This window comes from Paenibacillus sp. Y280 (assembly GCF_056786335.1).
Map to the genome: position 1 here is coordinate 115,344 of NZ_JBXCIW010000010.1, position 57,671 is coordinate 173,014.

Annotated in this window: 58 protein-coding genes (2 of these 58 cut by a window edge); 12 read left to right on the forward strand and 46 right to left on the reverse strand. The window is 47.5% G+C overall.

Going from position 1 to position 57,671, the window contains the following annotated elements:
- The 20 genes from AC1TPC_RS15025 to yyaC form a co-directional block, all read right to left on the reverse strand.
- Positions 1-1,094, reverse strand: the 5' end (the start) of a protein-coding gene (locus tag AC1TPC_RS15025; protein WP_482067633.1) for an ATP-binding protein. The gene continues 1,303 nt to the left of window position 1, outside the view; the window shows 1,094 of its 2,397 coding nt (coding positions 1-1,094); its start codon is at positions 1,092-1,094; its stop codon lies beyond the left edge, outside the window.
- A gap of 33 nt (positions 1,095-1,127) precedes the next feature.
- Positions 1,128-1,298: a hypothetical protein gene (locus AC1TPC_RS15030; protein WP_482067634.1), complete on the reverse strand. Its 171-nt coding sequence runs from the start codon at positions 1,296-1,298 to the stop codon at positions 1,128-1,130.
- 127 nt (positions 1,299-1,425) lie between these two features.
- Complete coding sequence (locus AC1TPC_RS15035; RefSeq protein ID WP_482067635.1) at positions 1,426-2,355, reverse strand: polyprenyl synthetase family protein; 930 nt, start codon at positions 2,353-2,355, stop codon at positions 1,426-1,428.
- 45 nt (positions 2,356-2,400) lie between these two features.
- A complete protein-coding gene (locus AC1TPC_RS15040) occupies positions 2,401-2,631 on the reverse strand; it encodes a hypothetical protein (protein ID WP_482067636.1) in 231 nt (76 codons plus the stop codon).
- A 66-nt stretch (positions 2,632-2,697) separates the two neighbouring features.
- Positions 2,698-3,441 carry an ABC transporter ATP-binding protein gene (locus tag AC1TPC_RS15045; protein WP_482067637.1) on the reverse strand — a complete coding sequence of 248 codons (744 nt, stop codon included), beginning with the start codon at positions 3,439-3,441 and terminating at the stop codon, positions 2,698-2,700.
- A 538-nt stretch (positions 3,442-3,979) separates the two neighbouring features.
- Positions 3,980-4,438 (reverse strand): methyltransferase domain-containing protein, encoded by a 459-nt coding sequence (locus AC1TPC_RS15050; RefSeq protein ID WP_482067638.1) that lies wholly within the window; start codon positions 4,436-4,438, stop codon positions 3,980-3,982.
- Entirely contained in the window at positions 4,387-4,791 is a 405-nt protein-coding gene (locus AC1TPC_RS15055) for a class I SAM-dependent methyltransferase (RefSeq protein ID WP_482067639.1), read from the reverse strand. Before AC1TPC_RS15055 ends, AC1TPC_RS15050 begins: the two co-directional genes overlap by 52 nt.
- A gap of 34 nt (positions 4,792-4,825) precedes the next feature.
- The gene (locus AC1TPC_RS15060) at positions 4,826-6,403 is read right to left on the reverse strand and encodes a 2-isopropylmalate synthase (RefSeq protein WP_482067640.1); all 1,578 of its coding nucleotides are present in this window, start codon (positions 6,401-6,403) and stop codon (positions 4,826-4,828) included.
- A 952-nt stretch (positions 6,404-7,355) separates the two neighbouring features.
- Complete coding sequence (tsaD, locus tag AC1TPC_RS15065) at positions 7,356-8,420, reverse strand: tRNA (adenosine(37)-N6)-threonylcarbamoyltransferase complex transferase subunit TsaD (RefSeq protein ID WP_482067641.1); 1,065 nt, start codon at positions 8,418-8,420, stop codon at positions 7,356-7,358.
- Positions 8,417-8,905 carry a ribosomal protein S18-alanine N-acetyltransferase gene (gene rimI, locus AC1TPC_RS15070; RefSeq protein WP_482067642.1) on the reverse strand — a complete coding sequence of 163 codons (489 nt, stop codon included), beginning with the start codon at positions 8,903-8,905 and terminating at the stop codon, positions 8,417-8,419. The genes tsaD and rimI overlap by 4 nt, the downstream gene beginning before the upstream one ends.
- Complete coding sequence (gene tsaB / locus AC1TPC_RS15075) at positions 8,902-9,720, reverse strand: tRNA (adenosine(37)-N6)-threonylcarbamoyltransferase complex dimerization subunit type 1 TsaB (RefSeq protein ID WP_482067643.1); 819 nt, start codon at positions 9,718-9,720, stop codon at positions 8,902-8,904. Before tsaB ends, rimI begins: the two co-directional genes overlap by 4 nt.
- Positions 9,717-10,205, reverse strand: a complete 489-nt coding sequence (tsaE, locus tag AC1TPC_RS15080; protein WP_482067644.1) for a tRNA (adenosine(37)-N6)-threonylcarbamoyltransferase complex ATPase subunit type 1 TsaE — start codon at positions 10,203-10,205, stop codon at positions 9,717-9,719. Before tsaE ends, tsaB begins: the two co-directional genes overlap by 4 nt.
- Positions 10,206-10,222: 17 nt before the next feature.
- On the reverse strand, positions 10,223-11,314 hold the full coding sequence (thiL, locus tag AC1TPC_RS15085) for a thiamine-phosphate kinase (RefSeq protein WP_482067708.1): 1,092 nt from the start codon (positions 11,312-11,314) through the stop codon (positions 10,223-10,225).
- A gap of 87 nt (positions 11,315-11,401) precedes the next feature.
- The gene (locus tag AC1TPC_RS15090; RefSeq protein WP_482067645.1) at positions 11,402-12,271 is read right to left on the reverse strand and encodes a YitT family protein; all 870 of its coding nucleotides are present in this window, start codon (positions 12,269-12,271) and stop codon (positions 11,402-11,404) included.
- 379 nt (positions 12,272-12,650) lie between these two features.
- On the reverse strand, positions 12,651-13,733 hold the full coding sequence (locus AC1TPC_RS15095; protein WP_482067646.1) for an HD-GYP domain-containing protein: 1,083 nt from the start codon (positions 13,731-13,733) through the stop codon (positions 12,651-12,653).
- A 127-nt stretch (positions 13,734-13,860) separates the two neighbouring features.
- Positions 13,861-15,537 (reverse strand): histidine kinase N-terminal 7TM domain-containing diguanylate cyclase, encoded by a 1,677-nt coding sequence (locus AC1TPC_RS15100; protein WP_482067709.1) that lies wholly within the window; start codon positions 15,535-15,537, stop codon positions 13,861-13,863.
- A gap of 85 nt (positions 15,538-15,622) precedes the next feature.
- Positions 15,623-16,828 carry a class I SAM-dependent methyltransferase gene (locus tag AC1TPC_RS15105; protein WP_482067647.1) on the reverse strand — a complete coding sequence of 402 codons (1,206 nt, stop codon included), beginning with the start codon at positions 16,826-16,828 and terminating at the stop codon, positions 15,623-15,625.
- A gap of 84 nt (positions 16,829-16,912) precedes the next feature.
- Entirely contained in the window at positions 16,913-17,548 is a 636-nt protein-coding gene (locus AC1TPC_RS15110) for a DUF6483 family protein (RefSeq protein ID WP_482067648.1), read from the reverse strand.
- 25 nt (positions 17,549-17,573) lie between these two features.
- Positions 17,574-18,431, reverse strand: a complete 858-nt coding sequence (locus AC1TPC_RS15115; protein WP_482067649.1) for an alpha/beta fold hydrolase — start codon at positions 18,429-18,431, stop codon at positions 17,574-17,576.
- 15 nt (positions 18,432-18,446) lie between these two features.
- Positions 18,447-19,028: a spore protease YyaC gene (gene yyaC / locus AC1TPC_RS15120; protein WP_482067650.1), complete on the reverse strand. Its 582-nt coding sequence runs from the start codon at positions 19,026-19,028 to the stop codon at positions 18,447-18,449.
- 152 nt (positions 19,029-19,180) lie between these two features.
- Here yyaC and AC1TPC_RS15125 point away from each other — a divergent pair, with 152 nt between their 5' ends.
- Entirely contained in the window at positions 19,181-19,408 is a 228-nt protein-coding gene (locus AC1TPC_RS15125) for a DUF1128 domain-containing protein (RefSeq protein ID WP_482067651.1), read from the forward strand.
- Between the two features lie 117 nt (positions 19,409-19,525).
- Here the strand turns inward: AC1TPC_RS15125 and AC1TPC_RS15130 are convergent, their stop codons facing one another.
- From AC1TPC_RS15130 to AC1TPC_RS15145, 4 genes are all read right to left on the reverse strand, one after another.
- A complete protein-coding gene (locus AC1TPC_RS15130) occupies positions 19,526-19,975 on the reverse strand; it encodes a hypothetical protein (protein WP_482067652.1) in 450 nt (149 codons plus the stop codon).
- Positions 19,976-20,195: 220 nt separating this feature from the next.
- The gene (locus AC1TPC_RS15135) at positions 20,196-21,785 is read right to left on the reverse strand and encodes a UDP-glucose--hexose-1-phosphate uridylyltransferase (protein WP_482067653.1); all 1,590 of its coding nucleotides are present in this window, start codon (positions 21,783-21,785) and stop codon (positions 20,196-20,198) included.
- Between the two features lie 32 nt (positions 21,786-21,817).
- Entirely contained in the window at positions 21,818-22,804 is a 987-nt protein-coding gene (galE, locus tag AC1TPC_RS15140) for a UDP-glucose 4-epimerase GalE (RefSeq protein WP_482067654.1), read from the reverse strand.
- 46 nt (positions 22,805-22,850) lie between these two features.
- Positions 22,851-24,023: a galactokinase gene (locus AC1TPC_RS15145; protein ID WP_482067655.1), complete on the reverse strand. Its 1,173-nt coding sequence runs from the start codon at positions 24,021-24,023 to the stop codon at positions 22,851-22,853.
- 204 nt (positions 24,024-24,227) lie between these two features.
- On the opposite strand from AC1TPC_RS15145, the gene AC1TPC_RS15150 reads away from it, so the two are divergent.
- Together AC1TPC_RS15150 and AC1TPC_RS15155 are read left to right on the forward strand one after the other, a co-directional pair.
- On the forward strand, positions 24,228-25,097 hold the full coding sequence (locus AC1TPC_RS15150) for an AraC family transcriptional regulator (protein ID WP_482067656.1): 870 nt from the start codon (positions 24,228-24,230) through the stop codon (positions 25,095-25,097).
- A 78-nt stretch (positions 25,098-25,175) separates the two neighbouring features.
- Complete coding sequence (locus AC1TPC_RS15155; RefSeq protein ID WP_482067657.1) at positions 25,176-26,402, forward strand: NAD(P)/FAD-dependent oxidoreductase; 1,227 nt, start codon at positions 25,176-25,178, stop codon at positions 26,400-26,402.
- A gap of 99 nt (positions 26,403-26,501) precedes the next feature.
- Here AC1TPC_RS15155 and AC1TPC_RS15160 read toward each other — a convergent pair whose 3' ends face one another.
- The gene (locus tag AC1TPC_RS15160) at positions 26,502-27,056 is read right to left on the reverse strand and encodes a hypothetical protein (RefSeq protein ID WP_482067658.1); all 555 of its coding nucleotides are present in this window, start codon (positions 27,054-27,056) and stop codon (positions 26,502-26,504) included.
- A 255-nt stretch (positions 27,057-27,311) separates the two neighbouring features.
- Between AC1TPC_RS15160 and AC1TPC_RS15165 the strand changes: the two genes are divergently transcribed.
- Positions 27,312-28,484: a magnesium transporter CorA family protein gene (locus tag AC1TPC_RS15165; protein ID WP_482067659.1), complete on the forward strand. Its 1,173-nt coding sequence runs from the start codon at positions 27,312-27,314 to the stop codon at positions 28,482-28,484.
- Between the two features lie 502 nt (positions 28,485-28,986).
- On the opposite strand, the gene AC1TPC_RS15170 is transcribed toward AC1TPC_RS15165, so the two are convergent.
- On the reverse strand, positions 28,987-29,955 hold the full coding sequence (locus AC1TPC_RS15170; RefSeq protein WP_482067660.1) for a Gfo/Idh/MocA family protein: 969 nt from the start codon (positions 29,953-29,955) through the stop codon (positions 28,987-28,989).
- Between the two features lie 148 nt (positions 29,956-30,103).
- Between AC1TPC_RS15170 and AC1TPC_RS15175 the strand changes: the two genes are divergently transcribed.
- Positions 30,104-30,919, forward strand: a complete 816-nt coding sequence (locus AC1TPC_RS15175) for a lipase family protein (protein ID WP_482067661.1) — start codon at positions 30,104-30,106, stop codon at positions 30,917-30,919.
- A gap of 116 nt (positions 30,920-31,035) precedes the next feature.
- Here the strand turns inward: AC1TPC_RS15175 and trhA are convergent, their stop codons facing one another.
- The 9 genes from trhA to AC1TPC_RS15220 form a co-directional block, all read right to left on the reverse strand.
- Entirely contained in the window at positions 31,036-31,680 is a 645-nt protein-coding gene (gene trhA, locus AC1TPC_RS15180; protein ID WP_482067662.1) for a PAQR family membrane homeostasis protein TrhA, read from the reverse strand.
- Positions 31,681-31,759: 79 nt separating this feature from the next.
- Positions 31,760-32,455, reverse strand: a complete 696-nt coding sequence (locus AC1TPC_RS15185) for a lipase family protein (protein WP_482067663.1) — start codon at positions 32,453-32,455, stop codon at positions 31,760-31,762.
- Positions 32,456-32,555: 100 nt separating this feature from the next.
- Positions 32,556-32,768: a hypothetical protein gene (locus AC1TPC_RS15190; RefSeq protein WP_482067664.1), complete on the reverse strand. Its 213-nt coding sequence runs from the start codon at positions 32,766-32,768 to the stop codon at positions 32,556-32,558.
- 78 nt (positions 32,769-32,846) lie between these two features.
- Complete coding sequence (locus AC1TPC_RS15195; protein ID WP_169087202.1) at positions 32,847-33,050, reverse strand: hypothetical protein; 204 nt, start codon at positions 33,048-33,050, stop codon at positions 32,847-32,849.
- A 32-nt stretch (positions 33,051-33,082) separates the two neighbouring features.
- On the reverse strand, positions 33,083-34,009 hold the full coding sequence (locus AC1TPC_RS15200) for a TRM11 family SAM-dependent methyltransferase (RefSeq protein ID WP_482067665.1): 927 nt from the start codon (positions 34,007-34,009) through the stop codon (positions 33,083-33,085).
- Between the two features lie 22 nt (positions 34,010-34,031).
- On the reverse strand, positions 34,032-34,361 hold the full coding sequence (locus AC1TPC_RS15205) for a LapA family protein (protein WP_482067666.1): 330 nt from the start codon (positions 34,359-34,361) through the stop codon (positions 34,032-34,034).
- Between the two features lie 185 nt (positions 34,362-34,546).
- Positions 34,547-35,260, reverse strand: coding sequence for a hypothetical protein (locus AC1TPC_RS15210; protein WP_482067667.1), 714 nt, complete (start codon positions 35,258-35,260; stop codon positions 34,547-34,549).
- 285 nt (positions 35,261-35,545) lie between these two features.
- Positions 35,546-36,628, reverse strand: a complete 1,083-nt coding sequence (locus AC1TPC_RS15215; RefSeq protein WP_482067668.1) for a Gfo/Idh/MocA family protein — start codon at positions 36,626-36,628, stop codon at positions 35,546-35,548.
- A gap of 81 nt (positions 36,629-36,709) precedes the next feature.
- Positions 36,710-37,279, reverse strand: coding sequence for a hypothetical protein (locus tag AC1TPC_RS15220; RefSeq protein WP_482067669.1), 570 nt, complete (start codon positions 37,277-37,279; stop codon positions 36,710-36,712).
- A 375-nt stretch (positions 37,280-37,654) separates the two neighbouring features.
- Between AC1TPC_RS15220 and AC1TPC_RS15225 the strand changes: the two genes are divergently transcribed.
- A complete protein-coding gene (locus AC1TPC_RS15225) occupies positions 37,655-38,587 on the forward strand; it encodes a hypothetical protein (RefSeq protein WP_482067670.1) in 933 nt (310 codons plus the stop codon).
- A 115-nt stretch (positions 38,588-38,702) separates the two neighbouring features.
- Entirely contained in the window at positions 38,703-38,951 is a 249-nt protein-coding gene (locus AC1TPC_RS15230) for an NHLP leader peptide family RiPP precursor (protein WP_482067671.1), read from the forward strand.
- A gap of 33 nt (positions 38,952-38,984) precedes the next feature.
- Here the strand turns inward: AC1TPC_RS15230 and AC1TPC_RS15235 are convergent, their stop codons facing one another.
- From AC1TPC_RS15235 to AC1TPC_RS15255, 5 genes are all read right to left on the reverse strand, one after another.
- Positions 38,985-40,889 (reverse strand): ATP-binding protein, encoded by a 1,905-nt coding sequence (locus AC1TPC_RS15235; protein WP_482067672.1) that lies wholly within the window; start codon positions 40,887-40,889, stop codon positions 38,985-38,987.
- Between the two features lie 275 nt (positions 40,890-41,164).
- Positions 41,165-42,850 carry an ATP-binding protein gene (locus tag AC1TPC_RS15240; RefSeq protein ID WP_482067673.1) on the reverse strand — a complete coding sequence of 562 codons (1,686 nt, stop codon included), beginning with the start codon at positions 42,848-42,850 and terminating at the stop codon, positions 41,165-41,167.
- Positions 42,851-43,295: 445 nt separating this feature from the next.
- A complete protein-coding gene (locus AC1TPC_RS15245; RefSeq protein WP_482067674.1) occupies positions 43,296-44,090 on the reverse strand; it encodes an alpha/beta hydrolase in 795 nt (264 codons plus the stop codon).
- Between the two features lie 16 nt (positions 44,091-44,106).
- Entirely contained in the window at positions 44,107-45,018 is a 912-nt protein-coding gene (locus AC1TPC_RS15250; RefSeq protein ID WP_482067675.1) for a Gfo/Idh/MocA family protein, read from the reverse strand.
- A 23-nt stretch (positions 45,019-45,041) separates the two neighbouring features.
- Positions 45,042-45,425, reverse strand: a complete 384-nt coding sequence (locus AC1TPC_RS15255) for a (deoxy)nucleoside triphosphate pyrophosphohydrolase (RefSeq protein ID WP_482067676.1) — start codon at positions 45,423-45,425, stop codon at positions 45,042-45,044.
- A 163-nt stretch (positions 45,426-45,588) separates the two neighbouring features.
- Here AC1TPC_RS15255 and AC1TPC_RS15260 point away from each other — a divergent pair, with 163 nt between their 5' ends.
- The 3 genes from AC1TPC_RS15260 to AC1TPC_RS15270 all read left to right on the forward strand — a co-directional run bounded on the left by AC1TPC_RS15260 (position 45,589) and on the right by AC1TPC_RS15270 (position 49,587).
- A complete protein-coding gene (locus tag AC1TPC_RS15260; protein ID WP_482067677.1) occupies positions 45,589-46,635 on the forward strand; it encodes a SepM family pheromone-processing serine protease in 1,047 nt (348 codons plus the stop codon).
- Between the two features lie 148 nt (positions 46,636-46,783).
- Positions 46,784-46,981, forward strand: a complete 198-nt coding sequence (locus AC1TPC_RS15265; RefSeq protein WP_482067678.1) for a hypothetical protein — start codon at positions 46,784-46,786, stop codon at positions 46,979-46,981.
- 149 nt (positions 46,982-47,130) lie between these two features.
- On the forward strand, positions 47,131-49,587 hold the full coding sequence (locus AC1TPC_RS15270; RefSeq protein WP_482067679.1) for a beta-propeller domain-containing protein: 2,457 nt from the start codon (positions 47,131-47,133) through the stop codon (positions 49,585-49,587).
- Between the two features lie 209 nt (positions 49,588-49,796).
- Here the strand turns inward: AC1TPC_RS15270 and AC1TPC_RS15275 are convergent, their stop codons facing one another.
- Positions 49,797-50,663, reverse strand: coding sequence for an AraC family transcriptional regulator (locus tag AC1TPC_RS15275; protein WP_482067680.1), 867 nt, complete (start codon positions 50,661-50,663; stop codon positions 49,797-49,799).
- 111 nt (positions 50,664-50,774) lie between these two features.
- Entirely contained in the window at positions 50,775-51,803 is a 1,029-nt protein-coding gene (gene namA / locus AC1TPC_RS15280; protein ID WP_482067681.1) for an NADPH dehydrogenase NamA, read from the reverse strand.
- Positions 51,804-51,961: 158 nt separating this feature from the next.
- On the opposite strand from namA, the gene AC1TPC_RS15285 reads away from it, so the two are divergent.
- Both AC1TPC_RS15285 and AC1TPC_RS15290 read left to right on the forward strand, forming a co-directional pair.
- Positions 51,962-52,399: an Lrp/AsnC family transcriptional regulator gene (locus tag AC1TPC_RS15285; RefSeq protein WP_482067682.1), complete on the forward strand. Its 438-nt coding sequence runs from the start codon at positions 51,962-51,964 to the stop codon at positions 52,397-52,399.
- Positions 52,400-52,530: 131 nt separating this feature from the next.
- Complete coding sequence (locus tag AC1TPC_RS15290) at positions 52,531-53,496, forward strand: acetylxylan esterase (protein WP_482067683.1); 966 nt, start codon at positions 52,531-52,533, stop codon at positions 53,494-53,496.
- A gap of 586 nt (positions 53,497-54,082) precedes the next feature.
- On the opposite strand, the gene AC1TPC_RS15295 is transcribed toward AC1TPC_RS15290, so the two are convergent.
- The 4 genes from AC1TPC_RS15295 to desA form a co-directional block, all read right to left on the reverse strand.
- Entirely contained in the window at positions 54,083-55,525 is a 1,443-nt protein-coding gene (locus AC1TPC_RS15295) for a nicotinate phosphoribosyltransferase (RefSeq protein ID WP_482067684.1), read from the reverse strand.
- Between the two features lie 194 nt (positions 55,526-55,719).
- Complete coding sequence (locus tag AC1TPC_RS15300) at positions 55,720-56,319, reverse strand: response regulator (RefSeq protein ID WP_482067685.1); 600 nt, start codon at positions 56,317-56,319, stop codon at positions 55,720-55,722.
- A gap of 28 nt (positions 56,320-56,347) precedes the next feature.
- The gene (locus AC1TPC_RS15305) at positions 56,348-57,466 is read right to left on the reverse strand and encodes a sensor histidine kinase (RefSeq protein WP_482067686.1); all 1,119 of its coding nucleotides are present in this window, start codon (positions 57,464-57,466) and stop codon (positions 56,348-56,350) included.
- 157 nt (positions 57,467-57,623) lie between these two features.
- A protein-coding gene (desA, locus tag AC1TPC_RS15310; protein WP_482067687.1) for a Delta(5) desaturase DesA crosses the window boundary here: on the reverse strand, positions 57,624-57,671 show its 3' end. The gene runs 1,008 nt beyond the window's last position; only the last 48 of its 1,056 coding nucleotides appear in the window; its start codon lies beyond the right edge, outside the window — the gene reads right to left on this strand; it ends in the stop codon at positions 57,624-57,626.

Consider the following 57,671-nt stretch of genomic DNA (forward strand, 5'->3'; position numbering starts at 1 on the left):
ACAAGAGCGGATACAATAAAAGACGGGATTAATGCAAGCGCTGTATAATACTTAAATCTTGTTAATATAAAATCGATGTCAAACAATTGATTCGAGGTTGATAGATAAAAATAGACGATTGGCAAAACGAATAGGAAGAGAGCTGTAAATGCAGCTGGCAAAACCTGATCCTTGCCAATGATTTGAGGCAATAAATTCAATAATGCAAATGGAGTAAAAGCTACAAGATGAGAGATCAGTGTAATGGTGAACAAGGAATGCATCTTTGTACGTCGATGATTAATAAACTTTCGAATTAGCATATAAACGCATACAAAATTACCTACCAGCACAGAGCTGCTATAGGCTATTTGGATATAAGTATAAATATGGCTGGATGCCAGATTTGTCCATATATAAAGCAAACTTCCAATGCCAACTAATCCAACAAGAGCGTAGAGCGTATTCAATGCTCGTTTGCTAATAAAAAGAACATCAAATCTCTGCAAAAAGATATTCATAAAGCTCATAAACAACAATGGGATATTTGGTAGAACCAAATAAATAATAGTAAGTCCAACCGGATCGCTGCGACTTGATGCTGCAGAACTAAAGTAGCTCAAGCCAATAGAACTAAAAAACAAAATTAACAGGATTGCTGCTGTATCATTTCTCCGTTTAGCATACAAAAATCCTGAAAAAGCGCAAAAAATAATGAGTGAAACGCCAGGGATATATAATTGAATAAACAGCTCCCACAACGAATGGTCACCTGTCCATCCCTTCGGAAATTCAATCATTTGAGTCCCATTATCCCTATGTAAAACTAGAACATTATCTGCATATTCAATTGAATTATATTTTCTAACATTTTCAAACTCCTGAACTGGCTTTCCATTCACTTCTAAAACTTGATCCCCAATTTTAATTCCTTTTACTTCTGCTTGTCCCGCTGGTTCTAATGACTTTACAAAATAACGGTGACCGGTCTCCTCCAACAGTACAGCACCAATAGAAGGAATTCTTACGATCACTGCAGTTAAATATAAAATAGAAGCTAGAAAGACAAGCAGGAAGAGGATGGCTATAATGCGGTTAAAAAAATTCTGTCTCATGCACTCCTCTTCCCTTCTGACAAAATCATTATGCTAGTTCCACATGTATGCGTATCCGCTGTTTTTTTCGTTTTTGTTCTTTAGTTCACCAAGAAGAGCTTTTTGTTCTGCAGCAGAGACACCTGCAACTTGCAATTGTCCACCCATAGCCATAGACATTTTTTCTGTACTGCTTACCAACTGACGAATCGCTTCTTTTAACATTTTAACTCCTCCGATTCTCTACTAAAATTTTGAAATCATATTACTTCTCTACTATAACAGGAATAGAATCGACAATAAACGCAAAAGTGATTCGTATTTACCGAAATGACTTTTGCGTGGTTTGTAATTATGCAATTTTTTGGTTTAAAATATGTAAAAATGTCGATTTCCAAGGACCTATCTCCTGAATAGTGTCTACTAACTCTTCAAATCTATTGTAGTGCATCCTGCTCATGACTGAACCATACAGTATAGTTCCGGTTCTTTCGCATGTTTCGAGAAAAAGCTCACGCTTCATAGCTACTTCCTCTATAGAAAGCCGACCCTCGAAATAATCTTTAATCCATCGATCCTCGTCTGCCTCGCTCTCTATTAAATAGAGAGTGAGCAGCGTACGCTTGCACTGGAGGAAATCGCTCTTATCATCCCATCTCAGCAAATCCCGAAGATCATTTTGAATTTGGGCAGCTACGCCAATCTCAATCGCATACTCCGCTACTATGCTATTCCAGGGCTGGCCGGCAAGCATAACACCGGTCATACAAGCGAGCTGCAGCAATGTCGCTGATTTTTGCTTAACCATGTCCAAATAGGACTGCTCGTCCGCAATATCATTCATAATGTCGAGCATTTGACCGTTCGCTGACTGAAGCAGCAGCCTATTCATCATTTCCATAAGCGCTATTCTCATCTCATCATTCGTCGCACAGCTCAACATCGCTTGCTGGGACAACGTTAGCAGCGATGAGGCGACATGAATCGCAATAGGCTGTGGAGCCTGCATCCATGCCTTATGCGGGGCGTCCTGATCCTGCAAATCATCCAAAATATCCGAAGCCAAAATAAACAGCTCTACGGCAGCTGCAGCCTCGTATACTTCGTCGCCAATACCGCCAAACATGCGATAGTGAATGACGGTCATCTGTCCAAATCGAATCGTTTCAGCCAGCTTGTCTTCAATAAAAACCTCAGCAAATCGCGCAAGAGGCTCAGCAGTAAAAAACCGCTGAACCATCCTTTGCATTTGTTGACCAATGAGTGGGATACAATCGTTCACAAGCGAACCTCCGCTAAATCAAGATCATTCTATTATACTATGAAATTATAACGTAAACATACGGTGAACCATAGTAACAAAATGAGTTAACGAACGATGTTTAATTATGCCGTTGCAGTCGCCGAACCATTTGCGCTTTTTTTCCGTCGGAATTTCCTCTTTCTTATTTCCCCCCTCGCTCATTTGATTTATTAGGGTTGCAATCATCTCCATTCTTAATTCAAGTAATTCCCTGCGCTCGACTGACGGACTTTTGATGCGATCGCGATGATCCATTTCTAAAAAGCCCTCCTTGAAGTAAACAGATCCATGTGATGTCTTTTTCTTAATTTTTGATTTTCCTTATACGCTAACACTCCTATTCAGTTCAACTGCGTGATGCATATACACTGCTTCCATCGTCATGCCGCCGCCTGGCAGCTGTGCGATAAGCGACGAGGGATTATCGCATGTAATAAACTCACCTTTTCGCATAACGCAAACACGATTGCAATTTCTTTGAATTTCCTCCATGTCATGAGAAGCAACAACGATTGTTTTCCCCTGTTGCTTAAGCAGCTTAAGAAGAGTCCAATATTCTTTTTTGGCTTGCGGGTCCAGACCCGTTGTTGGTTCATCCAAAAATATGATTTTGGGATCATTTACTAATGCAATTGCTAGTGCTGTGCGCTGTCTCCAGCCGCCGGACAGGCGCTTTACTAATTTATCCGAATATGGGCTAAGTCCAAATTGTTCAATGATACGATCCAAATTATTTTTCCGTTTATAGAAGCCTTGAAAAAGCTCCATTGCCTCGCGAACATTCATTTTATCGACTAAGGACGTGCTTTGCAAATGAATCCCAATATCTTCCTTCAACCGTTCTGCATCATGAACCACATCGTGGCCGTATATGCGGATGCTTCCTTGGTCTGGCATACGAATACCCATTAGCATTTCGAGCAGCGTCGTTTTTCCTGCACCGTGCGTACCGATAATTCCGAAAATCTCTCCTTCATTTACTTTGAAGGATACCCGATCCACTGCCTTATTCGCGCCATAGTACTTGCTGACCGAGCTTACATGAATGATCGTTTCCTTTTCCATTCCTTGGTTAACCTCCATTCACACTTAAACTTTGCGTGAGTTATTCGTTATACGGTGAGATATATGTTTTAAGTATGCGTCATAGTTTCACGATAACGCATATCGCAAACTTTTTCACCGAAAACATGACTAGTAATTCACGCAAAAATTTTGCGCGACCGCAATGTAAGCGCAACCATAAGCAAAAGAAAACACATCATTCCAAAATAACTAAAAATTAGCTAATTATATTTATCCACAAAAATATCAACAACTCTGTATAAATTGTTAGTTAATTCTGTCGATAATACGCAGGCAATATGGTAGCATTTTCGCGGTTTTCGTCGTTTCATAGGTACAAACTCATACAATCCCAATTATTTATCCATGTTATACACATTATCCACAACTAAATCATGAAAAAACTATCCCCTTTTCACTCACAATATGAAGGTTGAGTAAATCCAGTGTTTACAGGCTTTTCACAATCTTATACACAAAACAGCACTCGATTGTGGATAACTTTGTGCACAACACTAAAATTGTCAAATAGATGGTGTTATTTTCTTCTGCCGATATACAGCAAATGCGAGGAGGTTCCTAGTAGATGAACATTGTCCGCGGAAGCGCAAATAAGCTCCATGCATTTCGCATACTCGCCCTCTCCAAGCGATTGCCAATAATCGAATTGCTCCTGCGATAGAGCGCCGGCAACACTCGATGATCCAATCAATTTGACTGTTTCAAAGCCGTGTCCTTCCATTAATGGCTTAATATCTTCTATTAAATGATAGTAGATGCCCGTGAACCTGCCATCATCCGAATGATTGAAAATGCCTGTTTCCATAAAGGTTAAAATGTCATCCATATTATCGGTAGGCTTCCAGCTCTGCGGGTGCGCAAGCACTGTTAGCAAATGTCTGATTCTAGTCATAAAAGAAACAAACACATAACCGCCGCTCCGCGTTACGCGATATAGTTCCTTGACAGCTTGATCTCTCTCTTCCTGTTGCTGCAAATGATAAAGCGGTCCTTCATTAGAGAGGCATCAAACTCCGCATTAGGAAGCATGACTAAGCGTCTTGCATCGGCGACATGAAAACCTTTAAAGCGGTCAGCAAGCCCTAGCTCCTCTGCATTATCGCTTGCCTGCTGCACCAGCCTTGGCGTCAAGTCCGTTAATGTAACGTCATAACCGCTCCTTGCAAGCTCCATGGCGTATTTGCCAGGCCCTGCGCCATTATCCAGCACATGTCCGCACTCCGGCAGAAATCGTCTGATATAATACCAATTTACGATAAACTCAAGGGGCGCTCTTTCGAGACGCCCCCATTCATCAAATTGGTTGTAGTATTGAATGATTTTATTCATTATAAACCACTCCCCTTATGGCTTGAGCCAAAAATCATTGAACCGCTTTAGCTTTAGTTTTAGCCGCACTAGCCTCAACATATCTGCTTCCCGTCGTCATAACCGCCTGATTACAAGCTGCGATGTAGGCTTGCGCCGCGGCAAGGACAATGTCTTTATGGATAGAAGTACCGCGGAAACGCTGCTCCATGTGCAAAATGCTGACAACCGCTTCTCCATGGGCATCCTCGCCTGTTGATAAAGAGTGAAGCTCCAGATCCTCGAATTCAGCTGCTACCGGAATCGCTTGCTGAATTGCATGGATAACCGCTTCCAAGGGACCTGCTCCCATCGCAATATACGACTGCTCCGTGCCAAATTCATTCTCACGGATCGTTACCGTAGCTGTCCTCGAGCGCTGAGTACCGGCATGGACATGCAGATCTACCATCACGTAGGGATCTGGCTGCGTCTTCGTCAGCTCGCCTGCAATACGGATCAGCTCGTCATCCGTAACGATCTTTTGCGCATCTGCCGTTTCCTTGAATTTGTCGTACACATCCTGCAGCTGAGCATCCGTCATATCGATGCCGTATTCAGAAAGGCGGTGCTTAATCGCATGGCGGCCGGAATGCTTGCCTAGTATAATCATGTTCCGCGGGATACCCATCGCTTCCGGATCCATGATCTCATACGTATTGCGGTTTTTCAGCAGGCCATCCTGGTGAATGCCCGATTCATGCTGAAAGGCATTGCGGCCGACGATCGGCTTATTGTAAGCAATCGGGAAATGCATGGCGCGGCTTACCATACGTGACGTTTCAAAAATCTCTCCGATTTGAATGTTGGTTTCCGCTTGAATCGCATCTTTGCGCGTTTCGATGGCCATTACCAGCTCTTCCAAGGAGCAGTTGCCCGCCCGCTCGCCGATTCCGTTTACCGTTACTTCGATTTGTGTAGCACCTCCATGGATGGCCGCAATGCTGTTAGCTACCGCTAGACCAAGATCATTATGACAATGTGCGCTGTATCTTACCGTCTCGCCGCCTCTCGATTGCTTCCGCACAACGCGGAACAACTCGCTCATTTCCTCTGGCATGGCATAACCAAGCGTATCAGGAAGGTTGATGATCGTTGCTCCTTCGGCAATAACCGCTTCTACGAGCTGAATGACAAAATCTCTGCCTGACCTTGTGGAGTCCATTGCCGAAAACTCAATTTCATCAACGAATTGTTTCCCGTATGCCACCATATCGCGGGCGATTTTGACGACCTCGTCCCTTGATTTGCGCAGTTGATGATTAAGATGAATGTCCGACGAGGATATAAATAAGTGAAGCCGTCTCCGTGCCGCATCCTGAGTCGCTTTCACTGCAGCGTCAATATCCACCTTTACCGCTCTAGCGAATCCAGCGATCTCCACATGCTGCAGTTCTCGGGAGATTTGCTGTACCGCTGCAAATTCGCCGGGGCTGGATACCGGGAAGCCGGGCTCAATGACATCGATGCCAAGTTTCCCAAGCTGGCGGGCAATGATGATTTTACGTTCAGGATCAAGGGAAGCACCGGGCGATTGCTCGCCATCACGCAAAGTTGTATCAAAAATTTGAATTTTTTTCATTTCGTTTGTCATCGTTAAGTCCTCCTAAAGGTTGGTTGGATTGTTTTTGGGTACAAAAAAAAGCTCGACGTCTCCTTGTAAGAGACGACGAGCTTTACGCTGCCGTGGTACCACTCTAATTGGCCAGTCCTTGCTGCAGAAGCTGGCTGCGACTGCCTCAAAGAGGGAAGCCTGCTGCTTGCTGCGGGGATCTGAGCCCGCTTAAATGCCGGATGACGGCGGCTAGCCGTAACGATGTAGTCATTTTGTCCGAAGACAACCCGATTCCACCGTTCCGCTCCCAGGCGAGATTCAAACCTCAGCTTCGACTGCGTCGCACCACCCCGCAGCTCTCTGCGCGATTTCGATCGATTGTCTCATCACAGTATGATGAGACAGCTTCGAAATTCGCTTTGCCAGCCTATTGTTCTACTGCTCCTGTTCATAGCGTTTCCACTCTATGTTGTTTGTTCCTTATCGTATTCATGCTGGATACTTCAATTCCTGGACAACAAGAAAAGCCTGTCGTCTCTTGAATCAAGAGACGACAGGCTATGAAAGACCCGCGCGGTACCACCCTTGTTGACACCCATACGTTCGCAAACGAGCAGGGACGCCCAACTTAAGCATATGGCCAACTCCGGATGTTGACTCACATGCACCCGATTACGGTGGTTAACCGTAACAATGTACCTGCATGGCTATTGGCAATTGACTAATTGCCGCCATCGTTTCCACTGTTCCGCTCCCAGGTGAGCTTCAAGCATCCTTCGACTGCGTTGCACCATCCCGCAGCTCTCTGCATCTCAGCGATGGATGAATGAAGCTCATTCATACCCACCCTGCCGACATTCCCGGACAAGCTTTACTGTTCCTGTTCCTTGCGTTTGTAACGTATGAGGTTGAAGTTTGTAGTATTGTTGCTTATTATATGCCCTTCAAAATAGTCTGTCAATTCCATATCCAAATATTTTTTTGAATAGAATCATCTGCCCACAGACCAGCTCTCCAGCGAGAAGCCAGGATCCGCCTTCATATCGAGGTCGGTAAATTCCGAATGCTTTAGCTTAATATAAGCAGCCGCACCAATCATGGCAGCATTATCCGTGCAGAGCGAATTCGGAGGAATGAGCAGTTGCACCCGTTCCGACTCGCAGCGAGCCGTTAGCGCCGTTCTAAGGCCCTTGTTAGCAGCTACGCCGCCGCATAGCAGCAGCTGCTTCGCACCAAATTGGCGTACAGCGCGCAGCGCTTTTGTAACGAGCACCTCCGTAACCGACTCTTGGAAGCCGCGTGCCAAAGCTGGCTCATTAAGCACTAGCCCCTTCATTCGCGTCTGGTTAATAACGGCAAGCACCGCTGATTTCAAGCCGCTGAAGCTGAAGTCGTAGCTATCCGCCTCAAGCCATGCCCTAGGCAAAGCAATCGACTCCTCCGCTTCGACTGCAAGCTTGTCAATATGCGGACCGCCTGGGTACGGCAAGTGAAGCGCACGCGCAACTTTATCGTATGCTTCACCGACCGCGTCATCTCTTGTGCGGCCAACGATACGAAAATCACCCTCGCTCTGAAGCAGCACAAGCTCGGTATGACCGCCAGAGACAACAAGCGCCATACTAGGATAAACGATGTCATGCACAAGCTCGTTAGCATAAATATGACCTGCAATATGATGTGTGCCGATAAGCGGAATATTAAGTGCCATAGACAAGCTTTTGGCAGCTACAACGCCTACGAGCAATGCGCCTACGAGTCCGGGTCCCTGCGTCACCGCAATGGCCGACATATCCTTTAGCGTAAGGCCTGATTCCTTAACAGCCTGCTCGATGATCAGTGTAATCGACTCCACATGCTTGCGTGAAGCAATCTCCGGCACTACGCCTCCGAAGCGTTCATGAATCTCGATTTGACTGGATACCACGTTCGATAAAATATGCTTGCCGCCGCGGATAACAGATGCCGATGTCTCATCGCAGCTTGTTTCTATCGCCAAAATAATATCATTCGCCCGCTCGGCGTTTGCTGTTCTCTCTAACTGACTCACGTTCATTGCTCCCCTGTCTTCAGCTGCTCATGGTCAAGCTCTGCCCACATAATAAGCGCATCTTCATTGTTATCCGAATAATAGCGCGGGCGAATGCCTGATAGCTCAAAGCCGTATTTTCGATAAAGCCGCTGCGCGATTTCATTGGAAGGACGAACCTCAAGCGTCATTTTGACAGCGCCAAAAAAGACAGCCGTCCGCTGCAGCTCCATCAACAAGCAGCTGCCCAGCCCTTGTCCGCGATAATCCGATCTTACCGCAATATTCGTGACATGCGCCTCGTCCATAATGACCCACATGCCGCCGTAGCCGATAATTTGTTCCTCATATTCCATAATCATATATCTGGCAAATAAATTGTTCATCAGTTCATTCGTGAACGCCTCTGTCGTCCAAGGACTCGAAAACGCCTCCTGCTCAATCGCCACTATTGCTGGAATGTCAGCCATCGTCATCGCGCGATAAATGAGCTTGTTCACGTCGATATTCATACCTTCGCTTCACCTTCCTGCTTTGCCTTCCATACGACTTCAGCTTCGGTTAGCTGCGTGTAGTTAGGAATAAAAGTATGGGGGTTCTCGGTCAGACCTGCCTCCAGCCTCATGCGTCCAAGCCAAGCGATCCATTTTCCTTCTTGGACAAAAGGCTGCAGCCGGACGGTTACCCCTGCTGAAGCGCCGATTTGCTGCAGCCGCTCTGCTTCCTGCCCATGAAGCGACAAATCTCCCACCAAGGAGATGCTTCGAACTGCACCCGCCGGCTGAACAGCCAAACGCTGCTCCAGTTGATCGACAAAACTCTTCATAAGTCGCACGCCATCTTCTGTCCAGCGGCTCCATTGATTCTTATTTGTCATTTGGAAACAAGACGAATAAACTTGACCGCGCCTAGCGTCCATGATTGGGAGCACCCAATGTTCTCCATCAAGTGCTTTCGTCTCTTCCGCTTCCGCGTCCAATGATTGATGCCACGCTCCGTAAGCAAGCGCCTCAAGGCTGGATACGCCTACAAGAGGCTTATTCCATACCCAAGCAAGCGTCTTCGCGACCGATACCGCAATGCGCATTCCCGTGTAGGAGCCCGGCCCGTTGCCAACAGCAATCGCTTCGATGTCCGTTTCCCCAATACCGCTATTTTGCAGCATATCCTTGATATGCGTCACCACATGAACCGAATGATTTCTTTCCGCTAACGTTTGAATTTCAGCCAGCACGTCATTTCCGTTAACGATAGCCGCAGCCATCGATGCCGTCGACGTATCTAATGCCAAAATCGCTCCCGCTTGATTGTTCTGTTCCAATCTCATCTGCCCGCTCCTATCTCATTCACGGATTCGCACCAGCTTGCGTACAGTTGCCCGTAGCCAGTCAATTGAATACGCCGCGCTTCATCGCCAAGATGCTCGATATACAGCTCCAGACGCTCGACTGGCAGCAGCTCTTTAATCAAGCTTGCCCATTCCACGATCGTTACGCCATCGCCATAAAAATAATCATCCAAACCCAGCTCGTCCGCTTCCGCAAGCGAAAGCCTGTATACATCCATATGATAAAAGGGAAGCTTATCCCCTTCGTATTCTTTAATAATCGTAAATGTCGGACTGTTTACAATGCCCTTTACGCCTATAGCTTCGGCAAAAGCTTGCGAAAACCTCGTTTTGCCAGCGCCAAGATCGCCGTCCAGCGCAAGCAGTGCGCCTGCATTTGCCAAAGCAGCAAGCTGCCGAGCCAAAGCTATCGTATCCTGTTCCGATTGTGCCATCCAAGTGGCCTTGCCTACCTGCTGTTGCATGCTTTTTCACCCGTTCATCACAAAAAATGATTGTATCCGCGCTTCTTAAGATTTACCCGCTTCTCGTTTTGAGACTGTTGTCCATTTCCCTTGCCCACTTGATTATAACGTATAAGCTCTACGCCCGGCTCGCCCGGCTCGGCCTCCCCAATGATAAAAAAAGGAATGCCTTCCTGCTGAAAGACAAGCTGCATCATTTCGGCATCCTTGGCTGCCATCGTACCTAGCAATACATAATCCTCTCCGCCATAGAGCATCCATTCTAGCGGATCAACGCCTACGCTTGAAGCGTAGGCCGCCATGCTTCCGCTCCTTGGGAGCAGCTTCTCCCGCAGCACAAGCCGCAGTCCCGAAGCCTCCGCGATCTCCCACGCCTCGCTCGCTAGACCGTCGCTCACATCATTGAGCGAACGACAGCTTCCCCGCGCAAGCAGCAGCCTGCCTGCCCGCACCGATGGACTTGGCCGCTGATGCGCCTTCACCAAAGCGCCTAACGCCTGGTCCGCCCCAGCCGCGGAAGCGTCAGCTGTACCCCGCGCCTCCTCGGCAAGCAGCGCGTGCAAGCCCGCCGCCGACATGCCGACCGCGCCGGTCACAAACACCGCATCGCCCGGCATAGCGCCCGAGCGTCGCAGCTCGCGCCCCGCTTCAACGGTTCCCGTCACCGTTACCGCCACAACCAAATGCTCCGGCGACGACGTCGTATCGCCTCCCGCAACAGCAACCCCGTAGCGCTCGGCGCACTCGTACAGCCCATCATACAGCCTCCGCATCCGCTCCGGCGTATACGCGGGCGGCACGCTGACCGAGACGAGCGCATGCAAGGGCACGCCTCCCATCGCGGCAATATCGCTGATGTTCGCGGCAAGTGCCTTATAGCCGACATCCTCGTCCCTCATCGTCGACTGCTTGAAGTGGACGGTCTCCACCATCGTGTCGACCGCCAGCAGCAGCCGCTTCGGCTCGGCTACGCCATCCGCGGCCGCGGCTGGATCAACAACGGCGGCATCATCGCCGATACCGACTACAATGCCTCGCTGCCGCTGCCACTCGTCCTCTTGCCTGCCTGACGTCCAGTGATGAATGCTCTCAAACTCGTCCAATGCGATGATCTCCTTCGTCCCTATTCGATAGCCTGTCGATCGATGACAAGCCGAAGCGGCTCCGCCGTCCCTCTTCGAGGACTACTATCATCATTAGTGAATATCCCGTTTCTTAAACCGTCCGCCCTTCACATCGTGAATATTGCCGACTGCGAGGAAAGCGACAGGGTCCAGCTCATGCACGATCGACTTCATTTTCGCTTCCTCAAGCCGCGTAATGACACAGAAGATGACGCGCTTGTTTCCGCCCGTAAAGCCGCCCTCACCGTGCAAATAAGTAACGCCGCGACCAAGCCGGCTCATAATAGCTGCGCCGATTTCCTTGGCTTCGTCACTAATGATCCACACTGCTTTCGATTCATCAAAGCCCTCCATCGTAGTATCTATCATCCTAAACGCAATGTAATACGCGATAAGCGAGTACATCGCCCGATCCCAGCCGAACACAAAGCCCGCGCTGCCAAGTATAAATAGGTTAAAGAACATAACCGTCTCGCCGACCGAGAACGGCAGCCGCTTGTTAAACAAAATGGCGATGATTTCCGTGCCGTCAAGCGATCCCCCGAATCGAATAACCATGCCGACTCCGACGCCTAATATGACACCGCCAAAAATAGCAGCCAGAAAGGGCTCTACCGTAAGAGGCGGCACCGGATGAAGCAAAAACGTTCCCAGAGACATAACCGATACGCCATACAGCGTCGAGATTGCGAAGGTTTTGCCAATTTGCTTGTACCCGAGAAACAAAAAAGGAAGATTTAATACAAATAGAAACAAACCAAGCGGCACTTTCGTTAAATGCGAGGCCATAATCGATATACCAACAATACCGCCATCAATAATGTGATTTGGTACAAGAAAAATTTCCAGACCAACCGAGACCAGCGCCGCACCGAGTGTAATAAACAGCACTCTTCGCAGCACTTCCAGCTTGGATAGCTTGTGGTGCTGTAATGTTCCCATAATAGAATGCACATCCCTTACTAGCGCTATTTCTCATTATTTTACCTTAAACACTAGCAGAGATAAAGCAAGTCTACCATTTAGGCAAAAAGAAACCTTCCATCTCAGCAGCAAAATAGCTGCGAGTGGAAGGTTTCTCTGGGCGCTCATTTAACCGATAACCGCGAACGCTTCTACGCCTGCCGGTATCAATCTCGTACGATACACTCTACCTAAGCTATCGTAAACTTGAAGCGTATAATTGACTGTCGTCAAGGTCGGCACTTGACCCGATTTGCCATCCTGCCACTACTTCCAGCATTTATACTAGAGTATGCGAGAGGATGAAGCGCGGTATGGTCAAGCTCCTATGCCTGATGCCTATATTTAATCTGATGAATTAAAGCTCTTTCACAATCGTGATGAAAAGCTCGTCCTTAAGATCGATCTCATACTGCGAAGCGGGCTGCGTGCCGTTCGCCTCCATAATAATACGTACGCGTGGACGGTGGACGGCCAGCTCGTTGTTTTCTGATACGACGCCTACCTGACCGGTACTGAGCAAGAGCGAAGTGGAGATCGGATAGATCGATATATGTTTACAAAAAAGCTTGATAAGGTCCAGATCGAAAAAAGTACCGCCGGCCGCAAACAAAAATTCGATTGCTTCGCTTGCCGTGTAACGCTTTCGGTGCGGCCTCGGCGAGGTCAACGCATCAAAGGTATCGGCTAGACCAACGATTTGAGCATACATATGTATTTCGCTTTCCTTGAGCCCGCGCGGGTAGCCCGATCCATTAAAACGCTCGTGATGCTGAAGGGCACAATGTGCGGACACGATTGATATATCATGATACTTTCGTAAGATATCAAAGCCTTCCTTGGCATGGCTATGAACGATTGTACGGTCATCCGCCGATAAGTTGCCTGTGTTGGCTAGAAGCTTCGGAGGCACCTTGGTCATGCCGATATCGAAAAGAAGCGCGCCAATGCCGAGCTCTTCGAGCTGATTGCGATTAAAGCCTTTCGCTATGCCCATGATACCCGCGAGCACTGCCACGTTAAACGAATGCTGAAACAAATAAGCATCCTTGGCATGAATGCTGGTTAAGTTGACGAGCATATTAGGTCGTGTAGCTAAATCCTGCATGATTTGCCCGAATACCGCCCGGAAATTTCGGCCCATATCAGGCGCAATCGTTCGTCCTTTTGTCACGGTCTGGTCTTTGAAGGAGTTCATCGTCTTGTAAATGGTATCGACAGCTTGCTTGCGCGTTTCCTCACGGATCGTATCCTCGGGAACTAAGTCCTCCGTCAATCCATCCTCTATGAACAGAAAATCGATGCCCAAGTTTTGCAATCGCTCAATGTAACGATCATTTAGCTCAACCCCTTCTCCTAGAAGAACGTGGCCGTTTTCTTGAAAAATGGGTTTCGCCACCTTGTCTCCCGGCTTGACCATTCCAATTTGCACTTTTCTCATTAGATTAGTTCCCGCCTTCGATAGTAATAGCGCTTTAAACCGGATAGTTTCTATTTTATCAGAACATTCTCGGACTGACTATGGAAACTGTACTAAAAAAAAAGCCTGAACAGTGAAGTTCAAGCCTCTATGCTAATTTGCGTTTGACGATTCGGTTTCGGCCACTATATTTTGCCTCATACAACGCTGCATCTGCTTGGGCTAGAAGCTCCCGCAGGAACCCTTTCGGATCTGTAAGATCGGAAGGCTCAAAGTGCTCAATCGAGATGACGCCCATGCTGACTGTAACGGATATCGGATGCTCGCCAATGCCTGTATTCACCTTGTTGTGCTCTACCGTTTGCATAAGAAGCTCGGCAATATGGTCAGCTTGCTCACGGTTCGTATGCGGCAAGTACACCGTAAACTCTTCACCGCCGTACCTAGCCAATATATCGGTGAACCGCAAAGCTCCCCTGACCGCATCAACCGTACTGCATAGCACCTCATCGCCAACCAAATGACCATACTTATCGTTGATTGATTTGAAATGATCCAGATCAAATAAAAAGATTGAGAAAGGAATGCCGCAACGAATGTTGGTTACGACCTCTTGCTCCAGCTGATAGAGCAAATATCGACGGTTAAAGCAGCCTGTCAAACCATCCGTAACCGCCATATGCTCCAGCTTCTTGTTGGCTTGGAACAGCTCATCCTGCATAATAAGCAAATCTCGATTGCGATCCTGCAGCTGCTCATTTTGAATATTCGTTTCTTGAACGAGCAATCTTAGCTCTGTCACATCTTGAAAGGTCAGCACTATTCCTACAGGCGTCTTCTTATTGTTGAGAATAGGAGCGGATTGTACGATCACATGGCGATATTTGTCAAACTGAATGGCAATCTCAATTTCATGCCTGTCCAGCGGGCGCGCGCGCTGCGCATCCATAAATACCATAAACACACTCAAAGGTTCTCCTTTGAACTGGGGACCAAGGAGAGCAGGATTAAATTTATCCCCTATACGAAGACGGATAATCGATCTGAGCACTTTATTCACTTCAATAATCGTATCGTTCTCATCCAGCACAATAATGCCCATCGACATCGTATTCATAACGTCCCGTTGAACGGTTTGAATAATATCGAGTACTTTGTTGCGCTTTATGGCATGGACCAAATAAACAGCTGCAAACGCCATGCCTATTGATATGAGCGGAATATATCGAATGAATTGCTCGATTATAAAGATATTGAGAACTAAATCAGCGATGGAGAACAAAAGCAGTACGAACATACCGTTGAACGCAGTCTTGATTTGTGTACGCTGCCGATCCGCCTTTTCCACTCGCAGCTTGTAGAACATTATAATAAAGGATACGACCATATATAGAACCAGTTGCGTGACCATGATCCAATATAGAGGTCCATGCTGAAGCTGCTTGAGCGGAGTAAGCTGGGCATTAATTTGAAGAAACATTCCATTTGGGTTCACAACGACTGCAGCAACCGAAATAAGCGCAGGCGCAGCTAAAAGGAATAACCGGCTCTTTCGTATTACATACGACTGGCCGGTAAGGAATACGATAAAGACGAACCAACCGATTCCTAGCAGCGAGAGAGCTGTATATGAAATGGAAAGATAGAAGAGTTTGAAGTGCGCAGCAGAAGTTGTCTGCGAAACAAACTGAGAGAGCGTCCAAATCATAAATACGGTATGTAGAAACAAATAAATGCGATGCAAAACGGTAACCGTACTTGAGGTCAAAACGTAGAAAAATAAGCCGAACAGCACTAGAAACATACTAAAGTCTAGCCAGATCATCCATCCCAATACGGTTCACCCATCCATTTGACAGCCATCTTCTTCCATTGTAGCAAATGTTACTTGTATCGACAATTATTTAATTTTAAACCTCCTGCTGGGAAGAACGTTTCGGCAATCGATCGGCAAGCATATGCTCCAGCGACGGAGAAATGCTCAAAAACTGGCGAAATTGCTCATATTGCTCCCATTTTTTCATAGATAATCCTTGCTGCCCCTGCTGCTCCGATCGCACAGCGCGAATTAGCAAATTTTTTGGCGTATGCTCCGGGTCTACAAATTCCAGCATTTGCACCTTGTAGCCAAGCACCTCAAGCAGCGTTCCCCGGGCCGCATCGGTTGCAAGCGCCGAGAAGCGCTCCTTCAGCAAGCCTTGCGTGAGAAGCGGAGATAAGACATCGTTGCTGACCTGCTTGAACAGCTCATGCTGGCAGCATGGGACCGACATAATGACCGAGGCGCCCCAATTTACTGCTTTAGCAAGAGCGGCATCCGTCGCAGTATCGCAAGCATGAAGCGTAACGACCATATCCGCAGCCTGCAGCTCCTCATACTCCGCAATGTCGCCAACGAGGAATTGGAGCTTATCGTAACCAAGCTTCTCGGCCAGCTTCGAGCAAAATGCAATGACATCTGCTTTCAAGTCGAGGCCTATAATCTTGATTTTCCGCTGCTGCTCAACGGCAAGCAAATGGTAAAGCGCAAACGTCAAATAAGATTTTCCGCAGCCAAAATCAACGATCGTAAGCTCCCGTTCCGTCGGCAAATAAGCAAGCACATCGGTAACCATCTCAAGAAAGCGATTGATCTGCCGGTATTTGTCCTGCTTTTTCGCATGGACGAGTCCTTCCGGCGTCATGATGCCCAGCTCGACAAGAAACGGCGCTGCTTTGCCTTCGGCTATTATGCGCTGCTTTTGCCGGTTATGCTCCAGATTTGCTGGACGCGATCCCCCTGTGGGAGGCTTCTTCAAAATAGCAGCCTTGCCCTTCTTGCTGAAGAGCAGCTGTACATCAGCCTCAGGCGTCTTCACCAGCGCTTGCCGGTAATTTTCCTGAAGAAGATCGATGACTCTCTCGGCAGCCTGAGGCTCCGCAACATTTTCATGGGTAACTTTATTTGCAAAATGATATTCAAACTGATAAAACAATCCGTTCTTCAGCTTCGTTGGGCGAATGATTGTTTTCGGCGCAGACGAGTCGTCCTTGCGCCTTGGCTGGCTTAGTGTAGCCTGCAGCAGTTCTCCGCTTCCGATCCAATTCGCGATATCCAGCTGCCATTGTTCCGTCATGCTGTACCTCTCACTCCTAAAAAAAAGTATTATGGAGCCACGCTTGCTTTCGCAAGTCTTATGCTTGAATCTGGTCTATCCCTTCTAAAGGGCATTAAGCGCCTGCTCGATTTCCTCGCGCGGCAAGCCGCCCGCCACAAGACGCTCATCATGCTGCAGCAGCATCCGTCTATAAATGTCCTCTGCCGCAGCTGAGCTTAGGGCGTTATCGCCAAGCAGCTCGTGCATCACATTTTCCACTAAATCGTATTGACCCTCAGCCTCATGCCATTCCATTAGCAGCCGCTTGGTTGGCAAAGGGAGCTCATAAGGCAAGAGCCGCTCAAGCAGCTCCTTGATTTGGCCGCGAGGCTCCACAATCGTTGGCTCGGCATCTACAAGCGATAATCGCAAAAACAAATGCAATGATTTCACATAGGCGAAGAAGCTCTCGTCCTCACGGCCCAGGTCGCCGCTCAGCTCAGCCTCTTGCTTCATCAATATCGCGATAGCCTGCATATGATCGGTTTCAAGTAAGCCATTTGTCGTCATCATTCTCATTAAATCCTCGTCAGATAATGAACGAATAAGCTTGCTGCTAAGCCGGAAACGCTTATCAAGCAGCTCGTCAATGAAGAGCAGCGCTTCCTCATGCTTGCGCTCGCGCCTCAAATTCATAATTTGACCGACTGCCTCCGTCATCTGCTCAATCATTCTCATGAAATAATCCCGCTGAAACATATGACTCTCCTCCCCGCTTGCCGCCCTACCGCTTTGATTTCATGAAGCTGCGTATAGCAGTGATCAATTCCTTCGGCTGCTCGACCATCCCCATATGGCCTGCGCCGTCCAGCACTGCCTTTACTGTTGATCCGTTTACGGCTGCAAATGTGCTTTCGGTTGGAATCACTTTATCGCTTGCACCGCTTACGAGCAGCACGGGAAGCTCGGATTGCTCGATAATATGCGTGCGGTTGGCACGGATCTTCATGCCTCTTGCCGTTCCGATCGCTCCTTGCAGCGCCGTTCCGTATCCGATTTGTTTCCCACGCTCAACCTCATCAGACATAGCCTCCGCATTCGCCGGTGCAAACAGCTTTGGAATAAGTCCGTCGACGAATGGCTGAACGCCGCTTTGCTCTAGCGCAGCAACCGCTTTATCGCGATTTTCTTTGGCCGCATCGCTGTCTTCGAGCGCTGTCGAATGAATTAACCCAAAGCCCGACAGCTTCTTCGCATACTTCTCGGCAAGCGCAAGCGTAATATAACCGCCCAAGGAGTGTCCAAGAAGCACCGCATTATGAATTTGCAGGCTGATGAGCAATTGAGCAACATCCTCCGCATGCATTTCCATCGTATAGATGTCGTCGCTCGGCGCAGAGCTTCTGCCATGCCCGCGAACATCTGGTGCTATAATGCGCACATATTGCTCAAGCTCATCTATGATAGGCTCCCAATAAGCAGAGCTTCCGCAATAACCGTGAAGCAAGACGACAACCTCGGTAATGCCATCCGCTGCGCCTCCGTCATCCGGATGGGAATCATAATAAGCAAGCTCTAATCCGTTATTCAAAAATAGTTTCCGCTGCGCAATCGAAATCTTCTCGACGTTTGCTTCTTTCATTTGCTGCACGCTCCTCTATCCATTTTGGATTTGAAAATAATCTTTACGTGTCGTCTGCGAACCCTCAGTCTTGCTCCATGCTGAGTCAATTGCTCCCGCAATCACTTTGGCCATTCGCATCACATGATAAAGGGAAGTGGTCTGCAGCATCCAATATGCCTTCGGACCATTTGCATTCACAACGCCTGCAACACTGTAATGTCCGATTGCCGGCAGCCTTCTCCCAATCGCCTTTCCTGGCTGAATCGGTCCTTCGGCTGCGATAAACCGCCCAACCGATGTTGGCTTGCCAAGGCATGCATCGATCGCAATGACGATCGCATCCTTATCTATCGCTTGAGCAGCCCGCTCAACGGCATGCGCATCGCAGGGCTTCTCTAATGTGCCGATTACGTTCGGCCATCCGCCCTCTTGCAACATGGTACCCACTAGCGGACCAAAGGAATCTCCCGTAGAACGATCGCTCCCGATGCAAATAAATACAATGCTGCCGCGACTGCTATGCCTCTCTGCAATCGTTTCAAAAAACGATTCTATATCACTATTCGCTGCTTGTTCCGTTGCTCTGCACCTGCCCTGTGATCGATTGCGGTTCATTTCTTCTTTTAATTGTATCCAATTTCAAGATCGTGTTCAATTTGTGGGCATTCATATTTGAATCATGGTACAATTGCACCAATGCAAAACGTACGAATAAGCCTATGCTTTCGAGGCCGCTTTCGGCTCGCAAAAAATTTAGGAGGCACTCTATGAACAATTTACATTTGCAAACGCAAGAAAATGTGGAGTTTATGATTGAAGTTATCAAAACAAAGCTAAAAATGGCTTCTGCCGCAGCCATGCAGGCTGCAAACTTCGACCTCAATAAATACGAGGATATAAAAGACCTGTACGAGGTCGTTGCATCGAAGGATAAATTCAGCATCAGTGAAGTCGAAGCACTCGTATCCGAGCTCGGTAAGCTGCGAATTCAATAAAGTTTTTATTTAAGAAAATTATTCCAGTATCAGACATTTCTTTTCATTATTCTACAAAATAAGAACCGAGCCTGGCAACTTAGCCTAGCTCGGTTCTTATTTGTTTGGCGAGTGAGCCTATTCCTGCTCTTCAGCCTCTACTTCTGCAGCTTCTATGGATAGCTTAATCGTAACATCCTTAAGCTCTCCCTTGAGGAAATGCGCGATTCTTTCCAGCTTATCCGCAAGCTCAGGCCCGCTCAGCGTCGTATTTAAATGATAATCGAAGCTGTCGGTCAGCCTGCGTTCCGAATAAGCGTTCTGGCCGCCCCACGCTCGATCTCCGCCCGCATTCGCTCTAGCGAGCAACTGCTCTTGAACAGGATAAAACTTATCGGATTTATTCACGACTCTTTCGTAAATACGCAGCTTCTTCAGCAGCATGTAATATTGAGCGGAATGCTTAAAATTCCATGCTTCCCGAATGTCTTTAAGCGTGTAATCCATCTTCCAGCGCTTTAATTTTTCTACTTGCTCATCTGTGCTCAACTGCAGGAAATCGTCCAGCGGCAGCATTTTTTCGGACATCTTGACCCCTCCGGAAAATAGTTTATAGAGTAATGAAATAATAATTCAAAAAGATTTTTATATCATATAAAAAATACCATAAATTTTGGCTGTTTACAAATTAATATAATTTCACAATGCGATTTATCATTCATTTTATAAAAAGTGAGCCGACCAACAGAAAACCCCCATTCGTCCGCTTTGCGTTCAGCGGTGATGGAGGCTCTGCTTTTTGATGCTGTTATGCTCGCTTAAGCCCAATCGACGTCAAGAACCGTTCAAAGGCTTCGGCGCCGGCTGCCGTGCGCTTGTACACGCCTGCATCCTTCAGCACCTCAAGAAACTTGCTTCCGGTTTCGGATTCTACGATCGTTTTTGCCTGCTCAGCCGTGTTCGCTGTACCGAAGCGCTCGGTAAGCGACAAGATCCAAGCCTCATGCTTATGGAGAGGATGCGAGGCATCCTGGAGCTCCTCTGCAGCAGCCGACGATGCGCCGGTCAAATAAGCTGCAATTTGCTCCAGCTCATCCTTCAAGCGGCCTGGCAATACCGCAAGGCCCATCACTTCGATCAAGCCGATGTTTTCTTTCTTCACATGATGCAAATGCTGATGAGGATGGAAAATACCGTCCGGATGCTCTTTGCTCGTACGGTTGTTGCGAAGCACCAAATCAATCTCGTACTCGCCGTTATCCCGCAGCCGTGCAATCGGAGTAATCGTGTTATGCGGTACAAGGGTGCCGTCAGATTGCTCGGTGAAGGCCAGTACTTCCGCAGACGCATCGCTGTAAGCGCGCCATTCATCCAGAATACGGCAAGCAGCGCTAAGAACGTCGGCCTTGGAAGTGCCGTTAATCCGAACGACTGACATCGGCCAATTGACGATGCCAAAACGAATGCCCGGAAGGTTGGCATCAACAAATCGCGTATCTGTTGAAGCAGCCTCCATCGGAAACAAATGGCGACCGCCTTGGAAATGGTCATGGCTTAGAATCGAGCCGCCAACGATCGGCAAATCGGCATTAGATCCGATGAAATAATGCGGAAATTGCTCAACAAAGTCAAGCAGGCGCGCAAAGGAGGAACGGGAAATAACCATTGGTTCATGCGCGCCTTTGAAAATAATGCTGTGCTCATTGTAATACACGTATGGCGAATATTGGAAAAACCATTGCTCGTTTTGCAGCGTCAGCGGCAATACGCGCAGGTTTTGCCGTGCAGGATGATCGGGACGACCGGCATAGCCCACATTTTCGACGCACAGCAAGCACTTCGGGTACTTCGCCTGCGGCATCGTTTTGAGCAGTGCGATTTCCTTCGGGTCCTTCTCGGGCTTCGATAGGTTGATCGTAATCTCGAGGCTGCCGAATTTCGTCTCATGCAGCCAGTATAGGTTTTTGCGGATACGATCCATACGGATGTAATTGGAATCGATGCTAAGGTTGTAGAAGGCATTCGTTGCCGCTTGCAGCCCTTCCTCCTTCACTTGACGCGAGAAGGTTGCGCTTGCTTCTGATGGCCTTGGCAATAACAAGCCCATAATGCGGGCATCGAGCAAATCGCGGTAAGTCGTCGTATTATCTGGAATCAAGCCGATTGCATAGCCGTAGTCGAGCAAAGGCTCAAGCAGCGGAACAGCGCTGTCCAGCCTCTCGTCCGCTACCTCGCCCTCGCAGGGCTCTGTGAAGCCGAATAAGCTGAGCAGCTCGTTTCTGGCTGCATGCGTATCCAGCGGGTCGTTCAGCAGCTTGCGCTGCAATGCGAATTGCAATAGACGTTCTATTAGAATCAGCGCATCGTTTGCTGATGTTACTTGTTGTTCATTTGCCACGTGATGCAGCTCCTTTCCGTTAAACGGCGACTTTAGCCGTTATAGCCTTTTGGGTTAGCCTCATGCCAGCCCCATGCGCTCTTTATAATGTCCTCCAGCTTGTCGCGCTTCGGATTCCAGCCAAGCTCCTTGCGGGCGCGATCCGATGATGCTACAAGGATGGCAGGGTCGCCGGCACGGCGTGCTTCGAACACGGCCGGTATTTCTTTGCCGGTAACGGCGCGCGCGATATCGATGACTTGCTTCACGGAGAAGCCCGTTCCGTTGCCTAAATTGTATACGGCGCTTTCCGCGCCGCTGCGTAGACGATCCACCGCAAGCACATGCGCATCTGCGAGGTCGCTCACATGAATGTAGTCACGGATGCAGGTGCCATCCGGCGTTTCGTAATCTTCTCCGAATACCGAGATATGCGGACGCTGGCCAAGCGCTGCTTGCAGCACGATTGGAATCAGATGTGTCTCCGGGCTGTGGTCCTCGCCGATTTTGCCGCTCTCATGCGCGCCTGCCGCATTGAAATAACGCAGCGATACGAACTTGATGTTATGGGCGACATCAAACCATTTCATCATTTTTTCCATCGCCAGCTTCGTCTCGCCATAAGCATTGGTCGGAAGCGTGCGGTCATACTCGTCGATGGGTACATTTTCCGGCTCGCCGTAGGTTGCAGCTGTCGACGAGAAGACGATTTTTCGAACATTGTATTCATTCATTTTCTCAAGCAGGCAAAGCGTGCCGAATACGTTGTTGTGATAATATTTGCCGGGATCCTTCATGCTCTCGCCGACGAGTGAGTTCGCCGCAAAGTGAATGACTGCATCAATCTCATTTTCTTGAAAGACGGTATCCATGAAGGCTGCGTCACGAAGATCGCCCACATACAGCTTGCCTCCAAGCAAAGCCTCGCGGTGCCCCTGCTGCAAATTGTCGACGATTACAATCTCCTCGCCGCGCTCCTGCAATGCTGCTACGGCATGAGAACCAATATAGCCTGCTCCCCCAGTTACCAATACTGCCATGTTTCATTTCCCCTCTCCATATGGTTATTGCTTTTTGTTTGTTTTATTATACAAGACGTTCTACGCCATTGCCGATCGTGCATACGTAGAAATCAGCCGTTAAACCGGTCGCTTCGTTGTATTTCCGTCCAACCTCTTCCTGGAACGCTTCAACACTATCCTCATGGACAAGGGAAACGGTACACCCTCCAAAGCCTGCGCCTGTCATACGTGAGCCAAGCACGCCCGGAACAAGGCGAGCCGCCGCAACCATCGCATCAAGCTCAGCGCCCGTCACTTCGTAAAGATCGCGCAGTGAATCATGCGATCCATTCATCAGCTGTCCGAATTGCGCGAGATCATTCTCTTTCAGTGCTTTGATCGATTGCAGAACGCGGTCGATTTCTTCCACGACATGCTCAGCACGTTTTCTAACCGTTTCATCCTTGATCAAGTGCTTCGCGGAATTGAATTGCTCCAAATTGATTTGACCAAGCAGCGTGATCTCTGGGAAAGCTTCTTGTAAATCCACTACGGCTTGCTCGCACTGCGCACGGCGCTCGTTATAGGCGGAGTCAACTAGGCCGCGGCGCTTGTTCGTATTGCCGATCACAAGCTTGTAGCTTCCCGAATCGAATGGAACAAGCTCATACTCAAGCGTATCGCACATAAGTAAAATCGCATGATCCTTTTTGCCGTTTGCAACCGCGAATTGATCCATGATGCCGCATTTCACGCCGTTGAACTCATTTTCGGATTTTTGCGAAAGCAATGCGATTTTCACCGTATCTGTCGGCAGCCCTTCAAGCGATTGAAGCGCATAAGCCGTTACGACTTCAATGGAAGCCGAGGAGGATAGTCCGGCGCCGTTAGGAATTTCGCCATGATAAAGCAGATCGTAGCCGCTGCTGAATTGCACGCCGCTTTGCTGAAGCTCATGAACGATGCCCTTCGGATAGTTCATCCAGTCGTCAGCATCGTCATATACGATCGTGTCCAGTGAAAAGCTCTTCGAAGCCGGGAAGTTGGTCGTCGATAGTCCCAACTGATTGTCGGAGCGCTTGCGGATTAGCAGCGTCGTACCAAAAGTTAATGCAGCCGGAAATACGTAACCGCCATTATAGTCGGTGTGCTCGCCGATCAGGTTTACGCGGCCTGGAGCATGGAATACAGCGATGTCGCTCGCGTCTCCGCCGTATTGTTGTATAAATTGCTGTGTTAGCGCGTCAATGTTTGCCATTTGCTATCACGTTCCTTTTTTGTTAATTTGGTATGGTTTGTTTTCAACTTCAGTATAAGGCAGCCAACTGCAAAACGAAATGGCGCTAAGTGCTTATTATATGGATTAATGTGACTTAACTCACGACCATAGGACATGCTATGATAGTGCAAACGCTACATTTGACCCCTTTTCCATTCAAATATAAAGCAGGTGTAAAGTAAAATGCAACTGGATATGTATACGGTAGCCTCCAATCCGATTATCAGCAATGACGATAGTGCACCTCTTAATGTATTGTTCGCGGGCGAGAGCCAAACGAAGCCGTTCCACCGGCTTGGCCCAAAGGTTTACGATTTCTATTTGATGCATATCGTGCTGAGCGGCAAAGGCCTCTTTATTTGCGATGGCATGAGACATGAGCTGCGCGAGGGTCACACGTTTCTGATCGAGCCGGAGCAGTTGATCAGCTATGAGTCCGATAGCGATGTGCCATGGCGGTATCGCTGGGTCGCCTTTAATGGCATGCAGTCAGCAAAGCTCGTCTCTTCAGCGGGCTTTGCAGCGGAACAGCAGGTCGTCTTCAGCTCGGATAAGCGGCGGGCCGCCGTCCTCTTCAGCCAGATTTACGAAACGTTTCGGCATGGTGGCCCGGCGGCGGATATGAAGGCAGCTGGTTACTTGCATCTGCTGCTGGCCGAATACAAAAGCGTGCTGCATGCCCATAGCGGCAGCTCGCTCCGTACTGCACAGGCAGAGGGCGACCTCCTGCTCCAGCAGGTCGTACACTACTTATCGACGCAGTATGCCCACCCTGTCTCCATTGAGCAAATGGCAGAATCACTAGGCTACAATAGAGCGTATTTGTCGCGCTTGTTCAAGCAGCGAATCGGCGTCTCGCCTGTCACGTTTCTGCTCAAGCTCCGTATCGACAAAGCGCGCCGCATGCTTCGCGAGCGCCCTGAGCTGACGATTGAACAAATTTCCGCATCAGTGGGGCTGCAGGATGCTCTTTATTTCTCCAAGCAATTCCGCCGTTTCCATGGCCAGTCTCCCACATCCTATCGCGAGGCGATGAGAGGTTTTGGGGAATAACAAAGCTCAGTTAGTATCAACAAAGCATCGCTTCATATTCGTAAATTCGGGTAATACTATCGTAGGGAGTGATGACCTATGAAAGAGCTGCATACCGGCAACCTTTATTGGCCGGATACTCTGGGCAATACCAGGGAATTCGAACCTCTGCGGCAAAACAAAAAAACTCAGGTGGCCATTATCGGAGGAGGCATGTCAGGAACGATCTGCGGCTCAGTTTTCAATAGCAGCGGACTCTCGACTATCGTGCTTGAACGCGGTCAGGTAGCAGGCGGAAGCACCTCTGCGAATACCGGGTTGCTTCAGTTTTCCAACGATATTATGCTTTGTGATTTAATCGATCAAATCGGGGAGCGGGATGCGCAAGCCTTCTACAGAGCATGCAAGGATGCCGTCAATATGCTCGCGAAGACAGCAGACTCACTCTCGGTCGATGTCGGTTTCAGAAGAAGAAGCAGTCTCTATTATGCTTCGACCGAGCAGGATTTGCCCAAGCTTAAAAAGGAATACGAAGCGCTTAAGGCTTGCGGCCTAGATGTTGAATTTTGGTCGCCGGATGACATCATGAAGCATTTTCCGTTCCGAAAATCAGGCGCTATCGTTACACACGGCGATGCCGAGGTGAATCCTTATCAATTCGTTAACGATGTTGCGAATGCCGCCGCTTCTGCAGGACTTGAGATCCATGAGCAAACTGATATCGTCGTGCATGATACGCTGCCAAACGGCCTTCATCGTCTCCGCACCGCGGATGGCTATGAGATTGAGGCAGAGCATGTCGTATATGCCGTGGGCTATGAACCAGAGGAGCTTCGCGGAAAGCTCATCAAGGCGGAATTAAACCGTTCCTTCGCGCTTGTCACCGGCGTACAGTCAAATCTCCAAAGCTGGCATGACCGATTTCTGATATGGGAAACAGCTCGTCCTTATTTATACATGCGCACGACACTTGACGGGCGCGTCGTTATCGGTGGCTTGGATGAGGACTCGGAAAAGCCGCTGCGGAGTGAACAAGAAAGAGCCAAACGGTCAAATAAGCTGCACGAGCGTTTAATGGATTTGTTTCCCGATCTGCAAGCTCCTATTGCATTCGAATGGAGCGCCACCTTTGGGGAGTCGCGAGACAATTTGCCTTTTATAGGCGTCGACCCGGCATGGAAGAACGTCTATTACAGCTTAGGATATGGGGGAAACGGTTCTGTGTATGGCATGATCGCAGCCCAACTGCTCCGTGACCTTATTCGCGGAAATACCCATCCTTTAACGGATATCGTTAAGCTGGATCGCGGTTCGCTCGCTCACTAGTGTATAAAATAAGAAGCCTCATCCAGCCGCACGGAATTCACTGCGCGAAAAAATGAGGCTTCTTCCTATTATGTGTGCGCGTGTGCGGAATGCGGGACTCTAGGCTCCGTCAGCTATGGAAGAAGCGTTGCATGTGCGAAAGACGGCCTCTGCCGCGCCCAGTCTCGATAAATCGGGTCCGCCGTCCTTATCGAGCAACGATTTGCTTTCATCGGTTTCTACGATTACGATTAATGATCCGCTTTGCAGCGCCTGACTGCATACCTTTGCTTCATTGTCGTCAAGACCCAGCGCCTGCAGCGTATCGCTATGCTCGTCCTCACCAAGCAGCATAGCTGCTGCAAATGGATAACCCCCTGCAACATAGGGTGCTGATCCATAGCCTGCTGCTCCATAAACAGCATTAACGCCAGCTCCGCCAAATCCGGATGCTGCAGCCATGCCTAGGACTCCAAGCCCTTGACGATCCGGCATATCCTCAAGCTCGCCGATCTCGTCGACATGGACGTCGCTCTCTGCTTCTATGCGACGGGAATGATAGGAATCCTTCGCCAGCACCTTTAGCTCGCCTTTGACGAATCCGGCCTGCTCCAGCTGCTCAATTGCCGTTATTGCTTGCCGTTCTGTATCGAATATTGCTATTTTTCTTGCCATGAATGTTCCCTCCTGAGAGCCTTTGCGAATGCAAAAGCGAATTTGCATGCGGCCGCTTGGCAGGCGTAAGCTGTCTTAAGAGACATGCTAATCTTGGTATGCCCTGTTTTTGATTGAATAAGTCGTATTTTGTTCGTTTAGGACATTAACGTGTAAAGGATTTGTCTATTCCGCTGAGCAGGTTGTGCAACCCTTCTGTTCGCGGTATGATGGAGAAATAGATATTGGAAAATCGGACAAGCAGGAGGCAAAGCGATGATCCATCGGATGCTTCGCTATCCCGCAGGATGGGAATGGCATGTGCTTCAGCAAGCGAGGGGGCAAGTTGTTAGGAAAGAACCCTTGCCAAGCAGAAAAAACACACAAAGACAGACCACGTCTTCACGCGAAGAACAAAGAGCCGTCAAGGCCATTTCAAAAATAGAGCAGGATAGCATAGAGCATCAAACGGATGAGTTGAAGCAGCTTTATCCAGAGTGCGCTTCCTGGATCGATGAATGCGCTGGGAGACGGACAAATAATATATCGGTTGGCGATTTATCGAACGGCGAGAAGCTGTTATACGGTACACTCATGTTTCAAGTATCAGAGGATCAAACGGATGTTCAGCCCTTTCATTTTTGGCTGACCAAGCACCGTATGATTACGATGCATGAAGATATGCGCTTGCCCTTGCGGCTTCAATCGATTGAGCATGTTCCTAAGCTTGAGGGCTGTAAGAGTGCGCCAGAATCTCTATTTATTATGCTCAGCATCATTTTAGAGACATTCCACACTGGACTCGACGGCTTCGAGACCAGGCTCGGCGAGCTCGAAACAACGATGCGCAATGAGAACCGGACCGGTCTTATCGATACTATTTTTGAGAGACGCTATGATTTGCTCCATTGGAGCCATTTGTTTATCCCGGTGCGAGAGGTGCACAGTGCCGCTAAGGAAGCTTTCATGGAAGAGCTTACCGAGACGGACACCTTCAAGCGGATTACGCATAAGCTCGAGAGAATCGAGGCGCTGCTGAAGCATTATGCCTTGGAGATCGATACACTCATTTCGATGGATGACGCGATCTCAAACTTCCGCGGCAATGATATTATGAAGACGCTGACGATATTTACGGTGCTCTTCCTTCCTGCTACAATCATTGGCGGCATATTGGGAGTAAACTTCGAGATTCCCTTTAAAGAAAACAAATGGAGCTTTACCGCGATGATATCCTTAATAGCTATCATTACGGTTTTTATGTACTTTTGGCTCTGGAAGAAGGGCTGGACCGGCGACTTGCTCAATGGACGCAATCCGAAAGAAATTGTCGCGGACGATTCCGTCTCCCTATTAAAAAGATCTCAGCGCAAAAAGGCCAGCCGTTCGGAGCAAGCAGCATCGGCTGCTGCAGACGAGCAAACGCACCCTCCAAGAAGACGAAGATAAGACGTGCAGGAATAATATAGAAAAAAAGGGGCTGTACCAAAAGTGCTCGCACGGAATGGGAACATCCCAATTCAGCTCGTTAAGTTTGAAATAAAATACTATCTCAAATCATTTCAGTTTTGTGGAATGAACAGGAGAAAATCCATCTAAACCTGATTTTTGCAAAAAAAACACTTGAAATAACGGGAGTTTTTCCCGTTTACTGACTCAAGAGGGCTCAGCCCCTTGAATGATTGAATCCGAGACTACAGAACCGGGGATTCCGCCGAATCCTGCTTCGTGGCTTGGCATAGTTAAGCCTGGAGGCGGAGAGACTTTCTCTTTCCTTTCCCACAAACTCATAAAGCCAAGCAACCATAGACCTGAATAGAAAAATAGCGGTACAGGAATAGCCCCCCTGTACCGCTATTTTTTCATGTCTTCCAACATTCCATTCAAAGCGAGCTATCTTCCCAGCGAGCATCTATTTTTGGGATAGCCCCTTCTGCGTTATTGCAGCTGCTTACAGCTTCACCGGCAACCCCGTGCGTGCTGATTCATTCGCAGCAATCGTCACTTGATGGGTAAGCACCGCATCCGCATAGGTTGAGCGGATTCGCGTGGAATCGCCCGTCTTAACCGCATGAAGGAAAGCTTCGTTCTCACGCTCGTAAGGATCAGTTTCATTGGCATATTCCGTCCTGCGTCCCGATTCCGTATCGATTAGCCCGCCATGCGCCAGCTCAAGCACGCCTTTATTCGTGTATATATGCAGTCCAGCACGGTCACCGGCAGGAATGGCGCATGTGTTGCTGATCGTCGCGACAGCGCCACCCGCTAGCTTTAATGTGACGGTTCCAACATCGGGAACGGAAACTCCCTCCTTCACGCTGCTCATGTAACGGTCGCCATAGGCGGCATAAACCTCGCTCACTTCACCTAACGTATATCTTAGCAAGTCGACGATATGAGTCGTTTGCTCAACAAATTGTCCGCCTGAGCCTTCCATTTTACGCCACCAGCTAACGCCAGGCATCGATCCCATCCAGTAGCCAAGCGCCATGAGTGCCGTTCGATCACGGAGCAGCTCTCTTGCGCGGTCTGTGCCGTCCATATAGCGGAAATGATAGCCAACTGATGTGATCAGCTTCTTCTCTTCAATGCCCTGCAAAATCTTTGTAGGCAGCTCCTCGTCTACGCCAATCGGCTTCTCCACCAAGAAAGGAATGCCGCGTTCAATGAGCGCACGCTCGATTTCTCCATGCGCGAACGGCGGGACGCATATGTACACCGCATCGAGCTTCCGATCATCCAGCATATGATGTATAGATTCGTAACCGCTTGCTCCGTCGAAGCGCTGTGCTGCCAAATCCGCTTTTTGCTGACTCGTCGCAACGAAAGCCGCTACCTTAACGCCAGCCAGCTTAGCAAGCTTCTCCGCGTGCATCATGCCAAACCAGCCTGTTCCAACAATTCCTATTTGAAGAGTCATGTATGAATCCCCTTTCATAATGGGTTTATCCAAGATTATACTTGGAGCAACAGCGTAAAGTCCATTTTTATACGCTGGTACCCATCCGCCCATACCGTCATACAATACAACATCAGTATGGCCGGAGTGGTATGAGCGGAGGGATGATATGAGAACAAAAACGAGAAGCACGGTTGCATCGCAAGAACTCGATCTTCGAACTGCCCTGTTTTTGGCTGCGGTTTGCGGACAAACGTATCTGCAATACAATAACAAGGACGGACTGTTTCTTGTACCCAGAACATACAGCTTAGTAAGCGAGTTTACAGCAAGAGCCTATGACAACAGCGATGAGAGATTTGGCTTTGTGCTGACCTCGGAGCGTGCGTCTGTGCTTGCTTTTCGCGGAAGCGGCTCGGCTGTCGATTGGGTATCGGATTTCATTGCTCAGCAGACAACATACCGACCGGTCAAAAATACGGGTCTCACCCATAAAGGCTTTACTGACATTTACATGTCCGCCCGCTCTCAAATACTTGAAATTATAAAGCAGCTTCCGCCGGAAAGGCCGTTATTCATAACTGGACACAGCCTAGGCGGGGCGCTTGCTACGCTCGCATCCATCGATCTGGCCAACAACTCCGCATTTACTGCTCCAATTGTATACACTTTCGGCGCTCCGAGAGTCGGTGATCCGAAGTTTGTGAACAGCTACAATTCAACCGTAGCGACACATTGGCGTTTTCAAAATGAATTCGATATTGTCCCCCATCTGCCTACGCTCGTCTATCAATCGCCAAATACGAAACAGACATATTACTATATGCACGTAAAGGGTGAGGTTAAGCGCTCCTTCCGGATGGGCTCGGTTTCCGGCAACCACATCTTATCCAGCTATTTTGCTGATCTTGTTAATGAGGAACCCGACTTTGCGCTGTCCGTTTGCTCTGAACCCCCTGGCTGGTGCCCGGCGATTGAGCTTTAGCCTATGACTTGCCCAAACAAAAAAAATAGTGAAGGCAATCCTATTTACCATGAAGCCAGCTTCATGGCGAGTAAGGTTACCTTCACTATTTTTGAATGATTTCTTTTGCAGCCTCTTTACGCCGGCAGCACATATAGCAGTATCGCGAAAAAATGAACAATCGATCCGCCGAGCACGAACAAATGCCATACCGCATGATGATAAGGGAAGCTGCGCCACATATAAAACACGGTGCCAAACGTATACAGCAATCCGCCTGTTACGAGCAATTGTACGCCGCCAGGTGCGAGATGCGCAGTCAACGGCTTCCAAGCAAAAACGATAATCCAGCCCATCGCGATATAAACAAGGGTTGACGTAAACAGAAAGCGCGAGGCGAAGAATGCTTTGAACGCCACCCCGACAACGGCAGCTCCCCAAACGATGCCAAACAGCACCCAGCCAAGCTTCCCTTGCACAATATGGAATAGGATCGGCGTATATGTCCCGGCAATAAATACATAAATAAAGGAATGATCCAATGATTCAAATACTCGCTTCGCTTTCCCCTCTGGAAAACTATGTACGAGCGTAGAGGCCGCATAAAGAAGCAGCATCGCTGATCCATATATAGTAAAGCTTACGACATGAAAGGGCGTTCCCTTCGTTGCAGCGAATACAATAAGCACAACTAATGCTGCAACGCTTAGCCCTGCCCCGATGCCATGCGTGATCGCATTCGCTAATTCTTCCTTCTTGGAGTACGTATGGGTATTTGCCATAGGCCACTCACCTCCTAAGTCGCAAGCAATCGCTCGAATGACTTTCAAGCGCTGCTTCCTCTCCCCCTAGTGTAAAGGATCAGACCCACCCTTTCAACCAGCCGCGCATGCGATCGATCGTTTTGTCGAGATTGCATACAGCCTCTTGGTCGGTATAGTCCTCCGTATGGCGAAAATAATCGGCATGTCCCCCTACTGTTGGAATGCCTTCCACATAACCTGGCGCATACTTCATGCGATTCCATTTTGGCATCGTAAATCCACTTCTGCTCCAACCGCCCCATGTGCCGATACGGCTAATCGGATCATTAAGCTTGCCTAAGCGGTCGATCGAATGAAAATAACTAACGCGTTCCTGCAATTTCGGCTCAATCGGCGTTCTAGGCGATCCGACCTGCACGATTCGAAAATCCTCGATTTTATCTTGTTCAAAGAGCATCTTCGCCGCTTGGTAGGCTGCCGCTCCGCCTCCGCTGTGTCCGATCAACAGCAAGCGTTCACTCGTTAATGTTTCCTTGATTTTGTTCAGCGCAAGCTGCCCGCCAATACGTCCAGCCGTAAGACGGTTGGACAAATCGCTCTTTACCTCAAGCACTTGCCTAACCACGCTTCTGCTGGCATCCCCATAAGGGAAGATGACATGAATAACCGGATCAATTCCGTCAGATTGAAACATTTTTTCGAGTTTTATTTTGCATTCGGTAAATATACTGTTAGATGTTGCGACACCGGCAAGCAAATAAATGCTCATTCGTGATGGTTTTGTTGCCGTCATAACGAATCCCTCCGTAATTATTTCGTAATAAAGGTGAAGCGTTTTTGCATGTATGGGTGAATCATTGTCGTATATTCATTATGTGGGATTGCTGCATGATTCATTCTTGTATATAAATGTAATTGCCGCATAGATTTACCTCGAATCCGATGCCTGCTGCTGTCTGCTTAAGCGGCAATGCTCGGACATTACGATAATCAAGCTGCTGATCTCTCGTTTTTGTCCCCGTCCATATTTTACGTTGCAAGACCTTGACTGGTGCCATCGCAACCTTCGTGCCGTCCTTGCCATCCACTAATCGGCCTTGGCACAAAAGAAAGAGCGCTCAGCTGTTGTCAGCCGGCGCTCTTCTTCGTTGCTATATCTGCGGCTAAAAATAACACTCCAGCAGCTATACACCCATTTTTTTACGTTGATTGTTTACCTTCTTCGTGTTTTGGCTCTTCAGTGCCTGCGTCCCTGTGGATAGATGCGTTTGGCCGGGTCCTCCGCCTGCTTTCGCTTGCTTCTTCTGAGCGAGCAGTTGCTTCGCTTTCTCCGCTTGAGTCAGCTGCTTCGGCTGCTCTTCGGATTGGTTTTGATCAATTGTAGACATAGGTTCACCTCGTTTCATGCGCTACATACTTCTTATTCTACTACACTTATATATCTGGTAAAAGAGGCTTTGCTCAGGGTTGCGCTTTTCGTTATGTTCCAAGACGCCTTTGCCAGCTGTAAATCGATCGGAGCAGTCGTTACAATAACCGCTCGCTTCGCAAATTTCCTTATGGATTGAAGCATAACAAGCTGCTCTTCCTCCGGCAGCACCGAGCATAAATTATAGGGCATATCCACGATTGCCGCATCGTATTGCCCTTCAAGAAGCCTCATATCACCCAGCCTGACAACACCCGGATAGCCAAAATGAACCAGATTAAGGCGCGCGCCCCTCACCGCAAGCGGATTGAGATCCACCCCTTCAATGTCGATGCCCATCGACATTGCTTCAATAAGGACCGTGCCCATTCCGCAGCACGGATCGATAAGCCGCAGCTGCATAGGCGCTGGCCCTGCCGCAACATTAACGATCGCACGCGCCGCTCTTGTCGGGAGCGCCGTCGAATAATTTTGCGGCTTGCTCTGATGCTTTAGCCAGAGCGCACTATTCTCCTCGCATGGCCCGAAATACCAGCGTCCGTTCAGCTTCGTCAAGCCAAAGAGTCGTTCCGCTCTCCGCATGTCCGCCTTGCCGCGAATGACTGCGCCGGCTGCCCGCTCCAGCTGGCGCCGCTCCTCGTAAGTAAACGTCTCGTCGCCTTGACTAAACAGCACTTTAAACGTTTTACCTTCGAGCTCTATGGCTGGAAGCTGCAAGACAAGCTCCTCAAAGCTGTTTGCCGAAAGCATAACGGATATTCGCTGTTTCACGAACGGACTGCGATCTACCGGCAGCTCATACGAGCTGTCGATCATCCCGCCTCCGCTATCAACCTTGTGCCCAAACAGCGTTTGCAGCTCAAGCTGGCATAAGTTTGCCTCATCCTCGTGACATGCATACGTATAAATAAACATCATTGGCCTCGCTATCTAAGTTGAGTTATTCGACTGGAGTTGCTGGAGCCGCTTGCTTTGGCTCAGAACCTAGTGGCGACAGCGATATGCCAAGCCGCTCAGCTTCAGCCGTCTGCGAAGCAAGCTGCTTCTCCAAAGATTTGATCGTCCGCTGCAGACGGATCTGGCGAATCATGCCGAGCAGCCCGACCGTTACGCCTCCGAGAAGCGTCGATACCAGTATCACAAGAATAAGCGGAAGCGTTGTTTTCGCAAAAAAGAAGTTGACCTGTACGGAATCGACATTGATTACAGCAAATATCGCGATAAGAAGCGCGAACACTAACGCGGAAATAAGTACACCTTGTCCCTTCATGCCGTTCCCTCCCTTTTCCAAAAATAATACCACAAACCTCATCGGTTCGCCTATCTTCCCTGCGCCAGGCTCTACCCTTTCCCATTCAAAAAAAGCAATTGCCTTAATTGTTGTTCGAATGTTTTAGAGGAAAAGAAAGGGACTTTCGCAGATGCTGGACGCATTTGCGAAAGTCCCTATTACCCTTATTTCACCCTGCATACTGCTTCAAAAAATCGAGAGAAGACCTTTGCAATTCGCCAAGTCTCCGTATCGCCACTCATCATGACATAGTCAGGCCCCTCCGGCAGCTTAAGCTCCTCGATCTTGGCCCGAGTCTCCAGCACGACGCGAAGCGACTTCCCTTTATCCTGCAGACGCGAATATAGGTCGGAGATAAACAGCAAAAACTTATCCCAATCCTCATCCGCGACTCTCTCATAGTCTAGTTCAACGCCACCGAAACCGAACTGCTCGGCAACGGCTATCAATTCATCCGCATGCTTCCTGCGGCTCTCCTCCGAGCTCATCAGGCGCTTTATTAAAGCCGGGTTCTTCTGAAGCGATTCACCGCTCGGCAGGATTTGATCATTCACAACCGTCAAATAGAAGTGATCAAGCCCACTCTGCTCATAGAGCTTTAGAACTTCAAGCATTGCCTCATAATAATCTTCCGTAAAATAGAGGCTGTCCGACTGATCGAAATAAGCAGCAAACATCGGCTGGCTTGTTAAGCCTTCCTTCAATATCTCCACATTCTCAAGCCCGTTTTGCCATTGCCAATCCGCCAGCCAAGCGGATAGCTCAGAAGTCTGCCCCTTTTCTTTCTCAGGAGATGGCAGCTTGTCGTAGCCCACAGCAGCGCCTATAAACAAAACAAGCAAACTGACCGTTAGATACATCTTCCGGTTCCTAATCAATCCATAATCCTCCTTATACGCTGTTCATAAATAACCTAAAAGGTGTCGATCGCCCAGTCAAAGGAGGTATTGATCGCATTCCTGATTTTAGCCGATAATAGCAATTCTTTTAAGCCAGTATTTCCCACATCTCTTTACAATTTCTGTACAATTCGACTCCAGAAAACAAAAAACGACTCAATCACATTAAATGTGAATTAGAGTCGTTGCAGTTTAAGCATATTTTATCATAGGGCATGAATAACTCCTGTATGTAAATAGCACCAATTTTGTATACTAAATGTCTTATTTATTCATCCAAACTTGCTTTTCAGTATGGACAGTCAGTCCTGATTCTATCGCTTGTCCCATCAACAGCGCCAAATAAAGGTCATGTGCCGCTTCAGCGATGCTATAGAAAGATGTTCCCTTCCCTGACGCGTAATCTCCCATACGCAGCAAGCACGTAGCTATCGCAATTTCGTCATCGCTTAGCCTTGCGGGAGCGACCGGATTTTGATACACAAAGTCTCCGTCAGCGGTGACACCACGATGGTAATAGCCCTCCAAATTGCCGTGATGACCGGTATCCACCCTGCGAAGCTCTGTATGAATGGGAGTAGCATAATCCTTTAAGTAGCTGACTTCCGAGTCCACAAGCTCGCCTTTGCTGCCTCTTACAAGCACTCTGCTGCGCCGTATCCAAGAGAAATATTGATCGCCCGTAAAATCATACACAGCCAGCTTGTCGCCAAAGCGAAACGTCGCGATCCGCTGCACGGATTGTACGATACGCTCTTCGAGGGGATCGCCTTGCCTGCTAGGCCCTTGCATAATCGTTGATTCAAATTGCTGGCCGCAAATAGCGGCATGCTCGAAGCCGACGCCAAGCAGCTGTCTAATAAGGCTGATGCCATGATAATCATGGGCAGCCGAAACCTGTGCATGCTTCACCTCGCCAAGCTTGCCGGAGCGGGCGAGCTGAATACGGGCAGCATGCATCGGCTGAAACAAATATTGCTCCGCAACCTGTACCAACGCATCCTTTGGCAAAGAGTCATATAAATCAGTAAGCCCAGCCAAATCAGCCGCCGGCGGCGTCTCTGCCAGTACCGGAATTCGATGTTCGGTTAATTGGCGGATTAGATCAGGAGCTGCCGTTCGAGGCACAGACACAACAGCAAAACTAATATTCGCTGCTTCTTCCACAAACTGCTCAACATTGCGAACGGTTCGAATGCCCCATTTTGCTTCGAGCGCCCTCCCCTTCTCCTCGTCTCGTACAAGTATGGTATGAATGTGAAATCGCTCAGGCAGCGCTTTCGCAATCCTTATGTAAAATTCTGCGCGCCAGCCTCCGCCGACAATGCCAAAACTGATAGTGGACATTTTAAAACCAGCCTCCCCAATCAATGGTTTGTTCCCTGCTTTTATTTAAAAAGAAAAAGATCTCCGCGTGTGAGATCTTCTTTAAGCTGTTCGGAAAGTGCCCGTCGCTTTAATTTCCTCTTTGCAGCCCGTATAGGCATGCAGCTTGCCGTGGTATACTAATTCCAGCAATGACGTATTCTCCAGATCAGCAGGCGTTACGAATAATGATGGCTTATTGACCAAATTCACTCCGCTCTCCTCGAACACCGAAGCGACAAACTGCGAGCAGAAGTAAGCGTATTCTCGTTTCATCTCAATATTAAGCATAATGCCAAACATGCCAAGCAGATTGTATTTGTATTGATCCCGGTTTTTCTCCATATAATGGATCTGATTTCTGATATTAATATAAGAGCTATGACTGATCGTGCATCGGTATAAAGCGCAGGTTGAATGCTCGAAAAACTCGCCGCGTACATCCTCTTTCACAAATCCCGCAAAAAATGGGTTGTTCGGATTCTTTCTCCCAAAGCTGTACACTTCATTCAAATCGCTGTCAAATGCTATTGATGCATGGTTTAACATATTTTTCGTATACCATCTAATAGTCTTTGAGAATAATGTACCCGTATTCGTCAAGAGCACATAAATTTCAACATCTCTATTCATGCCGTACTACCTCCACATTAAAGAACTCTCATCTTCGTATTAACTTTAATGCAGGAGAACAAAATTCTAAACCTGCTCAGGTAATAGGAATGTCCTCGACCTTAGTCCAGTTTTGTAAACATTTTGTGACAGAGGGTCTTCTACCAATCATTCATCTTTACATAGCTTTTCTTTATTTTACTGGATTTTCTCCTTATACTCAATAAGGTTGTTCGCCTTTTTTCCCTCTTGCTTAAAAAAATGTTAACATTTGCTTATTTGAAAGATGATATAGTAGGAAAATAATGACATCGTTCATTTACTATATATATGCTGCAAAATTACAATTTAGTATAGTCTTTTCAAATCATATGGATGGTCACGGAGGACTTCGCAATGGAATGGTATACCCGTTACAAAAATCAGCTGGAGCAGGTTTATATGGAAGCTGAGCGCCGTATCGCTGCTTTTCCAGAGCCGCTAAACGCTATTGGTCATACTTACTCTGAAAAGTTCAACCCTGTGAAGCAGGATAGCGGCAAGGATTACATATGCAGCCTGCTCCCCTTCTGGGTCAAGGAGCCGAGCGGTATTAGCAACGCCCAGTGTGAGAAACTCGGATTAGCTAATGTATATGGAATGCTCTATTTTTTTATCCAGGATGATGTGATGGATAGCAAGCCCTCTTCTCGTTGGAAGGAGAAGCTTGCGCTCGGCAATTTGCTGCAGCTTGAAATGTTCAGCCTCTTTCGCGAGCTATTCCCTTCTGATTCCGTGTTTTGGAACTATTATCATCGTTATGTGACAACATGGGCGGACAGTGTCGTGAATGAGGATCGCCAGGATTACTTCATTAATGAGCCAATCCGCACGGCTGGCAAAGCCGGGCCAGTCAAAATCGCAAGTACGGGTGCATTGCTTTTGTCGGGACGTACGGAGTTAATAGCAAAGCTGGAGCGTACAATCGACATCGTATTAATGACGCTTCAGATGGCAGACGACTACGCGGACTGGAAGGAAGATTTGGCGGATGGCAGCTATAACGGCCTGCTGGCGATGATTGCTGCTGATCGTGCCTCAGACAGCCCCTTAACTGAAAAGGACGCAGAAAATGCCATCTATATACGTGGGTGCCTAAAGCCGTATGTGCAGCTCGTCGAAGATAATCATGCGTTGATAGTGGCTATGGAAGCGGGAGCGGTAGAGCTGGTAGAGTTTCATGCTTTTATAGTGAATCGTTTGAACCAGATTCATGAGGCGATAGAATTAAACAAGTGTCTCTTATTCAAGGGTGGTTTTAACCATTTTTTGGTTACTCAAACGACTTGATAGGTCCAAAAGATTCTATTATTTGTCGAATATTTGAATTTATATTTGGAATTTGTCGAAAGGTCATGTTAAACTGAGTATGGTAAACTTATACATATTCGGAAGGGTGATCATTGTGTCCTCAAAGCAATCATTGCAAGAACAAATTATTCAAAAGGCATGGGAAGATGCCGAATTCAAAAAACAGCTTCTAGCCAATCCGAAAGCTGCCGTTAAAGACGCTTTTGGCGTTGATGTACCGGATACAATCGAAGTAGAGGTAGTAGAGGAGTCGGCGAATAAATTTTATTTCGTTCTTCCCGTGAATCCTGCAGAGAACAACGATGACGTCCAAGTTGGCATTCCGATGTGGCCTACTGAATAAAAAAATAAGCCCTTTACCATATGGTAAGGGGCTTTATTTCTTCTCTTGCGGGAATTCGATTAATGCTTCAGTACCGAACCCCTTTTTACTAGAAAAATGCAGCGTACCATTCATGACCTCAATGATCCGGAAGGTAACCATAAGCCCAAGCCCTGTGCCCTTCGTTTTATTCGAATAATACGGTTCGCCTAGCCTCTTCAAATCAGCCTCATTCATTCCTTCACCGTTATCTTTAATTTGAATCATTACATTTTTAGTACTCTCATGTTCATATGCTCGAATATGAATAGCTCCATCTTGCCCTAAAGCCTCAATGCTATTTTTTATGATATTAATAAGCGCTTGCTTAAATTTCGACGAATTTCCCCGAACATATAGCTCTGATTCCAAATCCACCGTAATTACTCCGCCTTGCATGGTCGTTAAGGGAATGAGAATACCTTCTATTTGCTGCAGCTCTTCTCCAATGTTAAGTATAGTTGATTGCTCCATCTGAGGCTTGGCGAAGGTCAGAAAATCGGTAATAATTTCTGCTGCGCGATCCAGCTCTTCAATGGCAAGCAGCATAAAGGTTTTATCTTTGTCATTACTCGCTTTTTCCCCGATTATTTGTAAAAACCCTCGCGTTACTTGCAGTGGGTTTCGCACCTCATGCGCAACTGAGGCAGCAAGCTGGCTAATGATATCCATCTTCTCAGAGCGTTGAAGCTCAAGATTGAATATTTCCATTTGCTTCGAATACTTCAATAACTGTTCATAATTTTGAATGCTTCGAAGAGCAAGAATAATGACTAATGAACTTAGAAAACAGAGAATACCCCATTTCCACACAAACATAAAGTAATTCATATTATTTATGTAATACCAGACCAGCTCCCCTCCCCCTATTGCAGCGAACATACTAAAGCCAGTAGCCAATATTATGGCTTCTGTATTTTTTTGTCTACAAAAATTAATAAGCAGAACAATTAGAAGTAGGTTGCTTATGAGTATAAAGACAGCAAAAACGGCTGAACCATAAATAGAATACCACTCTCTTACCCCATCTAATAAAAATCCAGCAGCAAAGAACCCAATATTTATAAAAGCATACCAAATATGAAGTTTTCTAAATCGAGTAATTAATTGATAAGGCCCTTTACCGAAAACCTTCTCAAAAAAGAGAAATAAGGCAGGCATAAGTAATGTTGTTGCAAGGTCAAATGAATAATAAGCTGTAGTACCTAATTGAGGATAAAACCTATGTAAAAAGGAGGAATGAGAAATTATCATTAATCCAACCGAAAGGATAATTATCATTAATGAGTTAGCCGCTGCTAAATATATTTTTTTTATAAATAAGAAACAAAGAAGCAACCCTACTGCAATAAAAACAAGGGCAGCACCCAAAATAATATCTAGAAATTCATACTTCATATAGCTTTTATCTAGAATTTGATAATCACCAAGCATTAGTTTTCCTTTTATTCCGATTGGGCCTGTACTAGTTGTCAGCTTCAGATATATCGATTGATTAGCTTCTTGAGGTAAAAGCGGCAATATGATTTCATTTTTATTAAACGAGTAATTCCGATAGGATTCATAAACGATATTTTCATTAATATAAATCGTAACATCTTTGGCAGATAAGTTGTTTATGGATAATGCTGGCCTAGCCAAATCGAATTTAGGCAATTTTATTCTTATCCAGGCGACTTGCATGTCAGCAGACTTATTAGATAAATCGTCGTTCTCAGAGTTGGAAATCCAATCCTCTGCCCTTTCCTTAGAAGAAGCTTCCTGAACCGTACTATCAGGATCTTCCTCCCACATCATTTCCCATTCCGTAATAGTGGTTGTTGTTGAAGACGGCTGTGCATAGGATGGAATAGCCAGAAAAGAGCTAATAATAGCTAGCGATAGGACGAAGACAATTATATATTTATGTAAATTCTTCATTGGACACCCCATATTGTAAGAATTACAATTCCACCATATATAGTTCTATATTTCGACAATCTTCGATTTGGAACCTTCTAGCATTTCCATTTTTTCAAAATAAACAACGCATCAGAAGCAATATAATGGATAATTAATCTAATTCCAGTTTATTCCCTTTAGCGAAAAGGCACAATAGCATATACTATGTCGAATATTAGAAATTAAACGGGCATCGCATGAAGCAAAAAAATGACAAAAAAAGTGCTTATCCACTCCTTAAGGAGCAGCAAGCACTAGTTTTTTGCTGAAGGAATGTGAATGATGGCTTCTGTGCCCACACCTTTTTTACTGCTAAACTCAATTTTTCCATCCATCACCTCAATAATTCGAAAAGTTACCATCAATCCTAATCCGGTTCCTTTCGATTTCTTGGAGTAATAAGGCTCGCCTAGTCTCTTCAGGTCTGCCTCATTCATTCCTTCCCCATTGTCTTTGATCGCAATAACCACATTGTTGGAATCATCCTGATAGGCTCGGATTAATATTGTCCCATCTTTGTTTAATGCTTCAATGCTGTTTTTGATAATATTGATAATTGCCTGCTTTAGCTTCGATGAATCGCCGCGAACGTATAAATAAGGTGATAAATCCGTCTTGATGACACCACCTTGCATATTCGCTAAAGGCACCAGTATCCCCTCAATTTTTTTGAGCTCCTCAGCAACATTCAACAGCGACATCTCTTCAAGCTGGGGTTTAGCGAATGTTAAAAAGTCGGTAATAATATCAGAGGCTCGATCCAGTTCATCTATAGCCATCCCCATAAATCCTTTCTCTTTATCATTCGTTGATTTCTCGCTGAGCAGTTGAAGGAAGCCTCTTGTCACTTGCAGCGGATTTCGAACCTCATGCGCAACCGAGGCAGCCAACTGGCTGATAATATCCATTTTTTCAGAACGTTGAAGCTCATTATTAAATACATCTAGCTGTTTGGAGTAGCTTACAACCTGTTCATAATTCAACAAAACTCTTCTTGCCAGTATAAGAATTAAGGATGAAATAAAACTAAAAATGCCCCACTTCCAGTATATCAAATCATAATTCGCATTTTGAATAAAATACAAGCTGATTTCTATGACTGCTATCATTGCAAATATGCCGAATCCTATTGTGATAATAATGGCTTCTCTATTCTTTTGCAGACAATACTTGATAAAACAGCCAATCAGCACCATATTGCCAATAATGACCGTTCCGGCAAAAGCAGCCAACATGACAACGGCATAATATTTTTCAATTTCATCCGATATAAATGAAGCAAGCAGCCATATGAATGAAATCGTTGAAACAACGACCTGCACCTTTCTAAAGCGAGTTATTAATCCGTAGGGACCTCTTCCAAATATTTTCTCAAAAAAGATAAAAATAGAAGGCATCACTAGATTAGAGCTAATATCGAACATATAATAAATGAAAAATCCGTATTCCTTATATACCGTATGCACATATGGAGAAAGAGAGAGAAGCATGACTCCGATTGAAAAAATAAAGACAGAAAGGGAGCTCAAACCGGACAAATAAGATTTATTCAAAAACAAAAAGCATAGCAACATGCCCAGCGATACAAATAAAAGCGTTGCTCCAATTGCTACATCGAACATTTCCTGCTTCATAAAAGCTTTACTAAGAATCTGTCCTTCGCCAATAATGATCGGTTTTTTTAGACCCAACCAGTCTGAATCAGTATGCAAAAGAATATATACCATATGATTAGCTTCGTTTTCTGAAATAGACAAAAGAATTTCGTTTTTATTATAAGCATAATTCCGATGCGACTCATAAACGAGCTTATTATTGATAAATATCGAGACATCTTTGGCAATCAACTTGCTTATTAATAAGACAGGCCGTGCGAAATCATTTTCCGGCAGCTTAAACCTGAGCCATGCAGCTTGAATATTAGCTGGCTTCTCAGGCAAACCATCCACATAAGTGAAGGTTTGCCATTTGCTCGACAGCCTATTTGAAGCAGCGTTCTGGACGGTAGGTTGTGAATTGTCCTCCCACATCATTTCCCACTCTGTTATAACGTCACTCGTAGAAGTCGATAACGCATAGGAAGTAGAGGGAAGAAGCGGAATGGCTATTAATATAATTATGACGAGAACCCATACAAATTTATGTGTAGCTTTCATTGAACACCTCAGAATGTAAAAAATAAATTTCTTTCTTTTCTACTATGATTCGACAGCCTTTGATAAGCCTCCTTCAAACATTCCACTATTTTCTAAAAAGGACTGTCATTCCAGCAAACCGTTTGATCAAAATAAAAAAGCCGCCCCATCCGGTCATTGACCCCATGAGACAGCTTCTTGTCCTTACTTTATGCGAAGCAAAGCAAGAGCATGCCAACTGCATTGCTCATTATTTGCTTGCTTGAATGCCCTTCATCCAGCCGAGCAGCTTGAGGCTAACCTGATCCAATTGTTCCTGTGCAGTAATAGCGGCTTGTTTATCACCCTTTTGAGCGCCGTAGGAGCCGAATTGACCATGGTTGCCGCCTTCGATCGTGACATATTGGGTATCGCTAGGCATGAACGCCTTTCCCTTGCCCCACTCCTCCCGGTTCAGCACGCCGTCGTTAGACGCCGTAATTTGCAATACCGGAAGCTTGGCATCGGCGAGGCTTCCAGCCTTTTCGGCATAAGCCGCCAAGAAGAAAATACCGTTGATTTGATCCAGATGCTCCGCAGCATACCTTGAAGCAAAAACACCGCCAAGCGAGTGCCCGCCTATGACGTAACTCTCGTCAGGGTGCTCAGCAATGAAGGCATCCGCTTTGTTTGGTCCCATAAAAGCAAGATTGATCGGCATGCTTGCGATATAAACGCGGTGACCTGCCTCTGCCAGTTCACGCGCAAGCGGTGCATAGCTCTTCGGGTCAACCAACCCTCCAGGATAAAATACAACATTAGGCTGTATAACTGCTGCCTCACCCGCAGCAGGTTCAAAACGATAGCCGGCTTGTCCAATGCTGACCGTTACCTGCTCGTCGCTTTTCATCGCTGCTTTAGCTTCTGGCGACGGCGAATAAACCATGATTTGATACACGATAACGACCGTTAATAATAATGCCAATACAATGCCTGCCGTCCAAATCAGCACCTTTCTGCCCCGGCTCTGTTTTGGTTTTGGCAATGCTGCTGAATCTTGACTCATTTCATACACACTTCCTTTAATTCAGCATACTCATCAACAGTTGCTGTGATTTCAAAGCCTCCTCGCCATCTACGGCGACTTTCTTATCCTGAAGGATGCAATCCACAAAATGATGTACGGCATCCTCGAAGCCGCGCTGATTCAATATCGTCTGCCAAGACGGCGGAAAGGTTGTTGTCAGCTTATCATCCCGCTCCACCTCTAGCAATCTCATGTTTTTCACGCGAATAATCTCGCCTGCTGCGATGATCTCAAGCTGCTCTAAGCTCGTTCCGGCATTGCGGTGCATGGCAGTCGTTACGGTATAACCGTCTGGAGTGCTGTAATGATGCTGGGCATGCAGCAGTTGATTCTCCTCGTTGATCCGAACGATCCCGTTCTGCAAAGACGCTCCGCCATCAGCCAGCCACCTTGCCGTATCTACCAGATGCAAATAATCATCCAGCATCGTAAAATCTACCGTATGCGGACCAATCGAATTCGTACGGTGCTTCTCCATACGAATCCATGCTGCCTGCGACATGCGCTGCTTCGCCTGCACGTATAGCGGCGCGAATCGGCGGTTGAAGCCCACCATCAGCTTTCGGCCATGTCTCGCGCTCAGCTCCGCAAGCTGCTCTGCCTCATTTAGAGTGGCGGTAAGCGGCTTATCTACATATACATCCTTGCCCAAATCAAGGAGCGTAGATACGACTTCAAAATGTGAATCTGTCGAGCTATGTACAAATACCGCATCACAGCTTCGAGCCAGCTCAGTCAAGCTATCGAACGATCCGATTCGATACTCGCCGCAAATGGCCACTCGCTTCTCCGCGCTCGGAGAGTAAGCGCCCACAAACGTCCAATCCGTGGCTCGCGATAATAGGGGCAAATACACCTTTTGAGCGATACCACCAAGTCCAACCATTCCTATACGAAGCTTATTCATCACACTGCCACCTTTTCATTTTTTTAGCCTTGCAAAAGCATATTAACAAACTTTATATCCGCGGGAGCGAATGAATAATCGGCCAACTGTTCCGGACGAACCCAGCGATACTCATCATGATCAATTAGCGAAATTACGCCAGCAATAAACTTTGCACGATAAGCAATCAATTGGATAAGGGTATTACCGTACCAATGCTCATTCATGCCAAAATACGCTAACACGTCGATCTCGATGCTCATTTCCTCCATCAGCTCTCTGCGCAGACATGCCTCAGGCGACTCCTTCTCCTCAAGCTTCCCGCCGGGAAACTCCCAAAGACCGCCCTGCGATTTCTCTATTCTACGCCTAGCAATTAGCAACAATCGTTGCTCGTTCTCGATTATAGCTGCTGCTACCCGAATCAATCAGACACACATCCTCCATCTGCAAACTCCTTATGTGTCCATTTTGGTGTTCATGAATGAATTTTGCAAGCAAGATTAAAACGACTCCTATGCTCACAGCTCTCCTTTTTCTGGTAAAATATATACTTAGGCTATTGAAACGATCAGAAAGAGGACTTGTTTGATGACAAAAAGGACGAACCCTAGTTACAGAAAAAGACTGCTTACGCTACTTGTTTTGATTATTTTTTTGGCTGCCATGACTTTAATTCCTTTGCCCTACTATATCTATCAGCCCGGTACGGTCGAGAAGCTTTCGGACTATGTCGCTGTTCAGAGCGGCAGCGCCTCGAGCAATGGCAGCTTCAACCTAACGACCGTCTATTCCTTAAAAGTAAATAATGCGATGACGATGATCTACGGCTTGATTACGAAGGATACTGAGATTAGAAAGTCGGATCATGTGCGCGGAACGCTCACGGATGCCCAGTACGGCGCACTGATGAACCATATGATGAAAAGCTCGCAAAGCAACGCGGTTGTTGCTGCGCTCAGCAAGGCTGGAAAACCCGTTTCCTTAACGTATAACGGCGTCTTTGTGCAGGCGCTGCTTCCCGGCTCCAAGGCAGCGGGCGTGCTTTTTCCGGGCGACGTGATCGTCGAGGCAGAGGGCAAAGCGGTGAAGCGACTGAGCGACATTGCTGCGATTTTGACAGCTAGAAAGCAGGCAGACGAAACGCTTGAATTAGTTGTGCAACGGAGCGGAGAGCGGATCAATCTCAAGATTCAACTCTATGAATCTGCACCAGGTACAGCTGAGAATGTCCTTCGAATTGGAATTGTTACAGACGACATTTATACGTTTGAGTCGCCTGTGAAAGTCTCCTATACCGAATCGGAAATTGGCGGCCCGTCTGCAGGACTTATGTTTTCACTGGAAATACTCGATCAGTTAACCGAGGGGGAGCTGACAAATGGCAAGTTTATCGCAGGCACAGGGACAATTGATGCGAGCGGTCGCATCGGACAAATAGGCGGTATCCGCGATAAGATCATTGCCGCCGCGCATGCTGGCGTAGATATATTCTTTTGTCCTGCCGATGTGCTGGCTAGCGACACCAATGAGAAGGATATATTGGATGAAGCTCGCAAGAGAGGCTATAAGATTACGATTATCCCCGTTCGCACGCTTGAGGAAGCGGTGCGAGCGTTGGAGCGTGCCGACAACTAACCCATCGCAAAATAAAAATGTATGTTGATGACATCTGCTTACATCTCCGCTACAATAACTTTAGGTGAAGCACACCGCTTGTTCTCTGGACTATCGTCTGAAGAACGGGCGGTGTTTTTTTATTTTCAGGAGATTGGAGCGGATAAGAATGATGGAAAATCGAATAATGTTTGGCGGCATGGATATAGGAGCTGCTGGCTGGGGCGAATCCGAGCGAGCAGATCGGGAGTGGATTGTTAAACATACGGAGCTGCGCGATCCAGCAAGCGAGCGTAGACGTCGGTTAGTGGAGCGAGACGATCATGGAGAGCAGCTATTTGCGAACAAATCTTGTAAGCACTATTAGAGGTACAGAAGCTTCCGCTTCTGGACGAGTATTAATTTTTTGTTAAAGCCCTTCAATTCACGCAACTATTAAAGCAAACCTTGCGTTTATGAGGATAATTAGACCATGCATAAAAAACAACATTAGGATACTGAAGGGGAGGATTATGGATGCGAAGAAAAGGGGCTGCTGCGTTGATGTTGGCAGTGTTACTGCTGTTTGCTCCCGCCGCCGGGGGACCGTTCAAGAAGCTGGTTTCCGCGGAAGCTGATATTCATCTTGTCGTGCGAGGTACGGAGCTGACTTTATCTACCGATGCTTTTATCGAGAATGGCAATACCGTCGTTCCTTTGCGAGAAATTTCGGAAGCGCTGGGAGCGGAGGTCAGCTATGAAACCGGAACAAACGACAAGCAAATCATAACGTTGAAGCGTAATGACCGCACCGCTTCGCTTACGATCGGCTCCGCCGTCATGACCGCTAACGGCAAGAGCATTCGATTAGATGCACCCGCTCGGCTCCATCATGACGTAACGATGGTTCCGCTTCGTGCGATTTCCGAGTCGCTGGGCACGGTCGTAGCTTGGGATGCTTCGAAGCGAATCATATCGATTGACGATCCAATAGAGCTGCCGGCTGTTGGCTCGGAAGAGAAGCTCCGCGAGCTCATGGAAACGATGGGCGCTCATAATCAGCTGTTAAACAGATCAGGAGTTGTGGTATATGGAATCAGCAGGGAAGAAAGCGCTGAAGCCTCCGCTCCCGCCTCTGATGAATCAAAAAGCAACAGCGACTATTCGCAAACGAATGTACAGGTTGGTGGAGTAGATGAGGCAGACTGGGCCAAAACCGATGGCCGTTTCATCTACCAGCTTAGCGGCTCGCGCGTCCTCATTTCAGACATTGCAGATTCCGCGAAGCCGAAGCTTGCCGCAACGCTCGACTATCCGGCAAAGGACGGCTTTACCCCGCAGGAACTATATGTTGATGACAAGCGATTAGTCGTCATTGGACAGCGTCAAGTCAGACTGCCTTATAATACTGTAACTGAAGGTGACCAACCTGTACCCGGCGGTGCCGCCAGCAGAGAGAGCGGACTTGCAGTTGAAGCCCCTTCCGATGCAAAGCGAGGAATATGGATGCCCATACCGATGCTCTCGACTGTGAAAACGTTTATTTACGAGCTGAATGAAGCGGGGCAGCCTAAGCTTGGGCGCGAGACCGAGCAGGAGGGCAGCTACAGCTCCTCACGCAAAATCGGCAGCGCCTTGTATGTCGTAACCAACAAAAATAACTTTACGTATCCGCTATATGATACGGGCAAAGACGGCGGCAATGGTGCAAAAGATCAGCTCGCTGCCTCCTTTCAGCCCATGTATAGCGATTCGGCGGTATCCAAAGAGCTGAAGTCGCTGCCGCTTGATTCGATTCGTTATTTCCCTGAATCGCCTGATGCGAATATGCTGCTCGTTGGCGCGATCGATCTTGATGCCGCTGACCAGCCTTTGCAATTATCTGCATATCTCGGTTCAAGCCAGACCATTTATGCCTCGGAAAAGCATTTGTACGTTGCGATCTCCAAATATACGGCCGATGGAGACGCCTATAAGCAGGAGACGCAGATTTATAAATTCCGTCTTGATCAAGGACGAATCGTCTATATTGGCGAAGGCTCGGTTCCCGGCACGATTTTGAACCAGTTCTCCATGGATGAGCACGAGGGCTACTTCCGGATTGCCTTGACGAAGGGCGATATGTGGGCAAGGGGCAAAGACGGCTCAACAAACAATCTTTTTGTGCTGGATGAGAAGCTGAACACGTTCGGAAAGCTGGAAGGCTTAGCGCCGGGCGAGCGCATTTACTCCGTCCGCTTCATGGGCGGCCGCGCTTATATGGTTACCTTCCGCAACGTTGATCCGCTGTTTGCCATTGATCTAAACAATCCGGTTAAGCCCGCTGTTCTTGGACAGCTGAAAATTCCCGGCTACAGCGACTATCTGCATCCTTATGACGAGAACCATATTATTGGCTTCGGCAAGGAAACGGTCGAAATTCCGTCGAAGGGGATGGACGCAGACCAGACGATGGCCTTTTACCAAGGGATGAAAATTGCCCTGTTCGACGTCTCTGACGTTAGTCATCCGAAGGAAAAATTCAAAGAAACCATCGGTGATCGCGGTACGAATTCTGAGCTTCTTCATGATCATAAGGCTCTTCTCTTCTCCAAGGAAAAAGGGCTTCTCGCTTTTCCGGTTGAGCTGCTTGAAATCAAAAACAAAGAAACGCTTAAGCCTACTGACTCTCTCGCTTACGGGGAGTTCACTTATCAAGGAGCCTATGTGTATGGCATTGACTTGAAGAAGGGCTTCACGCTGCGCAGCCGTATTACACATCTGACAACCGAGGATTTCGCAAAGAGCGGGCAATATGGTTACGATTACGAAAAAGCGGTACGGCGCATCCTCTATGCAGGAGATACCCTGTATACGCTGTCCGATCATATGCTGAAAGCAAACAATCTGTCGAGCTTAAAGGAAAGCGGATCGCTCGCCTACCCGGCTAAGCCGAAGGAGAACACCGTATATCCAGATGGGCGGCAAGTACAGCCTGTGCTGATTACCGAATAATCATCCTTTCATAGCTCGCCGCTTGAACAAAAGATCGCCCGCGTCTATCCTAAAGAGGGTAGCTCGCGGGCGATCTTTTTATCTTTGGAAAATAAAGGATTAGACTGCCGCTGATTTATTTAACAATCGTTCTCTGTTTAGCTTAATGCCTAATCCGACACTTGAAGCACCGGAGGGTGCCTAAGATACAGGACACCGGGCTTCGTTTTTTATTTCTTTACAATTGGAATCCATACCTCGCAGCGATAATCTTCGGACATCGCATCTCCTGGCGGATAGAGCTCGAAATCGGGTCCCTCGGCCTGCTCATATCCCGTAGTTGGGAACCATTCCTGGTAGATACGGCCCCAAACCTCTTGAATCGCTCCGGGCATCGGACCGATGGAGGTAAATACAGCCCACGTGGCTGAAGGAATCTGTATGAATTCAAATCCTCTATCGGACGCTGCCGCATCAGTCTCAACCGCAATCGCGTATTTAAAGACCTCACCATCCTGCTTCGTATCATAGCAGAGTCCCAGCATTTCTTGGGTTTTTCCTAATGCAGCAATTCTTCCGACAGTTCCATCCGCGTGACTATCTTGCCAAAACTTTGGAATCTCTTTTGAATTCTCTCCCTCCATAGTAGATGTTCGGATCGATTTTCCTATGACGTTGAAAGCCTCTTTTTGCACAATTCTGTAGTCCATTTCTTTGTCTCCCTTCAGTGATAGGTGGAAAGAGATGCGAGGAAAGGCCTTCAGTTGAACGCCAGAATTCCGGGCGTCGGAGGGTGAAATACCGTGTAGTTTGCGGAATGCCTTGGAGAACGACTCAGGCGATTCGTAACAGTACTTCATGGCGACATCAATCACCTTCGGACCGGACAGCGCGAGCTCTTGCGCCGCCAAGGTCAAACGTCGTTTCCGTACGTACTCGGCCACGGTCATGCCCGTCAGCATAAAAAACATTCGCTGAAAGTGATAGGGGGAGGAGTACGCGGCCTTTGCAAGTTCCGAGATATCCAAAGGCTCCTCCATCTTCGCTTCCATCAAGTCGAGCGCCGACATCATTCGATTCAGCCATTCCAATCGCAAAAACTCCTTTCTAAGAACATGGTACCACAGCTAGGTAATACCAACCTGTCATTGTGTGCGGTCGTATGACAGACGCTGACATGTTACTCATCCCACGCTACGAACGATCTATTACTCTGATACGGCATATCTGTAATCAAACCAGTGGCCGCGATAAGGAGCTGGTTCATCTATTTTAATTCCGAGCTGCTCAGCCGCTGCCCGCGGCCAAAAGGGATTCCGCAGCAGCTCCCTGCCAACCGCGATCAGATCTGCACGCCCGTTTTGCAAAATTTCCTCCGCTTGCAATCCAGATGTGATCAGCCCGACTGCCGCAGTTGGAAGACCTGAGCCGCGCCGGATCTGCTCCGAATAGGGCACCTGATATCCGGGATAAACCTTAGGTTTGTCCGGATACACGCCTCCGCTGCTGACATCAATCAAATCGACGCCTAGCTCTTTCATCCGCAGCGCATAATAAACATAGTCCTCTGCGCGATTCCCCTCGGGTCCGTACTCTTCAGCCGATACCCGCACAAACAAGGGACCCTGCCAGACGCAGCGGATTTCTGTAATGACCTCCTGCAGAAGTCGAAATCTTTTTTCCCTTGTGCCCCCGTACTGATCGTCCCTCTTGTTCGTATATGGCGAGAGAAAATCGTTAAGCAAATAGCCGTGCGCGGCATGAAGCTCAATAACATCGAATCCGGCTGCTGCCGCACGTATGGCTCCTGCCTTAAACGCATGCACAACTTCCTGCACCTCTTCTATTGTAAGCGCCCTTGGCAGCTTTCCATTTACCGCGATTTCCGAGGCGGATACCGCCATTCCCTGCCTGTTCGTTTTCCGTCCGGCCAGCCATAGCTGGATACCTGCCTTTGATCCCTGTGCTTGCAATAGCTCCGTCAATTCCTTCAGCTTGGGAATGTGCTTGTCACTCCAAATGCCAAGTGAACCGCTGTCTCTCCCCTGCTCCATCACCGCGCTTACTTCCAGCATGATTAAAGCAACCTGCCCCAGCGCTCTTGCTCCATAATGCAGCTTATGCCAATCTGTCGCTATTCCATCCTCGCCTGCGGACACCATTCCCATAGGGGACATCATGATGCGATTTTTGAGCTCCACGTTACGAATGGTAAATGGCGTGAACAACAAACTCATATCGGTTCTCTCCTCTCATAATCCTTTACAAAACGTATCTTTATTTTATATGATAATTTCCAAGTATTGAATGGAATAACAACGGACTTATTCTCAGTTCATCTTTATTTTCATCATAAAATATCACTCTTACTTATGTTTTTAAAGGAGAGGTTAAAATGGACCAGCTTGACCAAAAAATCATTGCCATCATGCAGGAGCAAGGAAGAATTTCACTGACGGAATTAGGAAAATTAGTCGGCCTCTCTCCGCCTGCCGTTACGGAAAGGGTTCGAAGACTTGAGGAAAAAGAAATCATCAGTCAATACCGCGCAGTTGTCCCCGCACAAAAGATCAATAAAACGATGACCGCATTTCTGCTCTTTCATACTAAAAATTGCGAAGGACTTGTCGAATTTTGCAAGCAAGCTGACGATTTAATCGAATGCCATCGGATAAGCGGGCAATACAACTACTTGCTGAAGGTCGTAACGGAATCCATGCAATCGCTGGAGGCTTTTATCAACGCATGCGGCAAATTCGGCGACTCTACGACGATGATCGTCATGTCTACCCCTATTGACTTCAAGCCGCTTATTCCTCTCCTTGGGGAATAATGTTTAGTTCTTTTATTTTTTAGACTACCTCAGCGCCAAAAATCATGGTTGCACATTTTTATCACAGTTGTTATCATCATCCCAGTATTTACCAAACGTTATACTATTCCAATAAAAAGGCGGTTTGCACAATGGCACAGCCCTATGATTTGCCCCTTGATCAATTACGTGCATATAAACCGGCTTTGACGCGTCGAGATGACTTTGAGGATTTTTGGACTGCGACGCTAGCCGAGTTGGCCAATGTACCGCTTGCTTACGAGCGTTCTGAACTGAGCTATCCGGTGAAGGGCTTGAAGGTTTACCGCGTTTTCTACCAAGGCTTTAACGATGCAAAAATCGAAGCGATTCTTGCTCTGCCAGACCAGTCCGAGCCGCTGCCGGGCATCGTATCCTACCACGGCTACAATTGGTGTGTTGACGGCGATATACACGACACGGTTAACCTAGCCTTGAAGGGCTATGCCGTTCTAAAAATGTTCTGTCGCGGCCAGCACGGAGAGAGCCAGGATAATGTCATTTCATCTAACGGCCATGTTGCAGGCTGGATGGCCAAGGGCATCCAGAACAAAGAGGAATATTATTACCGTGCCGTCTATATGGATGCTGTGCGCGCCATCGATGTATTAGCTGCTATGCCGGAGGTTGACGCTAGTCGAATCGCGGTAACCGGCGGCAGCCAAGGCGGAGCGATTACGCTCGCTGCAGCTGCGCTATCGGAAGTGCCTAAGCTTGCTGTTGCTGATCACCCTTACTTATCGGATTTTGAGCGCGCAATCGACGTAACGCCGCGCGGGCCATACAGCGAGCTGAACGATTACTTCCGCCGCCATTCAGGCAGCCCGGCAATTGAGACCAACGCGAAGGAAACACTAAGCTATTTCGATATTATGAATCTAGCACCGCGAATTCGCTGCTACTCATGGCTGACCATCGGGCTCATCGACGATATTACGCCACCGTCCACAATTTTTTCCGTCTTCAACCATTTAGCCTGCGAGAAGGACATCGCCGTTTACCGTTACTTCGGGCATGAGCTTGTACCTGGCTCGATTGCGCCGCGCCTGCAATTATTTATGGACTACTTGCAAAGCTAGAGCGCCTTGAACGACAAAAAGATTGGTCAAAAAGAATTTGCTGAATAGGACAGTCCCATATATTAAGCGAAAAAGCCTCCAAACCCACTTTAAAAGTGGAGTTGGAGGCTTTGCTTGCTTATTCAGCCGCATTTTTATGCGGAGCGAAAAAATACCCGGAAGCCCCTTTGGCGAGGTGGTTCACTGAAACCGCTAAAAGCCGCGATAAGAACGCATATGCTCTTATAGCCAACAAATGGATGTGTTTTGTGTGCTTTAAGCGCACATATGCGCTTATAGCATCGAATAGGCGTACTAGAATCCACTAAAGGCCGCGATAAGAACGCATATGCTCTTATAGCCAACAAATGGATGTGTTTCCATGAGCTGTAAGCACATATATGCGCTTAAAGCATCGAATTGGCGTATCAGAAACCGCTAGAGGCCGCTATAAGAACACATATGCTCTTATAGCCAACAAATGGATGTGTTTTGTGTGCTTTAAGCGCACATATGCGCTTATAGCATTATCCCCAAATCTCCTATAGCGTTATTGAAAAAACAAATTTAAAACATCATATATGGTTAGCCCCATTAAATGAAATCTCTACATCTGATGCCGCTGAATCAAATCCCTCTTCAGCTCCCATAACGCTTCACTTAAATTGACGCGGTACGCTTCAGCGTTCAGCTTCCGCAAATATTGCGGCCAAAACAGCTCGAACTGCCCCAGATGATAGCTGCGAATCTGATCCAAGCTTGGCAGCTTGTACACCAATTCACCCTGCATAAATATAGGTTTTAATAACGGTATCGCTTCATAGTGTTCAATGTATTTATGAATATAAGGATGAATGGGATCAAAAAGCTTAATTCGCTCTCTCCGTTCAAGCTGCGTCTCCTCTTTAAGCGTAATATAATCCGCCTCGGCCTTGCCGGTTTGTGTATTAACAATTCGGTACAGCTCCTTGAAGCCTGGAGTAGATACCTTCTCCGGGTTAGCCGAAATTTTTATAACCGGTTCGTAGCTGCCGTTCTTCTCACGCGCGACCAGCTTGTATACACCGCCGAGCGACGGCTGATCCGTAGCGGTAATCAGCTTCGTCCCAACGCCCCATACATCAATCTTTGCGCCCTGTGATTTGAGATTAGCGATAATTGCCTCATCCAAATCATTGGAAGCAACGATTTGCACGTAGGATAGCCCCGCTTCATCCAGCATCTTCCGCGCCATTTGAGACAAATACGCGAGGTCTCCGCTATCCAGACGGATCGCATTCATCCGTTTTCCTTGCTTCTCTAATTCATGGGCAATTTTTATTGCGTTCGGAACCCCGCTTTTGAGCGTATTATAGGTATCAACCAGCAGCGTCACATAGTCAGGCAGCGATTCTGCATAGGCGCGGAAAGCATCCTCCTCTGTGTCATGTCCCTGTATCCAAGAATGAGCATGCGTTCCTTTGGCAGGAATGCCAAAGAGCATGCCCGCCCGCATATTGGAAGTCGCATGAAAGCCGGCAATATAAGTGGCCCTTGCTCCCCAAATGGCAGCATCAGCCTCCTGCGCGCGCCTCGTCCCGAATTCTAGCAGCACATCATCCGGCGCAACCTGCCTAATACGTGCAGCCTTCGTTGCGATCAGCGTTTGATAGTTCATGACGTTAAGAATCGCGGTCTCTACAAGCTGCGCTTCAAAAATGCGTGCCTCCACGCAAAGCAGCGGCTCGCCGGGAAAAACAAGCGTTCCTTCCTCCACCGAATAAATATTGCCCGTAAAACAAAACTCGCGCAGCGCATCCAGAAACTCTTCCTTGTAATTCTCCTCCTGGGTACGCAAATAGGCAATTTCCTCATCGCCAAAATGGAGCGAGCGGATATAGTCCACAATTCTCTCTAGTCCCGCAAATACGGCAAAGCCGTTTCCGAATGGAAGCTTACGAAAATACGTTTCAAATACCGCTTTCTCATTCATCGTTCCTTGCAGCCAGTGCGCGTACATCATATTGATTTGGTATTTGTCGGTATGAAGTGTCAAATTATTATAGCTCATCCCATTAACTCCCTTCCTCTAGTACTCTTTCCTTAAGTCGAATCGATCACTCAAAAAAAACAAAAAATACGCCTTTGAGAGCGTCATAGCCGTCTCGATGGCGCATTATAATTTCAACTGACGTATTCTTTCTGATAAAAGTCCACGCCCGACCGCAGTGGGCTTCACCAAAACCGCTTCAAATTCATGGACTTTCATTTGAACCAGCCCTTCTCCTTGAAACGCGTAATTGCTTCAATACGATTGCTGACGTCAAGCTTATCGAGAATGACGGAAATATAGTTGCGAACCGTTCCAGTTGTAATGAATAGCTCGCTCGCTATTTCCTTCGTGTTTTTCCCATCGGCAACGAGTACAAGCACTTCCTTCTCCCGCTCCGTTAATGGATTCTCCTGGCCGTATGCCTCATCGACCAGCTCCGAGGCGAAGATGCGCCTTCCCGCCATGACGCTTCGAATCAAATTGGCAAGCTCCTCGCTTGGGCTGTCCTTCAGCAAGTAGCCGCTCACGCCTGCTTTGAGCGCTCGTTCAAAATAACCCGACCTTGCAAATGTCGTCAATATAATGACCTTGCAGCCTTGCCCCTTCAGCTCCTCGGCAGCATCGAGCCCCGTCTTAGCCGGCATCTCGATATCCATAATACAAATGTCTGGCTTATGCTGATGAACTAAACCTATGGCGTCTTCTCCATTGCTCGCTCTACCGACGACCTTCATGTCCTCTTCCAAATCAAGCAGCGAGGCGAGAGCGCCCAGCAGCATGCGTTGATCCTCGGCAATGACGATTCGAATCATAACCCTCAATCCCTTCGTTCGCTAAGCGTTAGTTTTGTTTAATCACATTCGGCACTTTAATCACGAGGGTCGCCCCGTCATCATTCACGATATCCAAGCTGCCGTTTACAAATTCAAGCCGCTCTCTCATGCCTTGAAGCCCATGCCCACCGAAATTTCTAGCCGAATCTGGAATGCCGACGCCATTATCCTTCACCTTGAGCAGAAAATCGGTTCGCAACGAGTCAATCGTTACGGTGCAGGCGGATGCTCCGCTATGCTTCACGACATTCGTGACCGCTTCCTTCAAGCACATGCTGAGCACATTTTCAGTCAATAGATCCGTTTGGCCCAGCCTCAAGTCGCCTTCGAGCTCAAACTCGATTTCTGCCGCCTTCAAAATCTGCTTTATCCGAAACATTTCGTCCTCAAGCCTCGTGCCGCGCATCTGCGTAACCAATTCCCGCACTTCCTTTAATGCCGTTCTCGCCGTCTGCCGCACGTCATTAATTTCAGCCTGCGCCTGCGCCGGATTTTTAACCATCAGCTTGCCAGCCAGATCGCTCTTTAGGCCGATAAGCGAAAGCTTCTGTCCGAGCGTATCATGCAAGTCACGTGCGATCCGCTGCCTCTCTTCGAGTTTTACAAGCTCCGATATTCGCTTATTCGCATCCTCAAGCTGACCTTCAAGCTGCCCCTGCTTATTTCTGCTGTACGTATTGAAAGGAAGCAGAATAACGACGATCAAGCTAATCAGAATGAATGGAAACTGCGTGAAAAACAATGAGTTTTGAGTAGCAAAGCCATAATTGACTGTAACGAACGTACTTACGATATGAATCGTATACAGGGTGAAGAAACCGGCTCGATTCTGAATGTTTCCGATAAAGAAAGCCAAAAAAATCGAAAAATAGACGTAGCTGAACAACATCGTCATCGCAATCGATATGACGATTTGCACACTCGTCCAGAAGTATACGAGCCATCCTTTGGAAATGAAGGACAACCGATAACAAATAAAGAACAGGATAATCATAATAATGCCGGAGACGGCCTCATAGGGCGAGGACGACCTGAAAATAAAGTAAAAAGGCAGAATACAGAAGACTACCCATACATAAGGGCTCAGGCCTGTTTGCTTATGAAAAATCTGATACCATTTGTTCATGGTCATCCACCCTTTTTTCTATGCCATACTCTGTTTGCGTTTATCGTTATTATCATTTTAGCATATACGATTGTCGAAGTATTTATTTTCCTAGTAAGCGCCAAAAATGCCAGAAGCCAGCCTTTAAAGGCATGGCTTCTGTAAATCATTGCTATATTTACTTAAACTTCAAGCTTGGTTGCGTTGCTTTAAGCTTCTCTGAAGC

What these genes read in the sequence shown, in the direction of transcription:
- AC1TPC_RS15030 (WP_482067634.1), bottom strand. Translation starts at nt 1,298, where the DNA reads ATGTTAAAAGAAGCGATTCGTCAGTTGGTAAGCAGTACAGAAAAAATG.
- AC1TPC_RS15040 (WP_482067636.1), bottom strand. Translation starts at nt 2,631, where the DNA reads ATGGATCATCGCGATCGCATCAAAAGTCCGTCAGTCGAGCGCAGGGAA.
- AC1TPC_RS15045 (WP_482067637.1), bottom strand. Translation starts at nt 3,441, where the DNA reads ATGGAAAAGGAAACGATCATTCATGTAAGCTCGGTCAGCAAGTACTAT.
- AC1TPC_RS15055 (WP_482067639.1), bottom strand. Translation starts at nt 4,791, where the DNA reads ATGAATAAAATCATTCAATACTACAACCAATTTGATGAATGGGGGCGT.
- AC1TPC_RS15060 (WP_482067640.1), bottom strand. Translation starts at nt 6,403, where the DNA reads ATGACAAACGAAATGAAAAAAATTCAAATTTTTGATACAACTTTGCGT.
- tsaD (WP_482067641.1), bottom strand. Translation starts at nt 8,420, where the DNA reads ATGAACGTGAGTCAGTTAGAGAGAACAGCAAACGCCGAGCGGGCGAAT.
- rimI (WP_482067642.1), bottom strand. Translation starts at nt 8,905, where the DNA reads ATGAATATCGACGTGAACAAGCTCATTTATCGCGCGATGACGATGGCT.
- tsaB (WP_482067643.1), bottom strand. Translation starts at nt 9,720, where the DNA reads ATGAGATTGGAACAGAACAATCAAGCGGGAGCGATTTTGGCATTAGAT.
- tsaE (WP_482067644.1), bottom strand. Translation starts at nt 10,205, where the DNA reads ATGCAACAGCAGGTAGGCAAGGCCACTTGGATGGCACAATCGGAACAG.
- AC1TPC_RS15090 (WP_482067645.1), bottom strand. Translation starts at nt 12,271, where the DNA reads ATGGGAACATTACAGCACCACAAGCTATCCAAGCTGGAAGTGCTGCGA.
- AC1TPC_RS15095 (WP_482067646.1), bottom strand. Translation starts at nt 13,733, where the DNA reads ATGAGAAAAGTGCAAATTGGAATGGTCAAGCCGGGAGACAAGGTGGCG.
- AC1TPC_RS15100 (WP_482067709.1), bottom strand. Translation starts at nt 15,537, where the DNA reads ATGATCTGGCTAGACTTTAGTATGTTTCTAGTGCTGTTCGGCTTATTT.
- AC1TPC_RS15105 (WP_482067647.1), bottom strand. Translation starts at nt 16,828, where the DNA reads ATGACGGAACAATGGCAGCTGGATATCGCGAATTGGATCGGAAGCGGA.
- AC1TPC_RS15110 (WP_482067648.1), bottom strand. Translation starts at nt 17,548, where the DNA reads ATGTTTCAGCGGGATTATTTCATGAGAATGATTGAGCAGATGACGGAG.
- AC1TPC_RS15115 (WP_482067649.1), bottom strand. Translation starts at nt 18,431, where the DNA reads ATGAAAGAAGCAAACGTCGAGAAGATTTCGATTGCGCAGCGGAAACTA.
- yyaC (WP_482067650.1), bottom strand. Translation starts at nt 19,028, where the DNA reads ATGAACCGCAATCGATCACAGGGCAGGTGCAGAGCAACGGAACAAGCA.
- AC1TPC_RS15125 (WP_482067651.1), top strand. Translation starts at nt 19,181, where the DNA reads ATGAACAATTTACATTTGCAAACGCAAGAAAATGTGGAGTTTATGATT.
- AC1TPC_RS15130 (WP_482067652.1), bottom strand. Translation starts at nt 19,975, where the DNA reads ATGTCCGAAAAAATGCTGCCGCTGGACGATTTCCTGCAGTTGAGCACA.
- galE (WP_482067654.1), bottom strand. Translation starts at nt 22,804, where the DNA reads ATGGCAGTATTGGTAACTGGGGGAGCAGGCTATATTGGTTCTCATGCC.
- AC1TPC_RS15145 (WP_482067655.1), bottom strand. Translation starts at nt 24,023, where the DNA reads ATGGCAAACATTGACGCGCTAACACAGCAATTTATACAACAATACGGC.
- AC1TPC_RS15150 (WP_482067656.1), top strand. Translation starts at nt 24,228, where the DNA reads ATGCAACTGGATATGTATACGGTAGCCTCCAATCCGATTATCAGCAAT.
- AC1TPC_RS15155 (WP_482067657.1), top strand. Translation starts at nt 25,176, where the DNA reads ATGAAAGAGCTGCATACCGGCAACCTTTATTGGCCGGATACTCTGGGC.
- AC1TPC_RS15160 (WP_482067658.1), bottom strand. Translation starts at nt 27,056, where the DNA reads ATGGCAAGAAAAATAGCAATATTCGATACAGAACGGCAAGCAATAACG.
- AC1TPC_RS15165 (WP_482067659.1), top strand. Translation starts at nt 27,312, where the DNA reads ATGATCCATCGGATGCTTCGCTATCCCGCAGGATGGGAATGGCATGTG.
- AC1TPC_RS15170 (WP_482067660.1), bottom strand. Translation starts at nt 29,955, where the DNA reads ATGACTCTTCAAATAGGAATTGTTGGAACAGGCTGGTTTGGCATGATG.
- AC1TPC_RS15175 (WP_482067661.1), top strand. Translation starts at nt 30,104, where the DNA reads ATGAGAACAAAAACGAGAAGCACGGTTGCATCGCAAGAACTCGATCTT.
- trhA (WP_482067662.1), bottom strand. Translation starts at nt 31,680, where the DNA reads ATGGCAAATACCCATACGTACTCCAAGAAGGAAGAATTAGCGAATGCG.
- AC1TPC_RS15185 (WP_482067663.1), bottom strand. Translation starts at nt 32,455, where the DNA reads ATGACGGCAACAAAACCATCACGAATGAGCATTTATTTGCTTGCCGGT.
- AC1TPC_RS15195 (WP_169087202.1), bottom strand. Translation starts at nt 33,050, where the DNA reads ATGTCTACAATTGATCAAAACCAATCCGAAGAGCAGCCGAAGCAGCTG.
- AC1TPC_RS15200 (WP_482067665.1), bottom strand. Translation starts at nt 34,009, where the DNA reads ATGATGTTTATTTATACGTATGCATGTCACGAGGATGAGGCAAACTTA.
- AC1TPC_RS15205 (WP_482067666.1), bottom strand. Translation starts at nt 34,361, where the DNA reads ATGAAGGGACAAGGTGTACTTATTTCCGCGTTAGTGTTCGCGCTTCTT.
- AC1TPC_RS15215 (WP_482067668.1), bottom strand. Translation starts at nt 36,628, where the DNA reads ATGTCCACTATCAGTTTTGGCATTGTCGGCGGAGGCTGGCGCGCAGAA.
- AC1TPC_RS15220 (WP_482067669.1), bottom strand. Translation starts at nt 37,279, where the DNA reads ATGAATAGAGATGTTGAAATTTATGTGCTCTTGACGAATACGGGTACA.
- AC1TPC_RS15225 (WP_482067670.1), top strand. Translation starts at nt 37,655, where the DNA reads ATGGAATGGTATACCCGTTACAAAAATCAGCTGGAGCAGGTTTATATG.
- AC1TPC_RS15235 (WP_482067672.1), bottom strand. Translation starts at nt 40,889, where the DNA reads ATGAAGAATTTACATAAATATATAATTGTCTTCGTCCTATCGCTAGCT.
- AC1TPC_RS15245 (WP_482067674.1), bottom strand. Translation starts at nt 44,090, where the DNA reads ATGAGTCAAGATTCAGCAGCATTGCCAAAACCAAAACAGAGCCGGGGC.
- AC1TPC_RS15250 (WP_482067675.1), bottom strand. Translation starts at nt 45,018, where the DNA reads ATGAATAAGCTTCGTATAGGAATGGTTGGACTTGGTGGTATCGCTCAA.
- AC1TPC_RS15260 (WP_482067677.1), top strand. Translation starts at nt 45,589, where the DNA reads ATGACAAAAAGGACGAACCCTAGTTACAGAAAAAGACTGCTTACGCTA.
- AC1TPC_RS15265 (WP_482067678.1), top strand. Translation starts at nt 46,784, where the DNA reads ATGATGGAAAATCGAATAATGTTTGGCGGCATGGATATAGGAGCTGCT.
- AC1TPC_RS15270 (WP_482067679.1), top strand. Translation starts at nt 47,131, where the DNA reads ATGCGAAGAAAAGGGGCTGCTGCGTTGATGTTGGCAGTGTTACTGCTG.
- namA (WP_482067681.1), bottom strand. Translation starts at nt 51,803, where the DNA reads ATGAGTTTGTTGTTCACGCCATTTACCATTCGTAACGTGGAGCTCAAA.
- AC1TPC_RS15285 (WP_482067682.1), top strand. Translation starts at nt 51,962, where the DNA reads ATGGACCAGCTTGACCAAAAAATCATTGCCATCATGCAGGAGCAAGGA.
- AC1TPC_RS15290 (WP_482067683.1), top strand. Translation starts at nt 52,531, where the DNA reads ATGGCACAGCCCTATGATTTGCCCCTTGATCAATTACGTGCATATAAA.
- AC1TPC_RS15295 (WP_482067684.1), bottom strand. Translation starts at nt 55,525, where the DNA reads ATGAGCTATAATAATTTGACACTTCATACCGACAAATACCAAATCAAT.
- AC1TPC_RS15300 (WP_482067685.1), bottom strand. Translation starts at nt 56,319, where the DNA reads ATGATTCGAATCGTCATTGCCGAGGATCAACGCATGCTGCTGGGCGCT.
- AC1TPC_RS15305 (WP_482067686.1), bottom strand. Translation starts at nt 57,466, where the DNA reads ATGAACAAATGGTATCAGATTTTTCATAAGCAAACAGGCCTGAGCCCT.